The sequence below is a fragment of the Tabrizicola sp. genome (genome assembly GCF_034366665.1).
In the GTDB taxonomy this organism is placed as follows: Bacteria; Pseudomonadota; Alphaproteobacteria; order Rhodobacterales; family Rhodobacteraceae; genus Tabrizicola.
The window spans coordinates 1-40,524 of the sequence record NZ_JAXMMF010000035.1 but is presented as its reverse complement, the minus strand read 5'-3'; the positions used below and the strand labels follow the sequence as shown (position 1 = coordinate 40,524).

Here is a 40,524-nt window from a genome sequence, read left to right as displayed (position 1 = left end):
AGATTAACGGCAGATGAACCTGCCGCAATTTCGCCATATCTGTGCGGCAAAAAATTCTCATCAGGGCTGCCACCTGGAGTAAAAGAAAATGTGGGTTGATCCAAATCTTAACGACTTCTACAGCCGCGTTTCGCGGATCGAGAAATCCCATGCCAAGGGCTACGGTTTTGAAGCCGCCGGCACGTTGGGACGCAAGGGCGGCGCGCGGAGCGGGTCTCGGCTTCTCAAGCTGGTCAAGCCACTGGTTCTGGTGCTGGCTGTCGGCACCGGGATCAAGAGCGTGATCCACTACTATGTGGGCGCCCAGACCTACGAAAGCCGTGTGAGCGCCCTGGCGGTCGGCGACGGGTTTGACCCGGTCGGTGCCTGGCTGATGCATGCGGACCCGGTGACCCTTTGGGCATCGGCACAGATGCAGACCCTGCTTCCCCGTTGATCCAAGCTGCTTGATCGAACCATTCTATGACGAAAGGGCCGCATCGGTTGATGCGGCCCCATTTCGCGTTGTGCCATCAAGGTCCCGAAGGACCGTCGGCCTTGCCGGCCGTCGACCTTAGCGGCCGATGGAGTCCAGATCACCCCGGCACAGGCCGATATCGTCCAGCTCGCGGTCCGAGAGCTTGCTGAGGGCCTTGCGGGTGACGCGTGCATCGTTCCAGGCCTGGAACACCATCACGGCGTTCGACAGGGCGTTGATGGCACGGTAGGTGGTGATGGCGCCATACGGCGCCGGGCGGGTCGTCTCGACAGCGGCCATGGCGTTCATCCTTGTTCTTACACTGCACATATTGGAGGCTTATTCCTCCATGCAGTGCCAGATAGTCTTGCTGCATGTGCAAAGCAAGCTGTGGAATGGCATGACAGCCATGCAAGGGCTGCATGACGTGTGTCAAAATTTTGTCAAACTTTTCAGACCGTTCCGGCAGAGCGCGTCGGCCTGCGTCGCTTTTCATATCCGACCCGTCGTATTCTGCAAGTGCAAAATGCAGCGGCGGTTCGGGGTGGCCCGTGTGAAAGCCATTGGCGGATGTTCCCTTTTCGTGCTAGCCCTTGTGGCAAGAAGAAAAGCGGGGGCAAGATGCGGGTCATCGGCATCGATCCGGGGTTGCGAAACCTGGGCTGGGGCGTGATCGATGTGGCGGGCTCACGGCTTAGCCATGTTGCCAACGGCATCTGCCATTCCGACGGGGCGGACGGCGATCTGGCCGTGCGACTGTTGAGCCTTCATTCGCAATTGACTGAAGTTTTGCGCACCTGGCAGCCGGACACGGCGGCGGTGGAGCACACATTCGTCAACAAGGATGCGGTGGCGACGCTGAAGCTGGGCCAGGCGCGGGGGATCGCGCTGCTGGTTCCGGCGCAGTTCGGGCTGGCGGTGGGGGAATATGCCCCGAATGCGGTGAAGAAGACGGTGGTGGGCGTCGGCCACGCGGCCAAGGTGCAGGTGGATCACATGGTGAAGCTGCAGTTCCCGGGCGTGAAGATCACCGGGCCGGATGCGGCGGATGCGCTGGCCATCGCGATCTGCCACGCGCATCACGTGCAGTCGCAGGGTAGGTTGGCGGCGGCGTTGAGGGCGGCGGAATGATCGGCAGGATTTCCGGACGGCTGGACTGGCGCGGGCCGGACCATGTGCTGATCGACGTGCGGGGGGTGGGGTATATCGTCTACGTCAGCGAGCGGACTTTGGCGGGCATGCCGGGGATCGGTGAAGCTGTCAGCCTGTATACGGACCTTCTGGTGCGCGAGGACCTTTTGCAGCTGTTCGGCTTTCCGACCATGCTGGAGAAGGAGTGGCACAAGCTTCTGATGACCGTGCAAGGCGTGGGGGCGAAGGCCAGCATGGCGATCCTGGGCACCTTGGGGGCCGAAGGTGTGGGCCGGGCGATCACCTTGGGCGACGCGCGCAGCGTGCAGGCGGCCCCCGGAGTGGGGCCAAAGTTGGCGCAGCGGGTGATCCTGGAGCTGAAGGCGAAGGCGCCGGGGGTGATGGCCTCGGGCGTGGGGTTGTCGGTGACGGCCGGGGCCGAGGATGTGGTGGTAGAGGAGGCGGCTCCTGCCCCGCGCAAGGCGGCGCGCGTGGACGAGGGTGCGGCGCGACGGGCCACGGCCTCGGCCGATGCGCTGTCGGCGCTGGTGAACCTTGGGTATGGTCAGGGCGATGCGGCGCAGGCGGTGGCGACGGTTGCCGGGGATATGGTTGAGGCGGATGCAGCGGCGCTGATCCGGGCGGCGTTGAAAGTGCTGGCGCCCAAATGAGTTCGGATCCGGCGCTGCGGGGCGAAAGGTTGCCCGAGGACACCGACAAGGCGCTGCGGCCGCAGATGCTGGCCGAGTTCATCGGACAGGCCGAAGCGCGCGCGAACCTGGCCGTGTTCATCGAGAGCGCCCGGATGCGGGGCGAGGCGATGGACCATACGCTGTTCCACGGCCCCCCCGGTCTGGGCAAGACCACGCTGGCGCAGATCATGGCGCGGGAGCTGGGGGTGGGGTTCCGGATGACCAGTGGTCCTGTGCTGGCCAAGCCGGGGGATCTGGCGGCGATCCTGACCAACCTGGAGCCGCGGGATGTGCTGTTCATCGACGAGATTCACCGGCTGTCCCCGGTGGTCGAGGAGGTGCTGTATCCGGCGCTGGAGGATTTCGCGCTGGATCTGGTGATCGGCGAAGGGCCTGCGGCGCGGACGGTGCGGATTGATCTGCAGCCGTTCACTCTGGTCGGCGCGACGACGCGGCTGGGGCTTTTGACGACTCCGCTAAGGGACCGGTTCGGGATTCCGACCCGGCTGGAGTTCTATACCGAGGCGGAGCTGTTCGAGATCGTCACGCGCGGGGCGCGGCTGATGGGGATACAGGCGGAACCGGAGGGCTGTCGCGAGATTGCGCGGCGCGCGCGGGGGACGCCCCGGATCGCGGGGCGCTTGCTGCGGCGGGTAGTGGATTTCGCGCTGGTCGAGGAGGGCGGGCGGATCAGTCGCGCGCTGGCCGACCGGGCGCTGACGCGGCTGGGGGTGGACCATCTGGGTCTGGACGGCGCGGACCGACGGTATCTGAGCCTCTTGGCCGAGAATTACGGTGGCGGGCCGGTCGGGGTGGAGACCATCGCGGCGGCCTTGTCCGAGCCGAGGGATGCGATCGAGGAGGTGATCGAGCCCTATCTGTTGCAGCAGGGATTGATCCTGCGCACCCCGCGCGGGCGGATGCTGGGGGCCAAGGCCTGGCGGCATCTGGGGCTGGAGGCTCCGAAGGTGCCCGGACAGGCGGACCTGTTCGGGAGCTGAGCGGAGCGCTGGCGCGCGCGCCATATGTCTCGTCGTCGGGCTGTGCCTCCTCCTCGGTCGATGGGGGTTTCACCCCCAAACCCCCAGGATATTTGCGCCAGTATGAAAGCCGGCATGGCAGGTTGTCCGCAGGGGCTGCGTTGTGCTAGCGGGCGCAGCACTATCGGAGGCGCAGATGGAAGCGGGCGAGATCGAGGCGTTGTTCACGCGGGGCGACGGGCAGTATCTGTTCGCGCGCTGGGGGCGGCCGATCGTGCCGGTCGTGTTCGGGGTGGATGACGCGAGCCTGTCGGTCTTCAAGGGGGCGTTCGAGGCGGTGGTGGTCCTGGCGGGGCACAAGATGGCCGAGACGGACCCGGAGCTGGGGGCGAACCTGATGGTGTTTGCCTTTCGGGAGTGGGGCGAGCTTTTGGAGGTGCCGGATTTGGGGCGGCTGGTGCCGGAGTTGCCCGCGCTGGTGGCGCGGCTGGAGGCGGCGGGGGCGAACCAGTACCGGATCTTCCGGTTCGACCGGGACGGGTCGATCAAGGCGGCCTTTGTCTTTCTGAAGATGGATGCGGCACTTGCGGCGATGGAGGCGGAGACGCTGGCTTTGGCTCAGGCGGTGCAGACGGTGGTGCTGTGGTCGGACCGGGCCTTTGACGGCAGCTCTCCTCTGGCGCGGGTGGGAGAGATGGTGATCCTGCGGCCGGAAATCGGCGCCGTGATCCGGGCAGGGTATGACCCGGTGCTGCCGGTGATGGCGCGGGATGCGTCCCATGCGCTGCGGCTGGCGGCGCGGGTGCGGGTCGGCCTGGGGTGATTGCGGTGGACAGGAGGCCATCGCGGTCAAGGGCTTGGCTGGGGATGTCGGGGGGCTTGACGGCTTGCGGGGCCGGATGCCGTGGCCTAGCCTTTGCCCCGACCGCAAGGAGGCCCGCATGATCCCGCACCAGTTCCACACCCGGGTCTATTACGAGGACACCGATCTGGCGGGGATCGTCTATTATGCCAACTACCTGAAGTTCATCGAACGCGCCCGGACCGAATGGGTCGAGGCGCTGGGGGTGGACCAGGTCGCGCTGAAGGCGCGCGAGGGGATCGTGTTTGCCGTCCGCCGGGTCGAGGCGGATTACCTGCGGCCCGCGAAGTTCGCCGATGATCTGGTGGTGGAGACAAAGTTGCAGTCGCTGGGTGGCGCGCGGATCGTGCTGGAGCAGGTGGTGCTGCGCGGCGGCGAGCGGCTTTTCGTGTCCGTCGTGACCTTGGTCTGCCTGACCGAGGACGGCCACGCGGCGCGGTTGCCGCCCGAGCTGCGGGCACGGCTTTCGGGGCCGCTGCACTGAGGGCTGGCATAAGCGCAGCAGGGTGGCCGCAGCAGGGTGGCCCGAGGCTGCGGGACTGGCGTCGGTTGCCTCCGGCGGGGATATTTGGGCCAGTCTGAAAACGGGTGTCCGGAACGGGCGGAGCGGTTTGCGGCTGGCGCAGCGGGGCTGAAGGCCCGGCGCGGGCGGGGTGAGCCTGTGGCGGGGATGTTTCGGCGCGAACGACAGGTGGGCATGACCGGCGCGGCAAGCCTGCGCAGATGACAAGTGCCGTCATCGGCGCGCGGAACCCTGCCGGCCACAGACTTGTGTTGGCATTCCCCCTGCAATCTTGATAGAATCACCGCTAACGGAGCCGAGAAACGGCCCGATCAACAAGAGCAGGCGTATGGAAACCGAAACCCTTGCGATGGCGCAGGAGATTGATTTCTCCATGTTCGCCCTTTTTGCCCGTGCAACGCTGACGGTGAAGATCGTCATGCTGATGCTGTTCATCATGTCCTTCTGGAGCTGGGCAATCATCGTCCAGAAACACCTCATGCTGCGCCGGGCGCAGGCCGAGGCGACGGTCTTCGACCGGGCCTTCTGGTCGGGCGAACCCCTGGACGAGCTTTTCGAGAAGATCGGGGCCGAGCCGCAGGGGCAGTCGGAGAAGATCTTCGCGGCGGGCATGCTGGAGTGGCGGCGCAGTCACAAACAGGATGGCGGGTTGATCGCGGGGGCGCAAAGCCGGATCGACCGGGCGATGAACGTGGCCATCGCGCGCGAAAGCGAGTTGATGAACCGGGGATTGAGCTTCCTGGCGACCACGGGGTCCACGGCGACCTTCATCGGCCTCTTTGGCACGGTCTGGGGGATCAAGCACAGCTTCGAGCAGATCGCCATCAGTCAGAATACCAGCCTGGCCGTCGTGGCCCCCGGTATCGCCGAGGCGCTGCTGGCGACGGGTGTGGGTCTGGTCGCGGCCATTCCTGCGGCGGTCTTCTACAACAAGTTGTCGGCGGATATTGACCGGGTGATTGGCGGCTATGAGGCCTTTGCCGACGAATTCGCGACGATCCTGTCGCGCCAGCTGGATTCGTAAATCATGGGCATGGGGGCTTCAGGATCGTCGGGCGGCGGGGGACGTCGCCGGCGCGGCGGGCGGTCGGCCGCGATGAGCGAGATCAACATCACGCCGATGGTGGACGTGATGCTGGTCTTGCTGATCATCTTCATGGTGGCGGCCCCGATGCTGACGGTGGGCGTGCCGGTGGAACTGCCGAAGACGGCGGCGGCGGCCTTGCCGACAGAACAGGAAGAGCCTCTGACGGTGACGATCACCGCGGATGGGCGGCTGGCGATCCAGACCACGGAAGTCTCGGATGCCGAGATGATCCCGCGGCTGACGGCGATTGCGGCGGAGCGGACCTCGAACAGGATCTTCCTGCGCGCCGACGGGGCGATCCCCTATGAGCGGGTGGCGCAGGTCATGGGGGCCTTGAACGCGGGCGGGTTCAACGAGATTGGGCTTGTCACCGACGGCGAGGGGCCAAGCTTTGGCGCCGGGGCTGCGTCGAATACCGGAAACGACGGCGGCTGAGGCGGATGGACACGCGGTTCCAGACGGGGACGGTTGTATCGGCGATCGGGCACTTGGGGGTCGTCCTCTGGGTGCTGGTCGGCGACTGGCTGTTTGCGGATGCGCCGCCCGAGGAGGTCATCGTGACCTCGGTGTCGATGATCAGCTCTGATGAGTTCGCGGCGCTGCAGGCGGGGGCGACGCCGAACCCGGTCGAGGAGCCTGCGCCGGTGCGTCCGCAGGCCCGGCCCGAGGAGGTGGTGGAGCCGCCGCCGGAGCCAGAGCCACTGCCTGAGCCAGAGCCACTGCCTGAACCAGAGCCACTGCCTGAACCGGAGCCGCTGCCTGAACCCGTTCCCGAACCGGAGCCAACACCGGAGCCAGCGGTCGAACCACCGCCGTCCGATGCGGTGCAGGCGGAGGAGGAGCAGGCGATCCAGTCGGAATCGACCGAAATCCAGCCCGCTCCCGAGGCCGAAGAGATCATCGCGCCCGACCCGGTGCAGCCCGAGGTCGAGGCCGAGACGTCGGATACGCCCGAGCCTGCCGTGTCCGAGGACCCGGCGGCCGAGGAGGTCATCCAGGAGGAGCCGACCGAGGCGACGGTGCCCGAGGATACCGGGGACGTGACGCAGACCGAGGCGAATATCGAACAGGATGCCGAGACGGGGATGACCACCTCGATCCGGCCGCGCACCCGCCCGGAGCGGGCACCGGAGCCGGAGCCCGTGCCGGAGACCGAGGTGGCGGCAGAGGAGGCTCCGGTCGAGGACCCCGTGGAAGAGCCGGCCGAGTCGGCCGAGCTGAACGTACAGCCGGTGGATGATACGGCGACGCAGGACGCCATCGACGCGCTGCTGGGCGAGGCGACGGACGAGCCTGTCGAGGAGGCCTCGGGCGGGCAGGATCTGCCGCAGGGGCCGCCCTTGACGGGGGGCGAGATGGGCGACATCTCCAGCGCAATCGCGCGGCGGTGGAACCTGGGGGCGGCGTCCACGGATGTGCTGAGTTCGATGGTGGTGATCCGCGTCAGCTTTGACGAGAGCGGCCGGCCGGTGGACTTCGAGCTGCTGGAGTCGAGCGGCCCCAGCCAGGCGGCGATCGACAACCTGTTCCAGATCGCCCGCCGGGCGGTGAACCGGACCCATTCTGAAGGCGGAATTCCGCTGCCTCCGGACAAGTTCGACACCTGGCGCGTGCTTGACTTTGTCTTCGATGCGAATGGGATGCGGGTAAGATGACCCGTCACTATGGAACCAAAGCGGGGAATTTCCCCTTCTCTCCCGCGGCCGACGCGGGCAATGACATAGAAAAGAACGGAGCATGAGGCCGATGATCAGACCCATGAGAAAGACTTTCGGGACGTTGCTGGCGCTGGCCCTTGGGGTCGGGATGCTTGCCGCAGCGCCCGTGCTGGCGCAGTCCAGCCCGCCGCGGATCGTGATCGGGCAGGGCGTGATCGAGCCGATGCCGATCGCGATCCCGACCTTCATCGACGAGGGCGGCGCGGGGGACTATGCGCGCGAGATCAGCCGGGTGGTGATCTCGGACCTGGAGGGCACGGGCTTTTTCCGCAATATCGGGGAAGAGGCGCATATCAGCCGGATCACCAGCTTTGACGGCGGGGTCGCCTTCGAGGACTGGAAGGCGATCAACGCGCAAGTGCTGGTGACGGGGGCCGTGTCGGTCAGTGGCGACCGGATCACGGTGAAGTTCCGGGCCTATGACGTGTTCAATGGCACGACGCTGGAAGGGGCCGCACTGCAGTTTGCGGGCACCACGCAAGGCTGGCGGCGGATGTCGCACAAGGTCGCGGACGTGATCTATTCGACGATCACCGGCGAGGGCGGCTACTTCGACAGCCGGGTGGTCTTTGTCAGCGAAAGCGGGCCGAAGAACGCGCGCCTGAAGCGGCTGGCGGTGATGGATTATGACGGGGCCAACGTGGCCTATCTGACCGACAGTGCGTCCATCGTGCTGGCGCCGCGCTTCTCGCCGCAGGGCGACCGTATCCTGTACACCAGCTACGAATCCGGCTTCCCGCGGATCACCGTTCTGGATGTGGGATCGCTGCGCAGGCAGACACTGGACGAGCAGCCGGGCACCATGACCTTCGCGCCGCGGTTCAGCCCGGATGGCGGGACCGTGGTCTTCAGCCTGGAGCGGGGCGGAAACACCGACATCTATTCGCTGTCATTGGGCGGTGGCGGGCTGACGCAGCTGACGAACTCGCCGTCCATCGAGACCGCGCCCAGCTTTAGCCCGGACGGCAGCCAGATCGTGTTCGAAAGCGACCGCACCGGCTCGCCGCAGATCTACATCATGCCGGCGGGCGGTGGTGAGGGCTCGCGGATTTCCGGCGGCGAGGGGCGCTATGGCACCCCGGTCTGGAGCCCGCGCGGCGACTATATCGCCTTCACCAAGCAGAACGCGGGCCGGTTCCACATCGGCGTGATGCGCACCGACGGGTCGGAAGAGCGCCTGCTGACGGCAAGCTTCCTGGACGAGGGTCCGACCTGGGCGCCGAACGGGCGTGTCCTGATGTTCACCCGCGAAACCAGCGGTGGCGGCGGGCAGGCAAGCCTGTGGTCCGTGGACATCACCGGGCGGAACCTGAAGCAGATCCCGACCGACGGCCCGGCCTCGGACCCCGCCTGGTCGCCGCTTTTGCCCTGAATTGTGAACGACAAATTCATCGGGCCGCCGATTCCCTCGGCGGCGCAAAGCTGTTAATCTGGCTGAAATCGAGCCAACAAGAAGGATGACCCTCCCATGAGCCTTGCTGCGAAGTCGCTTCTCCTGATCGCCGTTCTGGGCCTTGCGGCCTGCAACAACCCTGACCGCTATGGCGCGGGTGCCGGTGGGCCTGGTGGGGCCGGTGGCGCTGGGGGCGCGGGCGGAATCGACACCACGGGTCTGGGCGATCCGAACAATCCGACGTCGATTGCCTATTTCAACCAGACGGTTGGCGACCGCGTCCTGTTCGCGGTGGACCAGTCGACGCTGTCGCCCGAGGCACGGTCGGTCCTGGCCGCGCAGGCCAGCTGGCTGAACCAGAACCCCGGCTATGCCGCGATCATCGAAGGCCATGCCGACGAGCAGGGCACGCGCGAATACAACCTTGCGCTTGGCGCGCGCCGGGCTGCGGCGGTGCAGAACTTCCTGATCAGCCAGGGCGTCGCGGCGAACCGTCTGCGGACCATCAGCTACGGCAAGGAGCGCCCGATCGAGGTCTGCTCGACCGAGGCCTGCTATTCCCAGAACCGCCGTTCGGTGACCGTGCTGTCGGCTGGCGCCGGGGTCTGATCTGATGCGCCGCCTTGGTCTTGCCGTGGCGCTGTGCCTGCTGCCGGTTCTGGGTCACGCCCAGGACCGGGCGCAGACGCTTGCCGATATCCGCGCCGAGCTTTCCGCCCTTGCGGCCGAGTTCAACGCGCTGAAGGCCGAGCTTGTCTCGTCCGGTGCCGCCACCAGCGGGGCCGCCGGGGGCGATGCGCTGACCCGGATGGACACGATCGAGGCGACGCTGGCACGGCTGACCGCGCGGACCGAGGAGGTCGAGCTGAAGCTGAACCGGGTGGTCTCGGACGGGACCAACCGGATCGGCGACATCGAGTATCGGTTGTGCGAAGTGACCGAGGGTTGCGATCCGGCGAACCTGGGGGCCACGCCCGCGCTGGGCGGCGATACGGGCGGGGCTGCGGCCCCAGTCGCGGATGCGGGCGCTGCGCCAGCGCCTGCGACGGGTGGGGCGGAACTTGCGGTGGCAGAGCAGCAGGACTTTGACCGGGCCAAGGAGGTGCTCGGTCAGGGTGACTTTCCCGGAGCTGCAGCGCTCTTTGCGACCTATGCCCAATCCTATCCTGGCGGACCGCTAGTCCCCGAGGCGCATTTCCTGCGCGGCGACGCGCTGACCCGGGTGGGCGACACGGCGGGTGCGGCGCGGGCCTATCTGGACGCGTTTTCGGCCGCGCCCGAGGGGCCTCTGGCGCCCGACGCGCTGTTGAAGCTGGGCGAGGGGTTGGGGGCTTTGGGCCAGGTGTCCGAGGCTTGCGTCACGCTGGCCGAGGTGGGCACGCGCTTTCCCGGCAGCATGGCGGCAACTCAGGCGACAGTGGCGATGCAGGGGTTCGGGTGCCAGTAGAGGATCGGCTGGTCTCGCTGATCCGGGACCGGCTGCCAGCGGACCAGACCATCGGAGTGGCGCTTTCGGGCGGTGGGGATTCCACCGCCCTTCTGCATTTGTGTCTGCGGGCGGGCCTTGGGGTCGAGGCGGTTACGGTGGATCACCGGCTGCGCCCGGACAGCGCGGGGGAAGCGGCGGCTGTCGCGGCCTTCTGTCAGGGGGTGGGGGTGCGGCATGAGGTCCGTGTCTGGGCGCATGGCGCGGTTCCCGGCAATCTGATGGACGCGGCACGGCGAGCGCGGATGGGGTTGATCGGCGATTGGGCGCTGGCCCGCGGTATCGGCGTGGTGGCGTTGGGTCACACTCGGGATGATGTGGCCGAGACGGTGCTGATGGGTCTGGGCCGGGCCGCGGGTCTGGCGGGGTTGTCGGGGATGCGGCCCCGGTGGAAGGCGGGCGGCGTTGCCTTTGTGCGGCCTTTGCTGGATGCCGGCCGGACCGAGTTGCGCGACTGGTTGCGGACCCAAGGCATCGGCTGGGTGGACGATCCGACAAACGAGAACGACCGTTATACCCGCGTGAGGGCGCGCAAGGCGCTTCAGGCATTGAAGCCCTTGGGCATCACTGCCGGGCGCTTGGCCCAGGTGGCGGCGAACCTCGCCCGGGTCCAGGAGGCTTTGACGACGCAGGTTGCCGCAGCCGGGCAGGGGGTCCGTGAAGAGGCAGGCGCTTTGCGGTTCGACGCCGGGGTCTGGGCCGAGCCGTCCGAGGTGCAACGTCAGGTGGTGATCGCGGCGGTCCTGTGGCTGGGCGGGGGGGACTATGCTCCACGTGCGGCAGAGGTGGACCGGCTGGTGGCCGCGCTGTCAGTGGGTGCGGGTGCGACGCTGGCCGGGTGCCGCGCGCGGGGTGGCTGGCTGATGCGTGAGGCGCGTGTCGTGGGAGGCACGGTCACGGTGGGGCAGGTCTGGGACGGGCGCTGGCTGGTCGAGGGGCCTGTGGGCGAGGTGCGGGCCTTGGGGGCCGAGGGATTGCGGCAGGTCAAGGACCGGCGCAAGACGGGGTTGCCGCGCGAAGTGTTGCTGGTCACTCCAGGCGTCTGGGAGGGCGAGCGGCTGCTGGCGGCTCCGGCAGCGGGGCTTTCCGCCGGTTGGACGGCGCGGCTTCAGCACCCGTTCACACTTCGCCGTTAGTGGATTGAACCCGGGGCGCAAAGGTTTATCTTAAGCCAAAGCCGCTTCTGCCCCGTCATGGGGCCGAGGGCGCATTCGGGAGATCCCTGCATTGGGTAATGCACGCAATATCGCGTTCTGGGTTGTGCTGCTGATTTTGGTCATGGCGCTGTTCCAGCTGTTTTCGGGCAACCAGACGACGATGTCGTCGCGCTCGCTGTCCTATTCCGACTTTATCGAGCGGGTGGACGCCGGGCAGGTCAGCAAGGTCGTGCTTGACGGTGAACGGCTGGTGGTCGTCGGCCAGGACGGCAATTCATACGTCACGATCAAGCCTCCGGGCGACATGGTCACGGAAAACCTTTCGCGTGAGCTGATCGGCAAGGGCGTCGAGGTCGAGGCCGAGCCGCAGGCGCAGTCGGGTTTTGTCTCGGTGCTGCTGTCGTTCCTGCCCTTCCTTCTGCTGATCGGCGTCTGGATCTATTTCATGAACCGGATGCAGGGTGGCGGACGTGGCGGCGCGATGGGGTTTGGCAAGAGCCGTGCCAAACTGCTGACCGAAAAGCAGGGGCGCGTGACGTTTGACGACGTCGCGGGCATCGACGAGGCCAAGGAAGAGCTGGAAGAGATCGTGGAATTCCTGCGCAACCCGCAGAAATTCAGCCGTCTTGGCGGAAAGATTCCGAAGGGCGCGCTGCTGGTCGGTCCTCCCGGCACCGGTAAGACGCTTCTGGCACGCGCCATTGCGGGTGAGGCCGGGGTGCCGTTCTTCACCATCTCGGGGTCCGACTTCGTGGAAATGTTCGTCGGTGTGGGTGCGTCCCGCGTCCGCGACATGTTCGAGCAGGCGAAGAAGAACGCGCCCTGCATCGTCTTCATCGACGAAATCGACGCCGTGGGCCGGGCCCGTGGTGTGGGCATCGGCGGCGGCAACGACGAACGTGAGCAGACGCTGAACCAGCTTCTGGTGGAGATGGACGGGTTCGAGGCGAACGAGGGTGTGATCATCATCGCGGCGACGAACCGGAAGGACGTGCTGGACCCGGCCTTGCTGCGTCCCGGCCGTTTTGACCGTCAGATCCACGTGCCGAACCCGGACATCAAGGGCCGCGAGAAGATCCTGTCGGTCCATGCCCGCAAGGTGCCGCTGGGGCCGGATGTCGACCTGCGGACGATTGCTCGCGGCTCGCCGGGGTTCAGTGGTGCTGACCTGATGAACCTGGTGAACGAGGCCGCGCTGATGGCCGCCCGGGCGGGGCGGCGGTTCGTGACGATGATCGACTTCGAGAACGCCAAGGACAAGGTCATGATGGGCGCGGAACGCCGCAGCATGGTCCTGACCCCCGAGCAGAAGGAGATGACCGCGTATCACGAGGCCGGCCACGCCATTGTCGGCATGGCTTTGCCCAAGTGTGACCCGGTCTACAAGGCGACGATCATTCCGCGCGGCGGTGCGCTTGGCATGGTGATGAGCCTGCCGGAGATTGACCGGCTGAACTGGCACCGCGACCAGTGCGAGGAGCGCATCGCGATGACGATGGCCGGAAAGGCCGCCGAGATCATCAAGTACGGCGCGGATTCGGTGTCGAACGGGCCGTCGGGCGACATCCAGCAGGCCTCGGCCCTGGCCCGGGCGATGGTGCTGCGCTGGGGCATGTCGGACGTGGTCGGCAACATCGATTATGCCGAAGCGGCCGAGGGCTATCAGGGCAATACCGGTGGTTTTTCGGTTTCGGCCGAGACCAAGCGGCTGATCGAGCAGGAAGTGAAGCGCTTCATCGACGAAGGCTATGAGACTGCCCGCCGCATCCTGTTGGAAAAGCAGGAAGAGTGGGAGCGTCTGGCCAAGGGCCTCTTGGAGTATGAAACGTTGACCGGCGACGAGATCCGCAAGGTTGTCGCGGGCGAGGCGCTGGGTGGCGACGACAACGCCGACAAGCCCTCGTCGGGCGGCGGCACGGCCTCGGTCGCGGCGATCCCCAAGACGCGGGGGCGCACCAAGAAGCCGGGGACCGAACCGGAACCCGCGCCGCTTTGAAACCAGAAAGGCCCCGCATCGCCGGGGCCTTTTGCTTTTCCCTCCCTGCCGCTAACCTGCCACCCGGACCAGGGAGACACGGCGGATGATCACGGCTTATGCTACCCGGGGCACTCGGCTGGAGAAGCTGGACCTGTCGGACCGCCACCTCTCGGAGGCGCTGTGGATTGACCTGGAGGCCCCGACCGAAGCCGAGGAAGACGCTGTCGAGGCGGTACTTGCGCTGGACATCCCCACGCGCGAGGACATGCAGGAGATCGAGGTTTCGTCCCGCATCTACCGCGAGGATGGAGCGCTGTTCCTGACCGCGCAGGTCATCGCCACCGCCGACCTGCGCGAGGCGGAAATCGGCCCGGTGACCTTTGCCGTGCGGCCCGACCGGCTGGTTACGGTGCACTATCACCACCCGCGGTCGCTGGGCTATTTCGCGGACTGGGCCGCCCGGCATGACATGGTGCTGGAGTCCGGGCTTGATGCACTGATGGGGCTGTTGGAGGCCATCGTCGACCGGCTGGCCGACATCCTGGAAGCCGAGGCGCGCCAGCACGAACTTCTGTCCAAGGCGATCTTCGCGGCGCATCGCCCCTCGGGTCGGGCCGAGACGCTGGGCGCGGTGCTGCAGCGGATCGGGCGGGCCGAGGCGATGAACGGCCGGGTCAACGAAAGCCTGGCGACGATCCTGCGGATCCTGACCTATCTCACGGCAAGCCCCGAGACGGCGGATGGACCCTGTCTGCACGCCCGACAGATGCCCATCGCGCAGGCGCAGTTGCAGGACGTCCGGTCCCTGCGCGAGGTGGCGGGGGCGCAGGCGGACAAGGTCCGGTTCCTGCTGGACGCGACCTTGGGGGTGATCAACATCCGGCAGTCGGATGTCATCAAGATCTTCTCTGTGGTGGCCTTTGTGTTCCTGCCGCCGACGCTGATCGCCAGCATCTACGGGATGAATTTCGACTATATGCCCGAGCTGAAATGGCCCTGGGGCTATCCGATGGCGCTGGGGCTGATGGTGGTCTCGGCACTGGTGCCCTACCTGCTGTTTCGGTGGAAGAAGTGGCTGTAGACTGGGACCCGGCGCGGTATGCGGCCTTTCGGGACCTGAGGTTGCGGCCGGCGCTGGACCTGCTTGCGCAAGTGCCGGAGTTGCCGGCGGGCGATGTCGTCGATCTTGGCTGTGGCGATGGTGCGGTGGGGCCGGCGCTGGCGGCGCGGTTCAAGCCGGATCATCCTCTGATCGGCATTGATGCCTCGGCTGCCATGCTTGCGAAGGCGGCAGAACTTTTAACGCGGGCGGGCAACCGGCTTTACGACGGCCTGACGCAGGCGGACATCGCGCTGTATTCGGCCCACACCCCGCCCGCGCTGATCTATTCCAACGCCGCGCTGAACTGGCTGCCGGACCATGCGGCGCTGATGCCGCGGCTGGCGGGGATGCTGGCGCGGGGCGGGGTGCTGGCGGTGCAGATGCCGCGTCAGGGCGATGCGCCCTCGCACCGGTTGCTGCGCGACGTGGCGGAGGAGCTGTTTCCGGGGCGTGTGCTGCCTCCGCCCTCGTCCGTGCTGCAGGCGGGGGAGTATGCGGACCTGCTGCTGGCCTTTGGCGAGGTGCGGGCCTGGACGACGGATTACCTGCAGATGCTGGACCCGGTGGCCGAGGGCCATCCGGTCCGCGCCTTTACCCAAAGCACGGCGATGCGGCCCTTCGTGGACGGGTTGACCGGGGATGAGGCCCGCGCCTATGTCGCGGCCTATGACGCCGCCTTGACGACGGCCTATCCGGCACTGCCCGATGGCCGCGTCCTTTTCCCCTTTACCCGCGTCTTCTTCATTCTGGAGCGTTCCTGATGCCTGCCCTTGTCCCGACCGATCATACCGCCCGCGTCGTCTGGCTGGGCTTCCAGCCGGTGCCGGTGGAAAAGCTGGTGATCACCTCGCAGCCGCTGGAGGTGATGCCGCTAAGCTTTGCGGGGTTTGCAGGTGAGGTGCATGCCGGGCTGACGCGGCCGTCGTGCAGTCGGGTCATGAAGCAGCATCCGCGGAACACGGTGATCCGCAACGTGCGGCAGTTGTGCGTCGTCAGCGCCGAAGAGATGGCAGAGGTGGCGGCGACGATGGGTCTGGACGCGCTGGATTACGCCTGGGTCGGCGCGTCCCTTGTGCTGGAGGGCATCCCGGACCTGACGCATCTGCCGCCCTCCAGCCGGTTGCAGGGGCCGGATGGGGTGACGTTGGTGGTGGACATGGAGAACCTGCCCTGCCAGGAGCCTGCGGTCACGATCGACAAGGCGCTGCCGGGACAGGGCAAGGGGTTCAAGCGGGCAGCCGAGGGCAAGCGGGGGCTCACAGCCTGGGTGGAACGCGAGGGGGTGTTGCGGCTGGGCGACGAGGTCCGGCTGCACGTCCCGGCGCAGCGGGGTTGGGCCGGCGGGAACACCGCTGCGGAAAAATAGTTAATTCTGGTGAAAATTCCGCTTTCGCGGCCCGTGGTTTCGTATCGGAAACACGGGCTGGCGAATTTGGCGGTGTTTAGGTCGCAAAACGCCTTCGACAAGGGCGCTAAGCCCGGTATCACGTCGCAAATGGCACAATTTGCCCGCCCAGGAGACGCACATGGCCTTCAAGACCGACATCGAGATTGCACGCGAAGCGAAAAAGAAGCCGATCATGGAGATCGGGGCCAAGCTGGGCATCCCGTCCTTGCATCTGCTCCCTTACGGCCATGACAAGGCCAAGGTCAGCCAGGAGTTCATCAAGTCCCTCGCGGGCAAGAAGGACGGCAAGCTGATCCTCGTGACCGCGATCAACCCGACCCCGGCGGGTGAAGGCAAGACCACGACCACCGTGGGTCTGGGCGATGGCCTGAACCGCATCGGCAAGAAGGCCGTGGTCTGCATCCGCGAAGCCAGCCTTGGCCCGAACTTCGGGATGAAGGGTGGCGCGGCTGGCGGCGGGATGGCTCAGGTCGTGCCGATGGAGGAGATGAACCTTCACTTCACCGGCGACTTCCACGCGATCACCAGCGCGCACAACCTTTTGTCGGCGATGATCGACAACCACATCTACTGGGGCAATGAGCTGCAGATCGACGAGCGTCGCATTGTCTGGCGTCGTGTCATGGACATGAACGACCGCGCGCTGCGTGATATCGTGGTCAACCTGGGCGGCGTTGCCAACGGTTTCCCGCGCCAGACCGGGTTCGACATCACCGTGGCCTCGGAAGTCATGGCGATCCTCTGCCTGTCCAACGATCTGGAAGACCTGCAGAAGCGGCTGGGTGACATCGTCGTGGCCTATACCCGCGAGAAGAAGGCGATCTACGCCCGCGACATCAAGGCCGACGGCGCGATGACCGTTCTGCTGAAAGACGCGATGCAGCCGAACATCGTGCAGACGCTGGAAAACAACCCGGCCTTCGTGCACGGCGGCCCGTTCGCCAACATCGCGCACGGCTGCAACAGCGTCATCGCGACGAAGACCGCGCTGAAGCTGGGTGAGTATGTCGTCACCGAAGCCGGGTTCGGTGCTGACCTTGGGGCCGAGAAGTTCTTCGACATCAAGTGCCGGAAGGCGGGGCTGAAGCCCTCGGCTGCCGTCATCGTGGCCACGGTGCGGGCGATGAAGATGAACGGCGGCGTGGCGAAGGCCGACCTTGGGGCTGAGAACGTCGAGGCTGTCAAGAAGGGCTGCCCGAACCTGGGCCGCCACATTGGCAACGTCAAAGGCTTTGGCGTGCCGGTGGTCGTGGCGATCAACCACTTCTACAGCGACACCGATGCCGAGATTGACGCCGTGAAGGCCTATGTCGCCGAACAGGGCGCCGAAGCGATCCTGTGCAAGCATTGGGCGCTTGGGTCGGAAGGCATCGAGGAGCTGGCGCACAAGGTCGTGTCGCTGGCGGAATCTGGCGCGGCGAACTTTGCGCCGCTGTACCCGGATGAAATGCCGCTGTTCCAGAAGCTGGAGACCATCGCCAAGCGGATCTATCACGCCGATGCGGTGATCGCCGACAAGTCGATCCGCGACCAGCTGAAGACCTGGGAAGCCGCCGGTTACGGCCACCTGCCGATCTGCGTGGCGAAGACCCAGTACTCCTTCACCACCGACCCGACCGTGCGCGGCGCCCCGACGGGCCACACCGTCCCGGTCCGCGAAGTGCGGCTGTCGGCTGGCGCAGGTTTCATCGTCGCGATCTGCGGTGAGATCATGACCATGCCGGGCCTGCCCAAGGTGCCGTCGGCCGAAGTGATCCGGCTGAACGACCAGGGCAACGTCGAAGGCCTGTTCTAAGCGCCGCATTGCCCTTGGCAAGCTGTCCCCTTATCTCGGGGGCAGCCTTGCGAAGGGAGACTTTGATGCGAACGCCCGCCGACTGCACCACGATGGCCGAAATCCGGGCCGAGATTGACCGGCTGGACGAAGACCTCGTCCGGCTCTTCGCGGAACGGGCGGGCTATATCGACCGCGCGGCGGAGATCAAGGCCGAGGTCGACCTGCCCGCGCGGATCGGGTCTCGGGTGGAAGAGGTGGTCGGCAACGTGCGCCGCCATGCCGAGGTTTACGGGCTGCCGCCAGAGCTGGTGGAAAAGCTGTGGCGGCGGCTGATCGACTGGTCCATCGCGCGCGAGGAAAGCAAGCTCGGGCCGGACAGTCTGCGGAAGGGATGAAAGCAGGGGCGCGATGACGGCCACTTTGATCGACGGCAAGGCCATCGCGGCCCGGATGCGGGATGAAACCAGGGCCGAGGCCGGGCGGCTGACGGCACTGGGCTGGGCGCCGCGGCTGGTGTCGATCTCGGTCGGCGATGTGGCGGCGGCGGAGTTGTATGTCCGGAACCAGCAGAAGTCGGCGGAAGCCGCGGGCGTGGGGTTCGAGGCGCGGAATTACCCGGAAAGCATCAGCCTGGAGCAGTTGCAGGGCGTGCTGGCAGGGCTGAACGCGGACCCAAGGGTCAATGGGATCATCATCCAGCGGCCGTTGCCGGCGCATATCCCGGTGAAGGCGCTGCAGAAGGCGGTGCATCCGATGAAGGACGTGGAGGGGATGCACCCCTCGTCCATCGGCAACATTGTCTACAACGACCTGACGCTTGGCCCCTGCACGGCCGTCGCGGCGGTGGAGATCCTGAAGACGCTGCCCCTGACGATGGAGGGGCTGGATGTCTGCGTGATCGGTCATTCCGAGATTGTCGGCAAGCCGATCGCCTTCCTGATGATGGGCCTTGGGGCCACGGTGACGGTTTGCCACCACATGACGCGGCAGGTCGCTGTGCATAGCCGCGCGGCGGATGCTGTGTTCGTCGCTGTGGGCAAGCCCGGTCTGGTGCGCGGCGAGATGCTGAAGCCGGGCGCGGCGCTGATCGACATCGGGATCAACCGGGTGGATGGCCGCACGGTGGGCGACGCGGACTTCGCCAGCTGCGCCGAGGTGGCGGGCTGGATCACTCCCGTGCCCGGTGGGGTCGGGCCGGTGACGGTGGCGATCCTGATGAAGAACGCAGTGCTCGCCACGGCGCTGCAGATGGAACACTATCGCACGGCCTTTGCGGCTGCGGTGTAACGGAGGATACGGAATGACGGCCAAGGTGATCGACGGCAAGGCCTTTGCGGCGGGGGTGCGGGCCCAGGTCGCGGCGCATGTGGCGCGGTTGAAGGAAGAGAACGGGCTGACGCCGGGTCTGGCCGTTGTGCTTGTGGGCGAGGACCCGGCGTCGAAGGTCTATGTGAAGAACAAGCATGCCTCGACCATCGAGGTCGGAATGTCCTCTTTCGAACATCGGCTGGATGCCTCGACCGGCGAGGCTGAACTGCTAGCGCTGATCGACACGCTGAACGCGGACCCGGCGGTGCATGGGATTCTGGTGCAATTGCCGCTGCCGGGGCATCTGAATTCCGAGCTGGTGATAAACCGGATCGATCCGGCGAAGGATGTCGACGGGTTTCACATTTCGAACGTTGGCCTGTTGGGGACCGGGCAGAAGTCAATGGTCCCCTGCACGCCGCTGGGCTGCCTGATGATGCTGCGGGATCATCATGGCAAGCTGGCCGGGTTGAACGCAGTGGTGGTGGGGCGGTCGAACATCGTGGGCAAGCCGATGGCGCAACTTCTGCTGGGGGACAGCTGCACGGTGACCATCGCGCACAGCCGGACCAAGGATCTGGCCGAGGTTTGCCGCCGCGCGGACATCCTGGTGGCGGCGGTGGGCCGGCCCGAGATGATCACGGGCGACATGGTGAAGCCGGGGGCGACGGTGATCGACGTCGGCATCAACCGGATCGAGCGCGACGGCAAGGGCAAGCTGGTGGGCGACGTGCATTATGAAAGTGCGGCGGCAGTGGCGGGGGCGATTACTCCGGTGCCAGGGGGGGTGGGGCCGATGACCATCGCCTGCCTTCTGGCGAACACGCTGACGGCCTGCTGCCGGGCGAACGGGTTGGCCGAGCCGGAGGGGCTGACGGCGTGAGTGCAGGCGTAGGGTGGGCGATATCGCCCACCCTACCCGCGCGCTATCTGGGCATCGGAATTGCAAGGACGCGCGGGCCAATGAGGATGGCCAGCGCGTCCTTTGCCATGAGGGCGGTGAGGACGGGGTCCTCGCACCTGAGGCCGCCGGTGTAGACGCCGTAAGCGGGCAGGACGAGGCGGGCGGCGTCGGCCAGGAAGCAGGGCTTCGATTGTCCGGCGAGGCGGGCCTTGGGGTGGTAGTGGCCGGAGATCTCGGCGCGTTCCGCCGGCTCGGCGATGTGGCGGAAGGTGAGGGGACGAAGCTTCAGCTCGGCCCGGTGGGTGCCGCCGAGGTTGATCGGGCCGGGGTCGTGGTTGCCGGTGATCCAGGTCCAGTCGCGACCTGCCATCAGGCGGGTGAGCCAGAGGCGGGAGGGTTCCTCGATCCCGTCCAGCGCCGCCAGGTCGTCGAAGCTGTCGCCGAGGCAGATCACGGTCTCGGCCTGGGTCCGTTCGAGGTCGCGGTCGAGTTTTTCCAGCGTGGCTTGCGTCTCGTAGGGGGGCAGGAGCGTGCCGCCGCGGCGGGCGAGGCGTTCGGATTTGCCCAGGTGCAGGTCGGAGACGGTGAGCGTCTTTCGGGCGGGCCAGTGAAGCGCGCCGGAGGGCATCAGGTGCAGCGTTTCGCCATGGAAGAAGAGCGCGTGGTGCATGGGGTGCTGCATGCCCCGGCGGTGCGTCTGCGGCAAGGGGCGGTGATTGAATTGAGTGCTTCGCACGGAGTCCTTGCCTCGGCTGCGCGGACTGCGCCGCTTGCCTCAGAGTGCCTCTGGCGGGGATATTTGGGCAAATGTGAAAGGCTCAGGTGAGACCGGCGGCTTCCATCAGGGCCTGCGCCTGGGCGGAGGCAAGGCGGTCGCGGGCTTCGCCATGGACGGGGATGCGGCCCGGCTCAAAAAAGAGGGGGGCGGCGAGGGGGGTGACACGGGGGCGGCGTTTCAGGTCGATGCGACCCTGGATGCGGGCGAGCATGGCCTCGATGCGGGAGAAGTCGATCAGGCCGCGGAGGGCCTCTTCGCGGGTGATCTGCAGGAGGAGGTGGTCGGGGTCATACTTGCGGAGTGTGTCGTAGAGGATGTCCGTTGAGAAGGTCGCCTGGCGGCCGGTCTTGCGGCGGCCCTGGTGGCTGCGTTCGATCAGGCCCGCGATGATGGCGGTCGCGCGGAAGGTGCGCTTCATCACCGCGTTTCCGGAGAGCCAGGTGTCGAGGCCGTCGCGGAGGGTCTCGACGTCGAAGAGGGGGGCGGGGTCGGTGACGGGGTCGAGGCCCCAGATCAGGGTGGCGTAGTCGGTGGCGACGAAGCCCAAGGGGGCAAGGCCTTGTTGTTCCATCTGTTTGGTGACGAGGAGGCCGAGGGTCTGCTGGGCGTTGCGGCCGGCAAAGCCGTAGACCACCAGGTGTTCGCGGCCGTCGTGGGGGAAGCTTTCGAGCAGGAGGGAGTGGGGGTCGGGGAGGCGGGAGACCTGACGTTGGAGGCTGAGCCACTGGGCGGTGTGTGCGGGAAGGTCGGGCCAGCTGTCCTGTTGGAAGATATCCAGGATGCGGTCGGCGAGGAGGGTGGAGGTGGCGAATTTGGTGCCGTTGAAGACAGCCACTTTCGGGTCGCGGCCGGGGGATTTCGAGACCTCCACGGTCATTTCCCGCAGGCCTTCGTAGCGGACGATCTGGCCGCCGATCAGGAAGGTGTCGCCGGGGGTGAGGGTGGCGGCGAAGGATTCCTCGACCTCGCCCAAGGGCGCGCCGTGGCCGCGCAGGCGGACCTTGAGGGTTTCGATGTCGATGATCGTACCGAGGTTCTGGCGGATCAGCGCGGCGGCGCGGGGGTCGCGGAGGTGCCATTTGCCCTGAGTGAATTTGAGGCGCTGCCAGCGGTCGTAGGCTTTGAGAGCGTAGCCTCCGGTCGCGACGAAATCGAGGCAGGCGTCGAATTCCGGTTTCGTGAGACCCGTGTAAGGGCCGGCGGTGATGACTTCGTTGTAAAGGTCATCCGCGTCGAAGGGGCCGGCGCAGGCGGTGGCGAGGATGTGCTGGCAGAGGACATCCCTCGGCCCCGGGCCGCGCGGTTCGCCGTCGAGGCTGTGGGCTTTGACGGCGTCGAGGGCGGCCTGGCATTCGACGACTTCGAAGCGGTTGGCGGGGACGAGGAGGGCCTTCGACGGCGCGTTGTAGCGGTGGTTGGCGCGGCCGATGCGCTGGACGAGGCGTTTGACGTTTTTCGGTGCGCCGACCTGGATCACGAGGTCGACGTCGCCCCAGTCGATGCCGAGGTCGAGGGAGCCGGTGCAGACGACGGCCCTCAGGGCTCCGGCGGTCATGGCGTGTTCGACACGCTCGCGCTGTTCGCGGGAGAGGGAGCCGTGATGGATTCCGATGGGCAGGTCTTCGGTGTTTTGCAGCCAGAGGTCGTGGAAGAAAAGCTCGGCCTGGGCGCGGGTGTTGTGGAAGATGAGGGTGGTTCGGTGCCGGGTCACCTCGTTCAGGATGGCGGGGATGGCGTAGCGGCCGCCGCCGCCGGACCAGGGGGGCGGAGCCTCGGTGTCCAGCATCTGGATGTCGGGGCCGGGGTCGGCTTCGAGGATGGTGGTTTGCGACGCGAGGAAGCGGGCGAGCGCCGGGGGGTTCTCGACCGTGGCGGACAGGCCGATGCGGCGGAGGTTCGGGTTCAGGGATTGCAGGCGGGCGATCTGGAGGACGAGCTGGTCGCCACGTTTGGATTCGGCGAGGGCGTGGATTTCGTCGATGATGACGCGTTGCAGCCCGGCGAAGATGCGGGGGGCGTCTTCGTAGCTGAGGAGGAGAGCGAGCGACTCGGGCGTGGTCAAAAGGATGTGGGGCGGGTCGGCGCGTTGGCGGCGGCGCTGGGTGTAGGTGGTGTCGCCGGTGCGATCCTCGACCCGGATTTTCAGGCCCGCGCCCTCGATGGGGGTGCCGAGATTGCGGCGGATGTCGGCGGTGAGGGCTTTCAGGGGCGAGACGTAGAGGGTGTGGAGGCCGGGTGCGGGGTTCGGCCCAAGCTCGGCGAGGGTGGGCAGGAAGCCGGCGAGGGTCTTGCCGCCCCCGGTCGGGGCGATGAGGAGGGTGGCAGGGTCGGTGGCCCGGGCCAGCATGTCAAGCTGGTGGGGGTGGAGGGTCCAGCCCTTGGCGGCGAACCAGTCGGAAAGGGCGGGGGGAGGGTGGTCATGGGCTAGAGATAGTGTGCCGGGGCGGGGTGGGGAAGGATGCCGGCGGGGAATGGGGTGGGCCTGCGGTAGGAGGCTTGGCGGTATGTGGGAAGATTGGGTCGAGCCAAGGGGGGGTGTCCACGGTGGACAAAGCGGCGAAGCTGTTTGGTTGCAACGTGTTACGCGTGGGCATTAGGATTCTGGCAAGAATTGACGGGTGTTTTGGCTGGGGCGGAAGCATGCCGGTGGTGCGGGCGGCAGCGGAAAAGGAGAGATGAGATGGTTTGGGGAGTGGTGGTACCATCCAGTTTTGGCGACTTTCGGCCGGAGGGCAATTTCGTCGGCTGGGAGGAGCGGCTAGATGCCTACTATCACAAAGAGCTGGCTGATGGTCCGCTAAAGGCCCATATGCCGAGAGCTTCCTTTTATCGTTCCGGCGTTCTTCGGAAATTCCTGTATGAACTCGGCGATCTGATGCCTGATGGCCTACGGGTTGAACGACCTCTGCCGCATGAATGGCCGGAGGAATACCGGACCGCCAAGACCCACGACAAGCTGGGCTCACTGATCGAGATCGACGGATTCTTGGCAGTGGATGAGCGCCTGAAAGCGCTGATCGAGGCGATTGAGCCGGGAGTTCATGATTTCCGCCCGATCCGGATCACCATGCCGCGCGGCAAGGATTATCCGGTGCCCTATCATGTCCTGCTGATCGGCCAATTCCGGGACAGTTTCCGGCCAGAACTGAGCACAGACGGCGCCTGGTACGGTAAGCCCGGCGATTACACCGTCCATGACGAGAAGAAGGCGTTCGCGGGGTCCGCGATGTCATCCGAAGCGACTGTCGGCCTACATCTCTGGCGCGAACGAAATCTCGACCGGCCAGAATTCTGCCTATCGGACGGACTGCAAGACGTGATCGCCAAGGCGGGTCTGCGGATGATGAAGCATTACAAGATGAAAAGCGTCTAAGCGATCGCAAGCAAGCGTAGGCTGCGTCATGTTTCGCATCCTACCGGGGCGGCGCGATGCATGGGGCAGCGTCTGGCCGGCGCGAATCGCGAGGCGTAGGAGAAGGATTTGCTCTGACGGAGGATTTTCGGAGAACGATCCTCTCTGCAGGCGGTTGTTCCGTCGCGCGGGGGGCGGCTGGAACTGCGGCGCTTTTTCCGCGGGGCTCGTGTCATTACGCTTGCCCGGCCCCCGCCCCCCGCCTAATCCGGGGGACATGAGAATTTTGTTCCTGGGCGATGTCGTGGGCCGGTCGGGCCGGGCGGCGGTGACGGAGCGGCTGCCGGGGCTTCGGGCGGCCTGGGGTTTGGATTTCGTCGTGGTGAACGGCGAGAATGCAAGTCAGGGGGCCGGGCTGACCGGCGACCATGCGAAGGAATTGCTCGCGGCGGGGGCGGATTGCCTGACGCTGGGCGACCATGCCTTTGACCAGAAGGACATGCTGAGTTTCATCGAGCAGGAGCCACGGATCGTGCGGCCCTTGAACTTCTCGAAGGTCGCGCCGGGGCGGGGGTTCCGGGTGTTCGAGGCGACGCAGGGGCGCAAGGTGCTGGTGACCCAGGCCTTGGGCCAGGTGTTCATGAAGCGGCCCTTCGATGATCCGTTCAGCGCCTTGGAGACAGTGCTGAAGCAGCACACGCTGGGCGGTGTGGTGCAGGCGGCGGTGGTCGATTTCCATGCCGAGGCGACGTCCGAGAAGATGGGGATGGGGCATTGGTGTGACGGGATGGCGAGCCTGGTGGTGGGGACGCATACGCATGTGCCGACATCCGACACGATGATCCTGGGCAAGGGCACGGCCTATCAGTCCGACGCGGGCATGTGCGGCGATTATGACAGTGTCATCGGGATGGAGAAGCTGGAGCCTTTGCGCCGCTTTCTGACGGGCATGGCGAAGGGGCGGTTCGAGCCTGCGAATGGCGAGGCGACGCTTTCCGGGGTCTATGTCGAGACCGACGACAAGACGGGGCTGGCGCAGAAGGTGCGGATGATCCGCGTCGGTGGCAAGCTGCAGGAGTCGGTGCCATGAGTGCGGTGGCAGAGGTGGCGCCAGTGCCTGGCAGCAAGCCGGGGCGCTGGTTCTTCGTCGGCGTGCTGCTGTGGCTGGGCATCGGCTGGGGGTCCACGCATCCTTTGGGGAAGATCGCCACGGAGACGGGGCACGGGCCGTTCGGGCTGATCTTCTGGCAGCAGGTGGTGATGGTTGCCGTCCTGGGCGCGATCGCGCTGGTGAGGCGGAAGGGAATGAAGCTGACCCCGGCGGCGCTGCGGTTCTATGTCGTGGTGGCGGTCCTGGGGACGATCATCCCGAACGGGACCTTCTATGCTTCGGTCGCGCATCTGCCCTCGGGTGTCATGTCGATCATCATCGCGATGATCCCGATGCTGGCCTTTCCGATGGCGCTGGCGCTGGGGATGGACCGGTTCTCGGCTTTGCGGCTGGTCGGGCTGGCGATGGGGCTTCTGGGCGTGGGGCTTTTGGCGGCACCGGGGGCGGCGCTGCCGGATGCGGCGCTGGTCGCGTGGCTGCCGGTGGCGATGGTCGGGCCCTTGTTCTATGCGATGGAGGCGACTTACGTGGCCCATCGCGGCACGCTGGGGATGGATGCCCTGCAGGCGATGCTGGGGGCAAGTCTGATGGGCCTGATCCTGTGCGCGCCGCTGATGCTGGCGATGGACCAGAGTTATTCGCCCTGGCCTCTGGGCCGGGATGATCTGGCGCTGGCGCTGTCCTCGGCGCTGCATGCGCTGTTGTACGCAAGCTATGTCTGGCTGGCGGCGACGGCGGGGGCGGTCTTTGCGGCGCAGTCAAGCTACCTGGTGACGGCGGCCGGGATGCTGTGGGCGATGGTCCTTCTGGGTGAGCGGCCTTCGGCCACAGTGTGGGTGGCACTTGCGGTGATGCTGGCCGGTGTCGCGCTGGTTCAACCGCGCGAGCGGGCACGGCGGGAGGCGGTCTGATGTTCGGACTGTCCATCCCGGCCGAGTTCCAGCCCTGGGTCGCACTGGCGATCCTGGTGGTGATGTTCGTCCTGTTCGTGCTGGAGCGGACGCCGGTCGAGGTCACGGCCATCGGGGCGGCGGCGGCGATGATGGTGCTGGGCATCCTGCCGGTGAAGGAAGCGACCTCGGTCCTGTCGAACCCCGCGCCCTGGACCATCGCACTGATGTTCCTGGTGATGGGCGGGATGGTGCGGACGGGCGCGGTCGAGGCAGTCGTGACCGCTGTCACCCGTCATGCCGGAGATCGGCCGAAGACTGTCATCGTGGTGCTGATCGGGTCGATTGCGGTGGCCTCGGCCTTCATGAACAACACGCCGCTTGTCGCGGTGATGATCCCGGTGGTGATCCAGCTGGCGATGAAGATCGGAACGGCTCCGTCAAAGCTGTTGATCCCGCTTAGCTACATGACCGTGCTGGGAGGGATGATCACGCTGATCGGGACCTCGACCAATATCCTGGTGGACGGGGTGGCGGTGAAGCAGGGGCTGGAGCATTTCAGCATGTTCGAGATCGCGCCCCTGGGCATCGCGGTGACCATCGCGGGCGGGGTGTTCCTGATGCTTTTCGGCGACCGGCTTTTGCCGGTGCGGCAGTCGATGGGCGTCCTTCTGAACGACCGGCGGAAGATGAAGTTCTTCACCGAGGTGGCGGTGCCCGAGGAAAGCCAGCTGATCGGCCAGCCGGTGCTGGACATCGACATCTTCAAGCGCGACGGCGTGCGGGTGATCGACGTCCTGCGCGGCGATGCCAGCTTGCGGCGTGACCTGGGTCCGGTGACGTTGCAGGCGGGGGACCGCGTCGTCCTGCGCACCGAGATGACCGAGCTTATGGGCCTGCATGCGCGCAAGGACGTGCATCTGGTCGACAAGCTGTCGTCGGTCAAGACCGAGACGGTGGAAGTCCTGATCGGCCCCGGCTGCCGGATGGAGGGCAACCGGCTGGGCGACCTGCGGCTGCGGCGGCGCTATGGCGTCTATGTGCTGGCGGTGCACCGGCGGAACCAGAACATCGGTCGGCAGCTTGACGACCTGATCGTGCGGGTCGGAGACACTCTGCTTCTGGAAGGCACGGTCGAGGATATACAGCGTCTTGCGGCGGACATGGACCTGGTCGACGTGAACCGGCCCAGGGTGATGGCGTTCCGGCGCGCGAAGGCCCCCATCGCGCTGGCCGCGCTGGCGCTGATCGTTGTGCTGTCGGCGCTGGACCTGGCACCAATCCTGCCTTTGGCCTTGCTGGCGGTGGCGGTGATCCTGATCACGCAATGCGTGGACAGCGACGAGGCATTTTCCTTCGTCGACGGGCGCTTGCTGGCGATGATCTTCGCCATGCTGGCCGTGGGCGAAGGGCTGGACCAGTCCGGCGCGGTCGGGATGATCGTGACCGGCGTCGCCCCCTGGCTGGAGGGGCTGGGGCCGTTCATGCTGATCCTGGCGGTCTATTTCATCGGGCTGGTGCTGACCGAGTTCCTGTCGAACAACGCGGTGGCGGTGATCTACACTCCGGTCGCCATCGAACTGGCCCAGACGCTGGGCCATGACCCGCGGCCCTTTGTGGTGGCGGTGATGTTCTCGGCCACGCTCGCCTTTGCCACTCCGGTCGGGTATCAGACCAACATGATGGTCTACGGGCCGGGCGGGTATCGCTTCAGCGATTTCACCAAGGTCGGGTTGCCCTTGAACATCATCACCATGCTGGTGGTCTGCGCGCTGATCCCGCTGATCTGGCCGCTGTGATCCGGCTTATACAGGAGACTGACATGCGCAAGCTGCTGCTGGTTCTGGCCCTTGGCGGGTGCGCCGGGTTGCAGGCGAACCCGGTGCCGCAGGCCGCGCGGCTGTCGGCGGACACCCTGACGCTGACCCTGTCGGACGGGACGACCTGTCGGGCGCGCTGGGCCGAGGCGGGCGGAGCGGGGCGGTTCGACGATTGCGGTGCGGGCTTTGGCTATGCGGTCGAGGTGGTCGAGAACCCGAACATCCTGCGCCAGCTTTTCACCGGCCTGACCGAGGCGCTGGGGGCGGAAGGCGCGGTCCCGCCGATGGCCGAGGTGGTGATTACCGACGCCACCGGACGCGACCATGTCTTCGTCACGCCGCCCCCTGCGGACCTGTCGGACGACTGAGACGCGGCTCGTCGTGCGTCTTCGACTTCTCCTCGCAGGGGCGCCCTGCGACGAGGGACGAAGTCACCGAGGAGCGTTTCGGGGCGCGGGGGTTGCTCTTGAGCGGCCCGGCGGTGTAATGGACGCCATCACCGAAATGGGACCGAGGTAAGGCCAAATGGCAGGCCATTCGAAATGGGCGAACATCCAGCATCGCAAGGGCAAGCAGGACAAGCTGCGCTCGAAAATGTTTTCCAAGCTGTCGAAGGAAATCACCGTCGCGGCCAAGATGGGGATGCCTGACCCCGACATGAACCCGCGCTTGCGGCTGGCGATCAAGGCGGCCAAGGCGCTGTCGATGCCAAAGGACGTGATCGACCGCGCGATCAAGAAATCGCAGATGGGCGACGGGGCGGACTACACCGAGATCCGCTATGAAGGCTACGGCGTGAACGGGATCGCGGTGATCGTCGAGACGATGACCGACAACGTCAATCGCACCGCGTCGAACGTGCGGTCCTACTTCAGCAAGTGCGGCGGCAACCTGGGCACCACGGGCTCGGTCGCGCACTCGTTTGATCGGGTGGGCGAGATCAGCTATCCCGCCTCCGTCGGCTCGGCCGATGACGTGATGATGGCGGCGCTGGACGCCGGCGCCGACGATGTCGAATCGGACGAGGACGGCCACTGGGTCTATTGCCAGGTGGAAAACCTGTCCGAAGTCTCGGACGCGCTGGAAAAGGCGCTGGGGGAATCGACGGAGTCGAAGCTGGTCTGGCGGCCGCAAAGCCGGACCGAGGTCGATCTGGACACCGCGCAAAAGCTGATGCGCCTGATCGACCTTCTGGAAGAGGACGACGACGTCCAGACCGTGACGCACAACTTCGACGTGCCCGAAGACGTGGCCGCGCAGCTTTAATTCTTTGCTGCCCCTTGCTTTTTGCGCCGAAAGGGCGCATGTGCAGGGGGCAATAGCTTCTTCTCTTTCGTTCTACTGTCTGCTTCGGCCTTCAGCTTCGATCGTGACGACACTAGGCCAGGCCACCGCACGCTGCGGGTGGCATACATGACAGGAGACATCACGATGGCCAATGGCACCGTGAAATGGTTCAACGCCACCAAAGGCTTCGGCTTCATCGCGCCCGCAGGCGGTTCCAAGGACGTTTTCGTCCACGTGACCGCGCTTGAGCGTGCGGGCATCCGCTCGCTGCCCGATGGGCAGGCCGTGACCTATGACATCGAGCAGGATCGCAACGGCCGTGAATCGGCTGTGAACCTGGCTCTGGCGTAAGCCTTATCCCTTCGGGGACCAGGGAACGGGGGTGGCGCAAGCCGCCCCCGTTTTCTATTGCACCAGGCTTTGCCGCGCGGCCCGGCGGATCGCCTGGGTCACCGGGGCCAGCGCCGGGGCGGCCAGGCGGGTGAACTGCCAGTGGAGCGCGATGTCCAGGGGGGTGTCGAGGATCAACTCGACCAGCGCGCCCGACGCAAGGTGCGGGGCGATCAGCGGCTGGGGGTTCATGCCCCAGGCCAGGCCCGCAAGGCAGGCATCGACGAAAGCCTGGGACGAGGCCATGCGGTGCGTCGGCAGCGCCGGGCGGGCAAGGCCTTGGGCCGTGGCCCAGCGGGTCTGAAGCTGGTCCTTGTCCGAAAACGTCAGCGCCGGGGCGTGGGTCAGCGCGTCTGGGGTCACTCCTTGCGCAAACCAGTGGTCCCGGTAGCTGGGTGAGGCTGTGGCGCGGTAGCGCAGCGCGCCCAAGGGCACCGTGTCGCAGCCTTGCAGCGGACCGGCGTGCGCGGTGATGGCGGCCACGACTTCGCCCCTTCGCAGCCAGTCCTGGCTGACATCCTGATCGTCGATCACCAGGTCGAAGAGGAACCCCGTGGTGGCCGCAAGCGCGGGGATGACCCAGGTGGCCAGACTGTCGGCGTTCACCGCAATGCGCAGCGTTGCGGGGCCGGGGGCAAGGCCGGGCAGGTCCTGGGCCAGGGTGCGTTCCAGAAGTGCGATCTCGTCATGATGCCGGATCAGCCGCAGGCCCGCGTCGGTGGCGGTGCAGGGTTGGCCGCGGCGGATGAGGAGGGTGCCCGTCGCCTCTTCCAGCGCCTTGATCCGCTGGCTGATGGCCGATGGGGTGACGTGGAGTTCGACCGCCGCAAGGTCGAAAGCTCCGCGCCTGTGGACGGCGGCAAGGGCGGCGAGTTGGGCGGGGTCCAGCATTAGCTGCGCTTAATCCAAGGCAGGAAGATTAACTGGAGTTTGCTGACTGGTCGCCATAGGTCAAGGGCAAAGCGGGAGGGGACGATGGGCGAGACGGATCTGGCGGTGCTGCTTGCGACGATGGAGCCGGTGCTGCATCCCGAGCCTTATGGCTATGCGGTCTGGACGGGGGAAACTCTGCCGCTGCAGCCCTTCGCGGCGATTGCTGAGGCAGAGGGACTGACCGTCGTCGCCCCGCTGGACAAGATGCAGGCGGCGGGCATGGTGTCGGACCCCTGGGCGCGGATCAGTCTGACGGTGCACTCCGACCTTGCGGCGGTCGGCCTGACGGCGGCCTTTGCGGGGGCGCTGGGGCAGGCGGGGATCAGTTGCAACGTGATCGCCGGCTATCACCACGACCACCTTTTCGTGCAGTGGGATCGGCGCAAGGATGCGATGGCGGCGTTGCGGGGTCTGTCCGGTGCTTGAGGCGGCGGTCAATGGCTACGTCGTGGCGCTGAGCCTGATCCTGGCGATCGGGGCGCAGAACGCCTTCGTGCTGCGGCAGGGTCTGCGGCGCGAGCATGTGGGCGCGGTGGTGGCGGTCTGCGCCGTCTCGGACGCGGTCCTGATCGGGGCGGGGGTGGCGGGGTTCGGGTCGCTGAGCGCCGCGCTGCCCTGGTTCGGCGAAGCGATGCGCTGGCTGGGCGTTGGGTTCCTGCTGGTCTATGGGGGATTGCGGTTTCGGGCGGCGTTGCGCGGCGGCGAGGCGTTGCGGCCGACCGAGGTGGGGTCGGCCCCGCTGGGAAAGGTGATGGCGACGTGCCTGGTGCTGACCTGGGCCAACCCGCATGTCTATCTGGATACGGTGGTGCTGATCGGGTCGATCTCGGCCCAGTATGCGCCGCATCAGGCGATGTTCAGGGTGGCGGCGGCCTGTGCATCCTTGAGCTTCTTCACGGCGCTGGGCTTCGGGGCGCGGCATCTGGCCCCGGTCTTCGCACGGCCCGCGGCCTGGGTCTGGCTTGAGGTCGGCGTGGGGGTGACGATGTGGGTCCTCGCGGCGGGGCTGGCCTTTGAGGGCTGAGCCCCGGGCGGCGGTCGGTTTCTCGCGAAGGGCGCGGCGGGCGGGAAGGTGCGGTGCGCTGAAGCGCACCCTACGCTTGTTTCGGCGGTTGCCTTCGCCGTGCCGTTGGGCTTCTGTCCGGCCATGCGAGACGTGACGGATCTTGGGCGGCCCCTTGAGGGGGCCTTGTGGATGGCGGGGGCCGGGCTGTCCTTTGTCGGGGTGAACGGGATCGTCCGGTACCTTGGCACCGACCTTCCGGCGGCGCAGTCGGCGTTCATCCGGTTCGGCTTTGGGCTGCTGTTTCTGCTGCCAGCCTTGTGGGCCATGCGGGGAATGCGCTTCGGCCCGGGCGTCGGGCGCATGTTCCTGGGCCGCGGGGCGCTGCATGTCGTCGCGGTGGTCCTGTGGTTCTATGCGATGGCCCGGGTTCCGGTGGCGGAAATGGCGGCGATTGCCTTTCTGGGGCCGGTCATGGTGCTGGTGATCGGGGGCCTTCTCTTGGGCGAGGGCCTGGGGGCGCGGCGGGTGGTGGCGGTGCTGGTGGCGGTCGCCGGCGGGCTGATCGTGCTGCGGCCGGGAGTGCGGGAGTTGTCGCTGGGGCATCTGTCGCAGCTTGGGGCGACGGTGTTCTTCTCGATGAGCTACATCATCGCCAAACGGTTAAGCAGGGAGGCTCCGGCCTCGAGCATCGTGGCGGTGCTGTCGGTGACGGTTACGGTGGGGCTGTTGCCGCTGGCGGTGGCGCAGTGGGAGCCGGTGCGCTGGGAGCAATGCGCCTGGCTGGCCGTTGTGGCGGGGCTGGCGACGCTGGGGCATTACGCGATGGCGAAGGCGTTTCGCGCGGCCCCGCTGGCGGTGACGCAGCCGATCACGTTCCTCCAGCTGATCTGGGCGGCGCTGTTGGGCCTGCTTGCCTTTGGCGAGCCGGTCGAGCCCTGGGTGCTGGCGGGGGGCGCGCTGATCATCCTGGCAATCAGCGCGAACACCTGGGCGGAAGCGCGGCGGGGACGGGCAGCTCCGGCGCTGGTGGAGGACCCCTGAGCGGGCGGTGGGCGGATCGCCCACCCTACGGGCCGGACCGCGTCATTGGCCTGTCCGGACACAAGGGAAGCGGGGCGCGGAGAGGCGGGGTTCGCTTTCGGGGTGGCGGGCTTATCGGTTTGTGCCGCACGCCTTCAGGCGGGGATCGCCGCCGGGGACCAAGGCACGGGCGTAGGGTGGGCGATGCGCCCACCCTTGGCGTGTTGCAGGCCAAAGGGGACCAGCGCGCGGTCTGATCAGCGGGTGTGAAGGAAGCTTCCCTAGGGTCCCGGACCAAGGCGATCCCGCGGAGGTTCTGATGCCCGATGAAACGACGATACTGTCGCTGCCCCTGATCCTTCCGGCGCAGGCGCAGAAACATGTCACCCACAACGAGGCTCTGGTGCAGCTGGACCTTATGGTTCAGCTTGCGGTGATCAACCGGACGCTGACCACGCCGCCGGCGCTGCCGACGCTGGGCGACCGCCATATCGTGGCGGCCGGGGCGACCGGGCCCTGGGTCGGCCAGGCGGGCCGCATCGCGCTTTATACCGAAGCGGGGTGGCAGTTCACCCAGCCCCTCAACGGCTGGCAGGCCTATGTGATGGCCGAAAGCCAGATGGCCTTTTTCAACGGGCTGACCTGGATCGCGCTGTCGGACGGGCCGTTTACCGTGGGGCAGCTGGGCGTTTCGGCCACCCCAGATGCGACGAACCGGCTGGCCGTCTCGTCCCCGGCGACACTGCTGAACCATGCGGGGTCCGGTCATCAGCTGAAGCTGAACAAGGCCGTGGCGGGCGATACGGCCAGCCTTCTGTTCCAGACCGGTTTCAGCGGTCGGGCAGAGATGGGCACGGCTGGTTCGGATGACTTCAGCGTCAAGGTCAGCGCGGACGGATCGACCTTCTTCACGGCGCTGGAGGCCGATGCGGCCACGGGCGAGGTGACGCTGCCGCAGGCGGTGCATCTGGGCGGGCAGGCGGCGGACCCCTTGGCTCCGCTGGACGGGACGTTGTGGCTGAACACCACGACGGGAGAGGTCAAGGTGCGCAGCGCCGGGGCGACCCAGGTGGTGGGTGGGGCCGGTGGCGGCACCAGCGACGGGGACAAGGGCGATGTCACAGTCTCTGGGTCCGGAACGGTCTGGACCATTGATGCCGGTGCAGTCACGCTGGGCAAGCTGGCGGACCTTGCGACCAGCACCATTCTGGGTCGGGCGACGGCCGGGACGGGCAGCCCCGAGGCGCTGACCGCGACGCAGGTGCGCACGATCCTGAACGTGGCGGACGGAGCGACCTCGAACGCGGCTGATGCGTTCCTCTTGAACCGGGCGAACCACACGGGAACGCAAGCTGCGGCGACGATCACGGGGCTGGCGGCGGTGGCGACAAGTGGGTCGGCGGCGGATCTGACGGCTGGCACTCTGCCTGCCGCCCGGTTTGACGATACCGCACACGGGACCCGTGCGGGAGGTGCGTTGCACAGTGCGGCCACGACCTCGGTCGCGGGTTTCATGGCGGCGGCAGACAAGACGAAACTGGACGGGGTCGCCGCGGGGGCGAACAACTATGTCCACCCGAACCATTCGGGGGACGTGACCTCGGTCGCCGACGGGGCCACCACCATCGCGGCGAATGCGGTGGGGTTCACCAAGCTGGCGGATATTGCCACCGACAGCCTGATCGGCCGGGACACGGCCGGGACGGGCGATCCGGAGGCGATCACCGTCACCGGGGGGATCGAGTTCAGCGGGGCTGGCTCGATCCGGACCAGTGCCTTCACCGGGGACGTGACGAAGACCGCGGGCGGCACGGCCCTGACCATTGCGGCCAACGCGGTGGACAACACCAAGGCCGCGGATATGGCGGCGAACACGATCAAGGCCAATGCCACGGGTGCCACGGCAGACCCGGCGGACCTGGCGGTGGGCACGAACTCGGTCGTGGGCCGGGTCGCGGGCACCATCGTGGCGGCGCAGCTCGTGGACGCTCAGGTCGCTGCGGGGACGCTGACCAATGCGAAGCTGGCGACCGTGGCGACCGGCACGCTGAAAGGCCGGGCCGCGGCGGGCACCGGTGCGCCAGAGGACCTGACGGGCACGCAGGCGACAGCCCTTCTGGACACATTCTCGAGCGCGGCGAAGGGCTTGGCCCCGGCCTCGGGCGGGGGGACGGCGAACTTCCTGCGGGCGGACGGGACCTGGGCGGCACCTCCCGGCGGAGGGGGGGGTGTCAGCGATGGCGACAAGGGGGACATCACGGTCAGCGGGTCGGGGGCGACCTGGACAGTGGACGCGGACGCGGTGACGAACGCGAAACTGGCGAACATGCCGGCCGTGACGATCAAGGGCAACGCCACGGGGTCGGCAGCGGACCCGGCGGACCTGACCGGGACGCAGGTGACGGGGCTTCTGGACACATTCTCGAGCGCGGCGAAGGGGTTGGCCCCCGCCTCGGGTGGGGGGACGACCAACTTCTTGCGGGCGGACGGGACCTGGGCTGCCCCGGCAGGCGGGGGTGGTGGTTCCCCCGGCGGCTCGAGCGGCGAGATCCAGTTCAACAGCGCGGGCAGCTTTGCGGGCGCGGCGGATGTCGAGATCGAAGGCGGCCAGCTGCGCCTGCCGGCGATCACGACGCCGACGGCCCCGGCTGCGGGCGGGGTCAAGCTGTTCGGGCGCGACGTTGCCGGGCGCGTCCTGCCAGCGATCATCGGGCCTTCGGGGCTGGACACATCGTTGCAGCCGTTCTTCGGCCGCAACAAGATGGGACTTTTCGTCCCCGCAGGGAACGGCGGCGCGGATACCCAGATGGGGCTGGTGATCTCGGCCACCGGGACGGCGACAAGCGAGAACGTGGCGACCACCAACCTGCACAACTACATGCGCCGCCGGTCCTGGCGCATCACCACGGCCTCGACCACGGCGGTTGCTGGCATCCGGGGCGGGGCGCTGCAGTTCAGCGTCGGCGGGCCGTCGGCGGGCTTGGGCGGGTTCCACCTGGTCTGGCGCTGGGGGCCGGCGACGGGCGTCACCAACGCCTCGCACCGGGCCTTTGTGGGGATGCGCAACTCGACCGCGGCACCGACGGACGTCAACCCCTCGACCCAGACCAACATCTGCGGGATGGGCTACGACAGCGCCGATACCAACGTCCAGTTCATGTACAACGACGGGACCGGGACAGCGACGAAGGTTGATCTTGGCGCAGGCTTTGCCAAGCCGAATGCCGACCTGACCTCGGTCTACGAACTCGCGATGTTCGCGCGTCCCGGCACGACCCAATCGCTGACCTATGAGGTGACGAACCTGGTTTCGGGCGCGGTTGCGACCGGGACGGTGACGACGGACCTGCCGACGACCACGACTTTGATCAACCCCTACAGCTACATGAGCGTGGGCGGCGTGTCGTCGGTCATCGGCTTTGCAACCATGAGCCTCTATATCGAGACGGACTACTGAGATGACCTGGCATGTCCTGTTCACAGAAGACGGCACTCCGGGCTGGATCGGCGAGGCTGCGCGCGAGGGGAGCGAGCCGGTCGAGGGGCTGACCGTCGACTTCCTGGCCACCCATCGCCGCACCGCGCGCGGCAAGTGGGTGGTGCGGGCAGCCCCGGTGGCGGTAGAGCCGACGGCCGAAGAGCTGGCTGCGGTGGCCGAGGCCGCCTATCAGGCAGCGCTTGCGGACCGTGACGAGGCGGTTCGCGCGGCGCTGGCCGTGGAAGCCGACCCGCTGTTTTTCCGCTGGCAGCGCGAGGAGGCGACGCGGGACGACTGGCTGGCTGCCGTGGCGGCGGTCAGGGCCCGCTTTCCCAGGCCCGGACGTCCCTGATCTTCAGTCGGGTCCGTCCGTCGCGGGCGGGCCCGATTTGACAGGTGTCGGATGCCTGCATAGACAGGCTTCCTGGGCAAGAGGGCAGCACGATGCGCATCGCGATGGTGGGGACGGGGTATGTCGGGCTTGTCTCGGGCGCGTGCTTTTCCGACTTCGGCCACGAGGTCACCTGCGTCGACAAGGATGCCACCAAAATCGGGCGTCTGTCGCGGGGCGAGGTGCCGATCTTCGAGCCGGGGCTGGAGGCGCTGATCGCGAAGAATGCGGCGGCGGGGCGCCTGTCCTTTACCACGGATCTTGGCGCGGCCGTGGCCGGGGCCGAGGCGGTGTTCATCGCCGTCGGCACTCCGACCCGGCGCGGCGACGGCCATGCCGACCTGAGCTATGTGATGGCAGCGGCGGCGGACATCGGTCGGGCGATGACGGGATATGCGGCGGTGGTGACGAAATCCACGGTGCCGGTCGGCACCAACCGCAAGGTGGCCGTGGCCTTGCGGGCGGCGAACCCGGCGGCGGAATTCGATGTCGTCTCGAACCCCGAATTCCTGCGCGAGGGCGCGGCAATCGACGATTTCATGCGCCCCGACCGGGTGATCGTCGGGGTCGAGACGGCGCGCGGCCGCAAGGTCATGGCCGAGCTGTACCGCCCGCTGTCGCTGCGCGAATTCCCGATGGTCTACACGGGTCTGGAAAGCGCCGAGATGATCAAATACGCGGCCAATGCCTTTCTGGCCACCAAGATCACCTTCATCAACGAGATCGCGGCCCTGTGTGAAAAGGTCGGCGCGGATGTGAAGATGGTGGCCCGGGGCATCGGCATGGACGGGCGCATCGGCGACAAGTTCCTGCATGCCGGGCCGGGCTATGGCGGCAGCTGTTTTCCCAAGGATACCAAGGCATTGGCGCGGATCGGGCAGGAGCATGCCTCGCCCATGCAGATCGTCGAGACGGTGATCAAGGTCAACGAGGAGGTGAAGCGCCGGATGATCGACAAGATCGTCGATCTGTGCGGCGGAACCCTGCGCGACAAGACCATCGCGGTCCTTGGCGTGACCTTCAAGCCGAACACCGACGACATGCGGGACGCGCCCGCGCTGACCATCATCCCGGCCCTGGTCGGCGCGGGGGCCAAGGTTCGGGTCAGCGACCCGCAAGGCCGCCACGAGGGCGAGGCTTTGCTGCCGGGGGTGAAATGGATCGAGAACCCCTATCAGGCCGCCAATGACGCCGATCTGGTGGTCCTGCTGACCGAATGGAACGAGTTTCGCGGTCTGGACCTGGCAAAGCTGGCCCGCAAGATGGCCACGCCGCAGATGGCTGACCTGCGCAACATCTACGACCCTGCAGAAGTGCGCGAGGCCGGTTTCACGGCCTATGTCGGTGTCGGTCGCTAAGGCTTTTAGCCAGCTTTGCCGAAAATCGCGGGGAAACGCCGCGATTGCGCCCAGATTGCTTCACCTGCCGTAACCGCTTTCAAGCGCAGTCTTCTCCCTGGGTACATGGGTGTGTGACTGGGGCCGAAAGTGATCAACTTTCAGGTGGTAGAGGTATTTTCTGCGGCGCCATTGCACATGGTGTCCGGCATCTCCGATCTGGAGCTGGTGGTGCAGGGTGGCCGGGTGCTGCTTTACACCGCGACGCGCGCCGGGGGTGGGGTGCTGGCGCTGGATGTGACGGGCGCGATGACGCTGGTCGATCAGGAAAGCCTGGCGCCCGGGTCGTCCCTGCCGGCCGAGGCCGTGCTGGAGACGGTGACGATCAACGGCGTGCGGCATCTGGTCGTGACCGGGGGCAGCACGGCAGGCGTGATGGCGTACGGCCTGGGCGGCGACGGGGCGCTGCTTGCGCCGATGCAGCTGCCCGGCAGCCTGTGGGGGGCCCTGTCGGCGCAAAGCGTGGTGCAGGTCGGGGGACAGACCTTCTTTTACGCCGCCCGGTCCGGTGAAAGCACAATCCACGCCTATTCGGTCGCGCCCAACGGGACAATGACGCTGGTCGGCACGCGCGTGCTGGACGGGGCGCATACCGGGGTCGACATCTCGTCGCTGGTGCCGGTCACGGTGGGCGGCAACCGGTTCCTGATCAGCCTGTCGCTGGAAGCGGACGTGGTGCGCGCCTTCCCGGTGGGGACCAACGGGGCGCTGGGCAACCCGCGGATGATCGGTGCGCCGAACGGGCTGGGGATCAACGATCCGTCGGACGTGAAGGTCGTCGAGATGGCGGGGGTAACCTATATGGTCGTGGCCTCGGCCGGGTCGTCCTCGGTCAGCGTTCTGGGGATTGGGCCTGACGGTGCGATGTGGGTTGCGGACCATGTCGTGGACACCCAGGACACCCGCTTTCAGGGGGTGCAGGCCCTGGCCACGGCCACGGTCGGGGACCGGGTCTTTGTCATCGCGGGCGGCGGCGACGAAGGGCTGACCGTGATGACCCTGATGCCCGACGGCCGCCTGGTCAGCTGCGGGCAGATGCTGCAGACCCCCGGCGTGATGCTGGACAACATCACCGCGATGACCGCGCAGGTGGTGAACGGAATGATCCAGTTGTTCGTCACCGGCGAGGGCACGGGGATCACCCGGCTTCAGCTTGACCCCGGCACTCTGTCGCCGATCCAGACCGGCAGCCCGGTCGCTGCCAGCCTTTCGGGGACCGCAGGATCGGACATGATCCTGGGCGGCGACGGGGACGAAGGGATCGAGGGCGGGCAGGGCGCGGACATCCTGGCCGACGGTGCGGGGCAGGACACGCTCTTCGGTGGCGCGGGGGCCGACACCTTCGTGCTGACCGCCGATGGCGTGCTTGACGTGATTGCGGACTTCCAGCTGGGCACCGACCGGCTGGACCTGTCCGGCTGGGGCCCGATCCATTCGCTGGCCGCGCTGACCATCACCGCGACCGCAACGGGGGCGACGATCTCCTACGGGGAGGAAGTGCTGGAGCTGCGGACCCCGAACGGCCAGCCACTGCCAACGGTCAACTTCCAGCTGAAGGACGTCATCAGCCTGTGGCACGCGCTGCCCTCGGGCCCCGACCCCGAGAACCTGATCTTCGGCACCAACCAGGTGGACTACCTGCAGGGCGGCACCGGCGAAGACATGTTCATGGTATCGACCGGAACCGACACCGTGGAGGGGGGCGCGGGCTTCGACACCATCGTTCTGGCCCGGGCCACCGCGGCAGTGCGGCTGAACCTGGAAAGCCTGAACCAGAACACCAACATTGCCGCCGGGCAGACCTATGTCTCGATCGAGGGGATCATCGGGTCCGCCTTCTCGGACCAGTTGACCGGCAATAGCCTGTCCAACCGCATCGATGGAGCGGAAGGCAATGACCGGATGACGGGTGGCGCGGGGGCCGACAGTCTTTTCGGCGGCCTCGGCAACGATTCGCTGCTGGGGGGCACCGGCGCGGACCTGCTGGACGGCGGGATCGGCCGCGACCGGATCAGCTACCGCGAATCCGTCGTCGGCCTGATTGCCGATTTCGGCCAGCCCGATCGAAACACCGGCGAGGCGGCAGGCGACATCTACCTTGCGGTCGAGGATCTGGAGGGTTCGGGCTACCACGACACCCTCGGCGGCGATGCGCAGGCCAACCAGATCTTCGGGATGGAAGGGAACGACCGCATCGAAGGGCGTCTCGGCAACGATTCGCTCTTCGGTGGCGAAGGCAACGACACGCTGCAGGGCGACGTAGGCGGCGACCGTCTGGACGGCGGTGCGGGCATCGACTTTGCCAGCTATGAAAGCAACCTGGTCGCGATCCGCCTGGACCTGACCACTGCGGCGCTGACCACCGGAGATGCGGTGGGCGACACCTACCTCGGGATCGAAGGATTTATCCTTACCGCGTTCGCGGACAGTTTTGCCGGAACCGATCTGGCCGACCGGGCGATCGGTGGCGCGGGCAACGACACGCTGACGGGTCGCGGCGGGTCGGACTGGCTGTCGGGGGGTGCGGGGAACGACGCGCTTTATGGCGGGGAGGGGGATGACACGCTTTTGGGGGGGGCGGGGTCGGACCGGCTGGAGGGGGGTCTTGGGCGCGATCTTGTCAGCCACGCCGATGCGGCGGCGGGGGTGCGGGTGGACCTTGCGAACGGGGCGCTGAACACCGGCGAGGCGCGGGGCGACGTGCTGGT

General features: G+C 66.9%; 39 protein-coding genes. 35 read left to right on the top strand and 4 right to left on the bottom strand.

Features of this window, described 5'->3' with window-relative positions; genetic code table 11:
- The first annotated feature begins 88 nt into the window (after nt 1-88).
- The gene (locus tag U1E69_RS04700) at nt 89-436 is read left to right on the top strand and encodes a hypothetical protein (RefSeq protein WP_322243194.1); all 348 of its coding nucleotides are present in this window, start codon (nt 89-91) and stop codon (nt 434-436) included.
- A gap of 117 nt (nt 437-553) precedes the next feature.
- Here the strand turns inward: U1E69_RS04700 and U1E69_RS04695 are convergent, their stop codons facing one another.
- Nucleotides 554-757 carry a DUF1127 domain-containing protein gene (locus U1E69_RS04695; RefSeq protein ID WP_322243193.1) on the bottom strand — a complete coding sequence of 68 codons (204 nt, stop codon included), beginning with the start codon at nt 755-757 and terminating at the stop codon, nt 554-556.
- A 321-nt stretch (nt 758-1,078) separates the two neighbouring features.
- Here U1E69_RS04695 and ruvC point away from each other — a divergent pair, with 321 nt between their 5' ends.
- The 20 genes from ruvC to folD all read left to right on the top strand — a co-directional run bounded on the left by ruvC (nt 1,079) and on the right by folD (nt 19,942).
- Complete coding sequence (ruvC, locus tag U1E69_RS04690) at nt 1,079-1,588, top strand: crossover junction endodeoxyribonuclease RuvC (RefSeq protein WP_322243192.1); 510 nt, start codon at nt 1,079-1,081, stop codon at nt 1,586-1,588.
- On the top strand, nt 1,585-2,259 hold the full coding sequence (gene ruvA, locus U1E69_RS04685; protein WP_322243190.1) for a Holliday junction branch migration protein RuvA: 675 nt from the start codon (nt 1,585-1,587) through the stop codon (nt 2,257-2,259). Before ruvC ends, ruvA begins: the two co-directional genes overlap by 4 nt.
- Nucleotides 2,256-3,281, top strand: coding sequence for a Holliday junction branch migration DNA helicase RuvB (gene ruvB / locus U1E69_RS04680; protein WP_322243189.1), 1,026 nt, complete (start codon nt 2,256-2,258; stop codon nt 3,279-3,281). Before ruvA ends, ruvB begins: the two co-directional genes overlap by 4 nt.
- A 175-nt stretch (nt 3,282-3,456) precedes the next feature.
- Nucleotides 3,457-4,083 (top strand): hypothetical protein, encoded by a 627-nt coding sequence (locus tag U1E69_RS04675; protein WP_322243188.1) that lies wholly within the window; start codon nt 3,457-3,459, stop codon nt 4,081-4,083.
- Between the two features lie 121 nt (nt 4,084-4,204).
- The gene (gene ybgC, locus U1E69_RS04670) at nt 4,205-4,606 is read left to right on the top strand and encodes a tol-pal system-associated acyl-CoA thioesterase (RefSeq protein ID WP_322243196.1); all 402 of its coding nucleotides are present in this window, start codon (nt 4,205-4,207) and stop codon (nt 4,604-4,606) included.
- Nucleotides 4,607-4,973: 367 nt separating this feature from the next.
- The gene (gene tolQ / locus U1E69_RS04665; protein WP_322243187.1) at nt 4,974-5,669 is read left to right on the top strand and encodes a protein TolQ; all 696 of its coding nucleotides are present in this window, start codon (nt 4,974-4,976) and stop codon (nt 5,667-5,669) included.
- A gap of 3 nt (nt 5,670-5,672) precedes the next feature.
- Nucleotides 5,673-6,167 carry a protein TolR gene (gene tolR, locus U1E69_RS04660; RefSeq protein ID WP_322243186.1) on the top strand — a complete coding sequence of 165 codons (495 nt, stop codon included), beginning with the start codon at nt 5,673-5,675 and terminating at the stop codon, nt 6,165-6,167.
- Nucleotides 6,168-6,172: 5 nt separating this feature from the next.
- The gene (locus tag U1E69_RS04655) at nt 6,173-7,387 is read left to right on the top strand and encodes a hypothetical protein (RefSeq protein ID WP_322243185.1); all 1,215 of its coding nucleotides are present in this window, start codon (nt 6,173-6,175) and stop codon (nt 7,385-7,387) included.
- 103 nt (nt 7,388-7,490) lie between these two features.
- Complete coding sequence (gene tolB / locus U1E69_RS04650) at nt 7,491-8,822, top strand: Tol-Pal system beta propeller repeat protein TolB (protein WP_322243184.1); 1,332 nt, start codon at nt 7,491-7,493, stop codon at nt 8,820-8,822.
- A gap of 96 nt (nt 8,823-8,918) precedes the next feature.
- Nucleotides 8,919-9,452: a peptidoglycan-associated lipoprotein Pal gene (gene pal, locus U1E69_RS04645; protein ID WP_322243183.1), complete on the top strand. Its 534-nt coding sequence runs from the start codon at nt 8,919-8,921 to the stop codon at nt 9,450-9,452.
- 4 nt (nt 9,453-9,456) lie between these two features.
- Complete coding sequence (gene ybgF, locus U1E69_RS04640; protein ID WP_322243182.1) at nt 9,457-10,290, top strand: tol-pal system protein YbgF; 834 nt, start codon at nt 9,457-9,459, stop codon at nt 10,288-10,290.
- Nucleotides 10,281-11,465, top strand: a complete 1,185-nt coding sequence (gene tilS / locus U1E69_RS04635; RefSeq protein WP_322243181.1) for a tRNA lysidine(34) synthetase TilS — start codon at nt 10,281-10,283, stop codon at nt 11,463-11,465. The genes ybgF and tilS overlap by 10 nt, the downstream gene beginning before the upstream one ends.
- Nucleotides 11,466-11,556: 91 nt before the next feature.
- Nucleotides 11,557-13,482: an ATP-dependent zinc metalloprotease FtsH gene (gene ftsH / locus U1E69_RS04630; RefSeq protein ID WP_322243180.1), complete on the top strand. Its 1,926-nt coding sequence runs from the start codon at nt 11,557-11,559 to the stop codon at nt 13,480-13,482.
- An 85-nt stretch (nt 13,483-13,567) separates the two neighbouring features.
- Nucleotides 13,568-14,545: a magnesium transporter CorA family protein gene (locus tag U1E69_RS04625; protein ID WP_322243179.1), complete on the top strand. Its 978-nt coding sequence runs from the start codon at nt 13,568-13,570 to the stop codon at nt 14,543-14,545.
- Nucleotides 14,536-15,327: a methyltransferase domain-containing protein gene (locus U1E69_RS04620; RefSeq protein ID WP_322243178.1), complete on the top strand. Its 792-nt coding sequence runs from the start codon at nt 14,536-14,538 to the stop codon at nt 15,325-15,327. Before U1E69_RS04625 ends, U1E69_RS04620 begins: the two co-directional genes overlap by 10 nt.
- A complete protein-coding gene (locus tag U1E69_RS04615; RefSeq protein WP_322243177.1) occupies nt 15,327-15,932 on the top strand; it encodes an MOSC domain-containing protein in 606 nt (201 codons plus the stop codon). The genes U1E69_RS04620 and U1E69_RS04615 overlap by 1 nt, the downstream gene beginning before the upstream one ends.
- Before the next feature lie 160 nt (nt 15,933-16,092).
- Entirely contained in the window at nt 16,093-17,769 is a 1,677-nt protein-coding gene (locus U1E69_RS04610; protein ID WP_322243176.1) for a formate--tetrahydrofolate ligase, read from the top strand.
- Nucleotides 17,770-17,834: 65 nt separating this feature from the next.
- Nucleotides 17,835-18,146, top strand: coding sequence for a chorismate mutase (locus tag U1E69_RS04605; RefSeq protein WP_322243175.1), 312 nt, complete (start codon nt 17,835-17,837; stop codon nt 18,144-18,146).
- A 13-nt stretch (nt 18,147-18,159) separates the two neighbouring features.
- Nucleotides 18,160-19,038, top strand: a complete 879-nt coding sequence (locus U1E69_RS04600) for a bifunctional 5,10-methylenetetrahydrofolate dehydrogenase/5,10-methenyltetrahydrofolate cyclohydrolase (RefSeq protein WP_322243174.1) — start codon at nt 18,160-18,162, stop codon at nt 19,036-19,038.
- A 13-nt stretch (nt 19,039-19,051) separates the two neighbouring features.
- Entirely contained in the window at nt 19,052-19,942 is an 891-nt protein-coding gene (gene folD / locus U1E69_RS04595; RefSeq protein WP_322243173.1) for a bifunctional methylenetetrahydrofolate dehydrogenase/methenyltetrahydrofolate cyclohydrolase FolD, read from the top strand.
- A 43-nt stretch (nt 19,943-19,985) separates the two neighbouring features.
- Here the strand turns inward: folD and pdeM are convergent, their stop codons facing one another.
- The gene (gene pdeM / locus U1E69_RS04590; RefSeq protein ID WP_322243172.1) at nt 19,986-20,633 is read right to left on the bottom strand and encodes a ligase-associated DNA damage response endonuclease PdeM; all 648 of its coding nucleotides are present in this window, start codon (nt 20,631-20,633) and stop codon (nt 19,986-19,988) included.
- A gap of 148 nt (nt 20,634-20,781) precedes the next feature.
- Complete coding sequence (locus tag U1E69_RS04585; protein WP_322243170.1) at nt 20,782-23,088, bottom strand: ligase-associated DNA damage response DEXH box helicase; 2,307 nt, start codon at nt 23,086-23,088, stop codon at nt 20,782-20,784.
- Nucleotides 23,089-23,421: 333 nt separating this feature from the next.
- On the opposite strand from U1E69_RS04585, the gene U1E69_RS04580 reads away from it, so the two are divergent.
- The 7 genes from U1E69_RS04580 to U1E69_RS04550 all read left to right on the top strand — a co-directional run bounded on the left by U1E69_RS04580 (nt 23,422) and on the right by U1E69_RS04550 (nt 29,552).
- A complete protein-coding gene (locus U1E69_RS04580) occupies nt 23,422-24,114 on the top strand; it encodes an imm11 family protein (RefSeq protein ID WP_322243168.1) in 693 nt (230 codons plus the stop codon).
- A 256-nt stretch (nt 24,115-24,370) separates the two neighbouring features.
- Complete coding sequence (locus U1E69_RS04575; RefSeq protein ID WP_322243167.1) at nt 24,371-25,183, top strand: TIGR00282 family metallophosphoesterase; 813 nt, start codon at nt 24,371-24,373, stop codon at nt 25,181-25,183.
- Nucleotides 25,180-26,115 (top strand): DMT family transporter, encoded by a 936-nt coding sequence (locus U1E69_RS04570; RefSeq protein WP_322243166.1) that lies wholly within the window; start codon nt 25,180-25,182, stop codon nt 26,113-26,115. The genes U1E69_RS04575 and U1E69_RS04570 overlap by 4 nt, the downstream gene beginning before the upstream one ends.
- On the top strand, nt 26,115-27,893 hold the full coding sequence (locus U1E69_RS04565; protein WP_322243165.1) for an SLC13 family permease: 1,779 nt from the start codon (nt 26,115-26,117) through the stop codon (nt 27,891-27,893). Before U1E69_RS04570 ends, U1E69_RS04565 begins: the two co-directional genes overlap by 1 nt.
- A 23-nt stretch (nt 27,894-27,916) precedes the next feature.
- On the top strand, nt 27,917-28,282 hold the full coding sequence (locus tag U1E69_RS04560; RefSeq protein ID WP_322243164.1) for a hypothetical protein: 366 nt from the start codon (nt 27,917-27,919) through the stop codon (nt 28,280-28,282).
- 157 nt (nt 28,283-28,439) lie between these two features.
- Complete coding sequence (locus tag U1E69_RS04555; RefSeq protein ID WP_322243163.1) at nt 28,440-29,180, top strand: YebC/PmpR family DNA-binding transcriptional regulator; 741 nt, start codon at nt 28,440-28,442, stop codon at nt 29,178-29,180.
- Nucleotides 29,181-29,345: 165 nt separating this feature from the next.
- Nucleotides 29,346-29,552: a cold-shock protein gene (locus tag U1E69_RS04550; RefSeq protein ID WP_103258861.1), complete on the top strand. Its 207-nt coding sequence runs from the start codon at nt 29,346-29,348 to the stop codon at nt 29,550-29,552.
- Nucleotides 29,553-29,606: 54 nt separating this feature from the next.
- On the opposite strand, the gene U1E69_RS04545 is transcribed toward U1E69_RS04550, so the two are convergent.
- Entirely contained in the window at nt 29,607-30,482 is an 876-nt protein-coding gene (locus U1E69_RS04545; protein WP_322243161.1) for a LysR family transcriptional regulator ArgP, read from the bottom strand.
- A gap of 84 nt (nt 30,483-30,566) precedes the next feature.
- Here U1E69_RS04545 and U1E69_RS04540 point away from each other — a divergent pair, with 84 nt between their 5' ends.
- From U1E69_RS04540 to U1E69_RS04510, 7 genes are all read left to right on the top strand, one after another.
- The gene (locus tag U1E69_RS04540; RefSeq protein ID WP_322243160.1) at nt 30,567-30,950 is read left to right on the top strand and encodes an ACT domain-containing protein; all 384 of its coding nucleotides are present in this window, start codon (nt 30,567-30,569) and stop codon (nt 30,948-30,950) included.
- Nucleotides 30,943-31,548 carry a LysE/ArgO family amino acid transporter gene (locus U1E69_RS04535; protein WP_322243159.1) on the top strand — a complete coding sequence of 202 codons (606 nt, stop codon included), beginning with the start codon at nt 30,943-30,945 and terminating at the stop codon, nt 31,546-31,548. Before U1E69_RS04540 ends, U1E69_RS04535 begins: the two co-directional genes overlap by 8 nt.
- 123 nt (nt 31,549-31,671) lie before the next feature.
- Nucleotides 31,672-32,571 carry a DMT family transporter gene (locus U1E69_RS04530; RefSeq protein WP_322243158.1) on the top strand — a complete coding sequence of 300 codons (900 nt, stop codon included), beginning with the start codon at nt 31,672-31,674 and terminating at the stop codon, nt 32,569-32,571.
- Between the two features lie 298 nt (nt 32,572-32,869).
- The gene (locus tag U1E69_RS04525; RefSeq protein WP_322243156.1) at nt 32,870-36,007 is read left to right on the top strand and encodes a DUF2793 domain-containing protein; all 3,138 of its coding nucleotides are present in this window, start codon (nt 32,870-32,872) and stop codon (nt 36,005-36,007) included.
- A 1-nt stretch (nt 36,008) separates the two neighbouring features.
- Nucleotides 36,009-36,380, top strand: a complete 372-nt coding sequence (locus U1E69_RS04520) for a hypothetical protein (protein ID WP_322243155.1) — start codon at nt 36,009-36,011, stop codon at nt 36,378-36,380.
- A gap of 92 nt (nt 36,381-36,472) precedes the next feature.
- On the top strand, nt 36,473-37,777 hold the full coding sequence (locus U1E69_RS04515; RefSeq protein ID WP_322243153.1) for a UDP-glucose/GDP-mannose dehydrogenase family protein: 1,305 nt from the start codon (nt 36,473-36,475) through the stop codon (nt 37,775-37,777).
- Between the two features lie 180 nt (nt 37,778-37,957).
- On the top strand, nt 37,958-40,524 hold a 2,567-nt coding region (locus U1E69_RS04510; RefSeq protein ID WP_322243152.1), incomplete at its 3' end, for a calcium-binding protein.

Coding starts and splice junctions, on each gene's coding strand:
- U1E69_RS04525 (WP_322243156.1), top strand. CDS start 32,870: ATGCCCGATGAAACGACGATACTGTCGCTGCCCCTGATCCTTCCGGCG.
- U1E69_RS04575 (WP_322243167.1), top strand. CDS start 24,371: ATGAGAATTTTGTTCCTGGGCGATGTCGTGGGCCGGTCGGGCCGGGCG.
- U1E69_RS04520 (WP_322243155.1), top strand. CDS start 36,009: ATGACCTGGCATGTCCTGTTCACAGAAGACGGCACTCCGGGCTGGATC.
- U1E69_RS04675 (WP_322243188.1), top strand. CDS start 3,457: ATGGAAGCGGGCGAGATCGAGGCGTTGTTCACGCGGGGCGACGGGCAG.
- ruvC (WP_322243192.1), top strand. CDS start 1,079: ATGCGGGTCATCGGCATCGATCCGGGGTTGCGAAACCTGGGCTGGGGC.
- U1E69_RS04585 (WP_322243170.1), bottom strand. CDS start 23,088: ATGCTGGCCCGGGCCACCGACCCTGCCACCCTCCTCATCGCCCCGACC.
- ruvB (WP_322243189.1), top strand. CDS start 2,256: ATGAGTTCGGATCCGGCGCTGCGGGGCGAAAGGTTGCCCGAGGACACC.
- U1E69_RS04605 (WP_322243175.1), top strand. CDS start 17,835: ATGCGAACGCCCGCCGACTGCACCACGATGGCCGAAATCCGGGCCGAG.
- U1E69_RS04545 (WP_322243161.1), bottom strand. CDS start 30,482: ATGCTGGACCCCGCCCAACTCGCCGCCCTTGCCGCCGTCCACAGGCGC.
- pal (WP_322243183.1), top strand. CDS start 8,919: ATGAGCCTTGCTGCGAAGTCGCTTCTCCTGATCGCCGTTCTGGGCCTT.
- folD (WP_322243173.1), top strand. CDS start 19,052: ATGACGGCCAAGGTGATCGACGGCAAGGCCTTTGCGGCGGGGGTGCGG.
- U1E69_RS04610 (WP_322243176.1), top strand. CDS start 16,093: ATGGCCTTCAAGACCGACATCGAGATTGCACGCGAAGCGAAAAAGAAG.
- U1E69_RS04570 (WP_322243166.1), top strand. CDS start 25,180: ATGAGTGCGGTGGCAGAGGTGGCGCCAGTGCCTGGCAGCAAGCCGGGG.
- U1E69_RS04530 (WP_322243158.1), top strand. CDS start 31,672: ATGCGAGACGTGACGGATCTTGGGCGGCCCCTTGAGGGGGCCTTGTGG.
- U1E69_RS04555 (WP_322243163.1), top strand. CDS start 28,440: ATGGCAGGCCATTCGAAATGGGCGAACATCCAGCATCGCAAGGGCAAG.
- U1E69_RS04615 (WP_322243177.1), top strand. CDS start 15,327: ATGCCTGCCCTTGTCCCGACCGATCATACCGCCCGCGTCGTCTGGCTG.
- U1E69_RS04655 (WP_322243185.1), top strand. CDS start 6,173: ATGGACACGCGGTTCCAGACGGGGACGGTTGTATCGGCGATCGGGCAC.
- pdeM (WP_322243172.1), bottom strand. CDS start 20,633: ATGCACCACGCGCTCTTCTTCCATGGCGAAACGCTGCACCTGATGCCC.
- ybgF (WP_322243182.1), top strand. CDS start 9,457: ATGCGCCGCCTTGGTCTTGCCGTGGCGCTGTGCCTGCTGCCGGTTCTG.
- tolR (WP_322243186.1), top strand. CDS start 5,673: ATGGGCATGGGGGCTTCAGGATCGTCGGGCGGCGGGGGACGTCGCCGG.
- U1E69_RS04550 (WP_103258861.1), top strand. CDS start 29,346: ATGGCCAATGGCACCGTGAAATGGTTCAACGCCACCAAAGGCTTCGGC.
- tolB (WP_322243184.1), top strand. CDS start 7,491: ATGAGAAAGACTTTCGGGACGTTGCTGGCGCTGGCCCTTGGGGTCGGG.
- U1E69_RS04600 (WP_322243174.1), top strand. CDS start 18,160: ATGACGGCCACTTTGATCGACGGCAAGGCCATCGCGGCCCGGATGCGG.
- ruvA (WP_322243190.1), top strand. CDS start 1,585: ATGATCGGCAGGATTTCCGGACGGCTGGACTGGCGCGGGCCGGACCAT.
- U1E69_RS04560 (WP_322243164.1), top strand. CDS start 27,917: ATGCGCAAGCTGCTGCTGGTTCTGGCCCTTGGCGGGTGCGCCGGGTTG.
- U1E69_RS04540 (WP_322243160.1), top strand. CDS start 30,567: ATGGGCGAGACGGATCTGGCGGTGCTGCTTGCGACGATGGAGCCGGTG.
- tolQ (WP_322243187.1), top strand. CDS start 4,974: ATGGAAACCGAAACCCTTGCGATGGCGCAGGAGATTGATTTCTCCATG.
- U1E69_RS04515 (WP_322243153.1), top strand. CDS start 36,473: ATGCGCATCGCGATGGTGGGGACGGGGTATGTCGGGCTTGTCTCGGGC.
- U1E69_RS04625 (WP_322243179.1), top strand. CDS start 13,568: ATGATCACGGCTTATGCTACCCGGGGCACTCGGCTGGAGAAGCTGGAC.
- U1E69_RS04700 (WP_322243194.1), top strand. CDS start 89: ATGTGGGTTGATCCAAATCTTAACGACTTCTACAGCCGCGTTTCGCGG.
- U1E69_RS04580 (WP_322243168.1), top strand. CDS start 23,422: ATGGTTTGGGGAGTGGTGGTACCATCCAGTTTTGGCGACTTTCGGCCG.
- U1E69_RS04695 (WP_322243193.1), bottom strand. CDS start 757: ATGGCCGCTGTCGAGACGACCCGCCCGGCGCCGTATGGCGCCATCACC.
- U1E69_RS04565 (WP_322243165.1), top strand. CDS start 26,115: ATGTTCGGACTGTCCATCCCGGCCGAGTTCCAGCCCTGGGTCGCACTG.